Raw genomic sequence first — 57,671 nt, 5'->3', positions numbered from 1 at the left:
GCCCGTCACGAGGCCCCCTTCGCGGGAGATCCAGCTTTGTTACAAGGATCGTCGCAGGTCAACGGGACGACAACCATGAACGGGTAACGCCCGGGAATGTAACGCCGCCGGGAACTCCGGCCGGTTTCCCGACACCGGCGGCGGTTCCTCATGTGATCGAACAGTCGTTCGGCTATATTGGTCTGGTCGCCCACAGGGTGCGCGCCGCGCGCGGCGCCCGGACGCGGCGGACCGCCGCACCCGCCCTTCGGGCGGTGTGCGGGAAGCTCAGGAAAATGTCGGTCGCACCCCGTAGCTTTTCGGTGACCGAGCAGACGACCACCCTCCAGGGGGCACCCAATGGCAATCAACGACCGCGAGAAGGCCCTTGAGACCGCCCTCGCGCAAATCGAGCGGCAGTTCGGCAAGGGCAGCGTCATGCGTCTCGGAGACGACGCGCGTGCCCCGATCGAGGTCATCCCCACCGGCGCCATCGCTCTCGACGTGGCTCTCGGCATCGGCGGCTTCCCCCGGGGCCGGATCGTGGAGGTGTACGGTCCGGAGTCCTCCGGTAAGACGACGGTCGCCCTGCACGCCGTGGCCAACGCCCAGAAGGGCGGCGGCATCGCCGCCTTCATCGACGCCGAGCACGCCCTCGACCCCGAGTACGCGAAGAAGCTGGGGGTCGACGTCGACGCGCTGCTCGTCTCCCAGCCGGACACCGGTGAGCAGGCCCTTGAGATCGCCGACATGCTGATCCGCTCCGGCGCCGTCGACATCATCGTGATCGACTCCGTGGCGGCCCTCGTGCCCAAGGCGGAGATCGAGGGCGAGATGGGCGACAGCCACGTCGGTCTCCAGGCCCGCCTCATGTCGCAGGCGCTGCGCAAGATCGCCGGCGCCCTGAACCAGACCCGGACGACCGCCATCTTCATCAACCAGCTCCGCGAGAAGATCGGCGTGATGTTCGGAAGCCCCGAGACCACCACGGGTGGCAAGGCGCTGAAGTTCTACGCGTCGGTGCGGCTGGACGTGCGCCGGATCGAGACGCTCAAGGACGGCACCGAGCCGGTCGGCAACCGGACCCGGGTGAAGGTCGTCAAGAACAAGATGGCCCCGCCGTTCCGCCAGGCCGACTTCGACATCCTCTACGGCATGGGCATCTCCCGCGAGGGTGGTCTGATCGACATGGGCGTCGAGCACGGGTTCGTGCGGAAGGCGGGCGCCTGGTACACGTACGAGGGCGACCAGCTCGGGCAGGGCAAGGAGAACGCCCGCAACTTCCTGAAGAACAACCCCGACATCGCCAACGAGATCGAGAAGAAGATCAAGGAGAAGCTGGGGGTCGGGCCGCGGCTCGACACGCCGAACGAGACTCCCGCCGCTCCGGCCGCCGCCGCGCCCGCGGCCACATCGGGCCGAGCGACCGCGTCCGCGTCCGCGTCGGGCCGGGGCAGCAAGGCGGCCGCCGCGCCCAAGCCGGGTGACGTCTGAGCGCAGGCATGAGGCGCGACGAGCCCTCCGGCCCGGACGACGAGTTCGGGCCGCGGGACTGGAACTCGGGACCCTGGGGGCCGGTCGAGGAGTCGGCCGGTCCGGCCGACGACGCGTCCGCGACGATCGCCGCCCTGCGGGCGCAGATCCGCAGGCGTGAACGACGAGCCCCGGACGGCTCCGGCGGCTCCGGCAGCACTGACAGCTCCGGCAGGACTGACAGCTACGGCAGCACTGACGGCTCCGGCGACGCTGACGGCTCCGCCGGCTCTGGTGGGTTCGACCTCCGGGACCAGGACGGCACGGAGCGGGACGGCGCCGGCCGGGCCGCCGGGTCCGGGCGGCGCCGTCAGGGGCGCGGCAGGAGGCGGGAGAACCGGCGAGCGCCGGAAGGCTGGGAAGCACGGGCAGATCAGGGAGCCTGGGAAGCGCCTGACCCGGAAGCGCTGGATCGGCGAATGCCCGGGGACCGGGAAGCGCCGGGAGGTCGAGAAGCGCGCGGAGGCCAGGGAACTCGCCGAGGCCGGAGGGCGCGGGGCGAGCGGCGTGAGCGGTCCGGCGGGTGGCTGCCCGACGGGCCGCGGGAGGGCAGCACGGCGAGTGAGGGGCCGCCGGCCGACCCCGAGGCGGTGGCCAGGGCCATCTGCCTGCGGCTGCTGACGATGGCGCCCAGGACCCGGGCCCAGCTCGCGGACGCCCTGCGCAAGCGGGACGTGCCCGAGGAGGCGGCGAACGCCGTGCTGGAGCGGTTCTCCGAGGTCGGGCTCATCGACGACGAGGCGTTCGCCGCCGCGTGGGTGACCTCCCGGCACGCCGGACGCGGCCTGGCCCGGCGCGCGCTGGCGCAGGAACTGCGGCGGCGCGGCGTCGCCGAGGAGACGGTCGAGGACGCCCTGGAGCGGCTCGATCCCGACGAGGAGACCGAGACGGCGCGCAGGCTGGTGGAACGCAAACTGGCCGGTACGCGCGGGGTGGAGCCGCAGGCGCGCATGCGGCGGCTGGTCGGCATGCTGGCCCGCAAGGGCTACTCACCCGGCCTGGCGTTCCGCATCGTCCGGGAGGCGATCGAGGCCGAGGGCATACCCTCCGATGGGCTTCCCGACAGCTTCGAGTGAGCTATAGCACCATGCAAAAGTCGCTTGACAGGGCATCTTTGCTTGCTCGTTACCTCTCTGACGCTTAATCTCGACCGCAGTGAGGAGTTACTCCGCGCAGCGCGGATTGCCATAACGGTGAACCACGACGGACGAGGACTTTGGCCGGCCTTCGGGCCATATCGGCCACCCTTCGGGGTGTCCGGGCGATGTGACGATATTTGTCCTGGTGACGCCACCGGGCTCTGCCGTGCTGCGCGCGTGTGACCCCTGCCATGAGGTTGTCGTGAGGCGATAGGGGTGAGCGCGCATGGACACGATCGTGATCGTTCTTGCGGTTGCGGTGGTGCTGCTGGCTCTCGTGATGATCGCCGCCCTTGTCATAGTCGTACGCCGCACCGCCGGAGTCGCCGCGCCGTCCGGTCCCTCACCCGAGCAACTCGCCGAGGTCAAGGCCGAGGTCAACGAGGAGCTCGAACGGGCCCGGCGGGAGGCCGAGGAGATCCGTACGAAGGCGGAGCGGGACGCGGGGGAGATCCTCCAGAAGTCCGAGTCGCTCGCCGAGAGCGCGGCGCTCACGCGCAAGGAGGTCGAGGAGGAGGCGCGCCTCCTCAAGACCGAGCTCAAGGAGCTGCGCTCCGACCTGGAGCGGCGGGAGAACCGGCTGGCCGAGCGTGAGCAGCGGCTCGACGAGGAGGCGCGCAGGCAGGCCGAGCGGGCCCGCAAGCTGGCCGAGACCGAGACGGAGCTGGCCGACCGCCGCGAGGACCTGGAGCGGGTGGCCGAGCGGCGCAAGGAGATCCTGGAGCGGGTCGCGGGCCTGACGGCCGATCAGGCCAAGACCGAGCTGGTCAAGGAGATCGAGAACCAGGCCAAGCGCGAGGCGGCCCTGATCGTCCGGGAGATCGAGAGCGAGGCCCGCAAGGAGGGCGAGAAGCGCGCCTGCAAGATCGTGACCCTCGCCGTGCAGCGGGTCGCCACCGAGCAGACGGCCGAGTCGGTCGTGAGCGTCCTCCACCTCCCCGGCGACGAGATGAAGGGCCGCATCATCGGCCGCGAGGGCCGCAACATTCGGGCCTTCGAGTCCACCACCGGCGTCAACCTGATCATTGACGACACGCCCGAAGCGGTGCTTCTGTCGTGCTTCGACCCGGTTCGCCGGGAAACGGCCAGGCTGACGTTGGAGAAGCTCGTGCTCGACGGGCGCATCCATCCCCAGCGCATCGAGGAGGCTCACGAGCGCAGCAAGGCCGAGGTGCGGGACCTGTGCGTACGCGCGGGAGAGGACGCCCTGGTCGAGCTGGGCATCACCGAGATGCACCCCGAGCTGGTCACCCTGCTCGGGCAGTTGCGCTACCGCACCTCCTACGGCCAGAACGTGCTCAAGCACCTGATCGAGTCGGCGCACATCGCCGGGATCATGGCAGCCGAGCTGCGGCTCGACCGCGATCTCGTCAAGCGGTGCGCTCTCCTGCACGACATCGGCAAGGCGCTCACGCACGAGGTCGAGGGCAGCCACGCGATGATCGGCGCGGAGATCGCCCGCCGGTACGGCGAGCACGAGGACGTCGTCCACGCCATCGAGGCGCACCACAACGAGGTGGAGGTCAGGACCGTCGAGGCCGTCCTCACCCAGGCCGCCGACGCGATCAGCGGCAGCCGGCCCGGCGCCCGGCGCGAGTCCCTTGAGGCGTACGTGAAGCGGCTGGAGCGCCTAGAGGAGATCGCCCAGTCGTACGACGGGGTGGACAAGGTGTTCGCCATGCAGGCGGGCCGGGAGATCCGCGTCATGGTCCGGCCCGACAACGTCGACGACATCCAGGCCCAGGTGATCGCCCGGGACGTCGCCAAGCAGGTCGAGGAGGAGCTGACCTACCCCGGTCAGATCCGCATCACCGTGGTCCGCGAGTCCCGCGCCACCGAGTTCGCCCGATAACCCCGGCCGCCGCGGCGGGGAAGCACCGTCGGCGCGGCCTTTGGTGGGCACTAACCGGATATGGGGCGAATGTGCTATACCCCTACGTATCCTCCGGTTTCGCCGGTGTTCCCCAGCCCCCCGAGCAAGCGAGCGTACGGTCATGATCTCCTCCACCCCGTACCGGGGGCTCCTCGTGCTCGCGCTGGCGGCCACCGCGATCAGTGCCTGCACGGCGGAGACGGAGGCCCCCAGGGCCTCCCGGACTCCCGCGGTGAACATCGTGCAGCCGGGAGCGCCGGGCCAGGGCAGCAAGGTCCTGCCGGCCGGCGAGGTGCCGCGCTCCGAGGGCCAGGAGTACACCGACGCCGACGTGCGGTTCATGCAGGGGATGATCCGGCATCACTCCCAGGCCCTGCGCATGACCGCGCTCGTCGCCGGCCGCAGCGAGAGCAAGGACCTTCCCCGGTTGGCGAAGCGGATCGAGATCTCCCAGCAGGACGAGATCGACCAGATGGTGCGCTGGCTCAGGGCCCGGCTCCAGCAGGTGCCCAGCGTGGGCTCCGGCGCCGGGCACGACCACGGCGGCGGGGAGCCCATGCCGGGCATGCTCACCGACGCGCAGTTCGCCGAGCTGGAGCAGGCCAAGGGGGCGCGGTTCGACCGGCTCTTCTACGAGGACATGATCCAGCACCACATGGGCGCGCTGACGATGGTCGAGCGGCTCTTCGGCGACGGGGGAGGCGGCGAATCGGAGATCAACCAGTTCGTCACCCACGTCGACGGGGACCAGCGCATCGAGGTCGACCGGATGCGCACCCTCCTCGCGCAGCTGAAGGGATAGCCGGCGGCGTACGGCCGCCGATCGCACCGTCACCGGTCCAGGGACGGGGGCGTGGTGTAGCGGGTGGCGAGGACGCCGAGCTGGTCGATGACGGCCCGGTTCCAGCTGCCGTCCTCGAACATCCGGCGCAGCGCGTCGTTCACCTGGTCGCGCAGGGCGGCCGTGCTGGTGGCGATGCCGTACTTCTCGGTGGACAGCGGCCTGCCGCTGAACCGGAACCTGCCGGGATACCGCGCCGACAGCCCGGCGAGCACGGGCGCGTCGGCCACGATGGCGTCGGTGCCGCCACGGGCGAGCAGCGGAGCGCAGGCTGCGGGCAGGTTCGCCTCGGCGAGGAAGAACCGCCGCCAGCGGGCGCCGAACCTCGCCACGAGCGGCGCGGCGGACTCCCGGGTGGCGCAGACCCGCTTGCGGGCCAGGTCGCGGGGCCGTCTGATCGACAGATCGTCGGCCCGGACGAGGACGTCGGTGCTGGTGACGAGGTACGGTCCGGCGATCGGCCGGGAGCCCGCCGGGCCGGTGACACCGACGACGAGGTCCGCGTCTGCCGTGCCGGCCGTGTAGACGATCTGGTCGTCGCGGTAGCCCAGGGCCCGGGCCACGTAGTGCGCGACCTCGACGTCGAAGCCGCCGAAGTGCCCGTCGGGCATCCGGGTGACCAGCCCCGGCTGCTCCGGGCGCACACCGATCACCAGCCTGCCGTCGCCCCCGCACCCCGCGAGGCATCCGGCCGCCAGGACGCCGATCACGGCGAGGCCACGCCACACGCGCTCAATATCGAGGTCGCGTACGCGCCGCCGCCAGCAGCGACACGGCAAAACTCCCTTGACCCGGGAGCGCGGGCTCAGCGGACGAAGGCGACCTCGCCGCCCGCCTGTTCGGCGGCGGCCGGATCGGCCGTGACCTTCCTGCTGCGCCGGCTGCGCCGTTCCAGCCAGGCGGCGAGATAGCCGAGCGCCAGGTTGATCGCGATGTAGACCGCCGCGATGACGATGACCGACGGGATCAGGTTGGCGTAGTTGGCCGGCACGACGCGGGCGCCCGCGTTGAGCAGGTCGGCGTACGCCACGACGAACCCGAGCGCGGTGTCCTTGAGCAGCACCACGAGCTGGCTCACGATGGCGGGCATCATCGCGGTGACCGCCTGCGGCAGCAGGATCAGCCGCATCACCTGGTTCTTGCGCAGGCCGATCGCGTAGCCCGCCTCGGCCTGGCCGCGCGGCACCGCCAGGATGCCCGCACGGACGATCTCGGCCAGGACCGACCCGTTGTAGACCGTGAGACCGAAGACCACGGCCGTGAACTCGGTCACGACCAGCCCGGCCAGGCTCCCGCCGTACTGCGCGAAGAAGATCAGCATGAGCACCGGGACCGCGCGGAAGGCCTCGACGACCACCGCGGCCGGGATCCGCACCCAGCGGTGGTCCGACAGGCGGGCGATGCCGAACACGGCCCCGAACAGCAGCGCGAGCACCGCGGCGAGCGCGGCGGCGACCAGCGTGTTCAGCAGTCCGGGCAGGATCAGCTCGGTCCAGGTGTCGGCCCGGAGGAACGGCTGCCACAGCTCGCCCTTCCACTGGCCCTTCTCGTCGAACTTCGTCCAGACGAAGTACGCGACCAGCAGCAGGACGACGCCGAACGCGAGGGTCAGCGCGTTGTTGCGCAGGCGGGCGCGCGGGCCCGGGACGTCGTAGAGGACGGTGGCGCCGCGCTCGGTCATCGGACCACCGCCAGGCGCCGCGCCAGCCGGCCGGACAGCAGGTTCAGGGGGAGGGTCAGCACGACGAACCCGGCGGCGAAGCCGAGGAAGATGGGGATGATCGCGTCTCCGTGGGCGTCGAACAGGTTCTTCATCCGCAGCGCGGCCTCCATGACGCCGATCGCCGCGGCGACCGTCGTGTTCTTGACCAGCGCGTTCAGCAGGCTCCCGAGGGGTGCGATGACCGTGCGCACCGCCTGGGGGAGGATCACCAGGCGGAGCGTCTGCAGGAACGTCAGGCCGATCGCGCGGGCCGCCTCCGCCTGGCCGAGGGGCACGGTGTTGATCCCGGCCCGCACGACCTCGCAGACGAAGGCGGAGGTGTACGCCGACAACCCGATGATCGACAGCCAGAAGCTGTTGAGCGACAGGTCGTCGGAGAACTGGACGTCCATCACCGTGCCCAGGCCGAGGCCGCAGAACACGATGATCAGCGTGAGGGGCGTGTTGCGCAGCACGTTGACGTACAGAGCGCCCGCCCCTCGCAGCACCGGCAGCGGGCTCACCCGCATGGCGGCCAGCGCGATCCCCCAGACCAGCGAGATCAGCCCGCTGACCACCGTGAGCTTCACCGTCAGCCAGAACGCGCCGAGGATGACGGGAAGCTCGTCGACCACGGCCTCCACCGCCGGCCTCCTTCCAGTGCCGCTGTCGGTGTCCTAGTACCGGTCGACGGACGGCGGCGTCGTGAAGTACTTGCCGAACTCGCCGAGGTTCGTGTCGATGGCCTTGCGCCAGCTTCCGTCCTTGAAGAACTTCTCGATGGCGTTGTTGATCGCGTCGCGGCCGGCCTTGTCGTCCAGCTTGAGGCCGATGCCGTACCTCTCCTCGCTGAACGGCTGGCCGATCAGCTTGAACTTGCCGGGGAACTGGGCGGCGAACCCGGCGAGGATCGTGGCGTCGGTGGAGATGGCGTCGACCTGCTTGTTCTCCAGCAGCGGCAGGCAGGCGCCGTAGCCCTGCTGCTGGGTGAGGTTCTTGGACTCCCAGTCGGGGCCGAACTTCTCCGCGAGCCGCTTCGGCGACGACGATCCCTGCGCGCCGCAGACCTTCTTGTCCTTGAGCGACTCGACCCCGGTGATCGAGGTGTCGTCGGCGCGGACGAGGATGTCCTGCCCGGTGACGAGGTACGGCCCGGCGAAGGAGATCTTCTTCTTCCGCTCGTCGGTGATCGAGTAGGTCGCGATGACCATGTCGACCTGGCCCTGCTGGATGAACGGCTCGCGGTTGGCCGACTGGGCCTCCTTGAACGTGATGCCGCTCTCCGGCACGCCGAGCTCCTTGGCGACGTACTTCGCCACGTCGACGTCGAACCCGGCGTAGCCGCCGTCGGGCTTCTTCAGTCCCCAGCCCGGCTGGTCGATCTTGACGCCGATCACGAGCTTCTTGTCGTCCTTCGCCTTGTCGACGATCGAGCTCGCCCCCGAACCGCCGCAGGCCGTCAGGCCGGTGGCCAGGGCGGCAAGCGCGAGCAAGCCGGCTGCGAATCGCATCCGCATCACCTTTCGCTTCTTGTGGAGCATGTCGTGAGCTGGGATCAGTGCGTGAGGATCTTGGAGAGGAAGTCGCGGGCGCGCTCGGTGCTCGGCTTGGTGAAGAACTCCGAGGGCGACCCCTCCTCGACGATCTGGCCGTCGGCCATGAACACGATGCGGTTGGCCGCCCGGCGGGCGAAGCCCATCTCGTGGGTGACGACCATCATCGTCATGCCGTCCCTGGCCAGGCCGACCATCACGTCGAGCACCTCCTGGACCATCTCCGGGTCGAGGGCCGAGGTGGGCTCGTCGAAAAGAATCATCTTGGGGTCCATGGCCAGCGCGCGGGCGATGGCCGTCCGCTGCTGCTGGCCGCCGGACAGCTGGGCGGGATACTTCGCCGCCTGCGAGGCGATACCGACCCGTTCGAGCAGTTCCATGCCCCGCTGCTCGGCCTGCTGCCGGGGGATCTTCCGCACCCTGGTCGGGCCGAGCGTGACGTTCTCCAGGATCGTCTTGTGGGTGAAGAGGTTGAAGGACTGGAACACCATCCCGACCTCGGAGCGCAGCCGGGCCAGCGCCCTGCCCTCCGCGGGCAGTTCCCGCCCGTCGAACACGATGCTACCGGAGTCGATGGTCTCCAGCCGGTTGAGCACCCGGCACAGCGTGGACTTGCCGCTGCCGGACGGGCCGATGACGACGACCACCTCGCCCCGGGCCACGCTCAGGTCGATGTCCTTGAGCACGTGCAGGGGACCGAAGTGCTTGTTGACTCCCTCCAGCCTGACAAGCGGATCGGAACCACTGATCTCCGTCATGGTCAACAACGTAGGGGCGTCAACGTCGCGCCGTCACTAACGGGCCGGTACCGAATAGATCACATCCCGGCTGCTCAGGACATCACTCCCGGTTTGTCCGGACGGTCCGCCCCATGCGGCCCGGGACGCGGTCCCGGTTGGCTCCTGCCGATCCTCTTGTCGCATAGGAGCGCAGATGCTGAAAAATCCGGATCTGTTCAGGAAGACCGTCGCGGCGGCGGCCATGCTGGCGTGGCCCGTCCTGCTCGGCCTGGCCTTCGTGACCTCGCCGCCGGGCACCGAGCACGACCCCGCCGTGTTCCGCGCGAGCCCCGTACAGGTGCAGACCAGCGCGCTGCTGTTCCAGTGGGCGACCGTCTGCCTGGTTCCGGTGGTCCTCGGGCTCGCCCATCTGCTGCGCCACCGCGCGCCGCGCACCGGCAACATCGGCGCGGCGGTCGGCCTGACCGGCGCGGTCACCGCCGCCTGCCTGTTCATGACCGACTTCTACGACCTGGCGCTGGCGCTCAGCCTCCCGGACGCCCAGGCCGCCCGGGTGACCGAGGTGGCGGGCGCGCTCGGCGGCTTCGTGTACGGCGTCCTCCTGCCGGGCTTCCTCACCCACGTGGGCCTGCTGGTGCTCCTGACGGGCCTGGCGGCGGTGCGGCGGGCGCCGTGGTGGGTCCCGGTGGCGGCGCTCGTGGGGATCTGCGGGCCGTTCCTCACGCTCGGGCAGCCGCCGGCCGTCCAGGCCATCGGGTCGCTGTTCCACCTCGCCGCCTTCGGCACGGTCGCCCTGAAGGTCCTGCGCATGCCCGTCGAGGACTGGCGGGCCGCCTGAGCGCCCGCCTCCCAGGAGCGCTGCCGGGAGCCCGTCAGAGGCCCGACTCCCTGGCCCGCATGATCGCCTCGGCCCGGTCGGCCACGCGCAGCATCGCGAAGACGCTGGACACGTGGTTGCGCACGGTCTTCTGGCTCAGCCCGAGCCGGGCCGCGATCTGGACGTTCGTCAGGTGGCCGGCGACCAGGCCCAGGATCTCCCGCTCACGCGGGGTGAGCTCGGGGAAGCTGGGCTCGGGCGTCCTGCCGAGGCCGGAGAAGTAGCCCATGAGCCGTCCGGCGAGGGCGGGGCCGAAGATCGCCTCGCCCTCGGCCACGGCCCGGATCGCCCGTACGAGCTCGGCCCGCCGCGCGCCCTTGAGCACGTACCCGCGCGCGCCCGCGCGCACCGCCGCGAAGACCGCGTCGTCGTCGTCCGCCATGCTGAGCACGAGGACCCGCACGTGCGGGTGGTCCCTGGTGATCCGCTCGGTCGCGGCCACCCCGCCCATGCCGGGCATGGCGAGGTCCATCAGCACGACGTCGGGCTGCACGCGGGGAAGGAGGGCGAGGGCCTGCTCGCCGCTGGCCGCCTCGTCGGCGACCTCCGTCTCCTCCACCGGCCGCAGGAGCGCGCGGAGCCCCGCCCGGAAGGCCGCGTGGTCGTCAACCAGCAGCACGCGGATCGGCTCCATCGCCCGCCTCCCATCCCGACCCCCGGACCGTGTCCGGCATCGTGTCTGGCACCGTGTCTGGCACCGTGTCCGGCATCGTGTCTGGCACCGTGTCCCGCGCCGTGTCCCGCGCCGTGTCCCGCGCCGTGTCCGGCACTGTGCCCCCCGCCGTGCCGGGGGCGGTGTCACGGGTGACGTTCTGGACCGGGAGGCGGGCCAGCACCCGCGTCCCGCCCCCGGGCCGCGGGCCGATGTCGCAGGTGCCGCCCAACTCGGCCGCCCGCTCGCGCATCGACGCCGTGCCGACCCCGGACCGGGTGGACGCCGGGTCGCCGGCGTCCACCGCGTGCGGCTCACCGCCCTCGTCGGCCACCTCCACTTCGAGCACGCCCGGGTGGTCCCCGCCCGCCATGCCGAGCCGTACGCGCACCCGCCCGGCCCCGGCGTGGCGGCGCGCGTTCGCCAGCGCCTCGGCCGCGATCCGGTACGCCGCCACCTCAACGGCGGCGGGCAGCGCCGGAAGGGTCCCGTCGATCTCGACGCCGACCTCGGCGCCGGGCAGCCGGGCCGCGTGCGACCTGATCGCCCCGGCCAGGCCCAGCGTGTCGAGGGCCGGCGGCCGCAGCCCCTCCACCAGCGTCCGTACGTCGGCCATCGCCGTGCGGGCATCCGTCATGATCTCTTCGAGCATCGCCAGGGCGTCCGGATCGTCCACCATGTCCTGCACGGCCTCCGCCCGCATGGTCAGCGCGGCCAGGGTCGGCCCGAGGCCGTCGTGCAGGTCGCGCCGCAGCCGCCGCCGTTCCTCCTCACGCGCCGCCACGAGCCGTTCGCGTGAGCGCTGCAGGTCGGCCGACAGCCGCACGGCGTGCACGGCGATCCCGGTCTGCCGGGCGAGGTCGGCGAGGACCCGGCGGTCCCTCCCGTCGAGTCCGCTCTCGCCCGGGCGCGGAGAGAGGACCAGGTCGCCCACCGGCTCGCCCCGGTGCGCGAGCGGCAGCCGTACGGTGCCGGGCGAGGGCACGCCGTAGGCGTGGGTCGGCCCGCCGGCGACCTCGACCGCGACGTGCGGCAGGCGCAGCGCCTCCGCCACCGACCGGGCCGCCGCGGCGAGCACCGCACCCGGCTCCGCCGCCTCCTCCAGGCGCCTGCCCAGCAGGGCCAGCGCCGCGTACGGATCGTCCCGCCTGCCGTACATCACGAGGTTGACGGCGCGTTGCAGCCGCTCGCGCAGCGGCGCGAAGACGACGGCGACCACCCCGGCGGCGGCCACCGACACCGGCAGCCCGCCGGCCGCGCGGAACACCGCGCCGAGATAGGTGACCACGAGCACGTAGCCGCCGAAGACACACGCCGACAGCAGCACGTAGACGAGCGTGCGGTTGATCACGAGGTCGATGTCGAACAGGCCGTGCCGCAGCACCGCGACCGCGGCGGCGGCCGGCAGCAGGCAGGCCGCGAACGTCCCCATGACCTCCCAGAACGCGCTGGTGACGGGCCAGATGGAGCGCGGGTCGCCGTCGGTGAGCCCCGCGGCCAGCCGGCCCGCGACGATCAGCCCGGCGAGCCCGGCGGCGTACGCGAGCCACTTGAGCTGGGCCCGTTCGCCGGCGTCACCGCGCCGGGCCCGCCGTACGAGATCGCCCGCGCCCGCGAGGAACAGCGCGCCCATGAGCGCGGTCGTCAGCGGCTCGACGAACGGGGCGACGGCGGCGAGCGCGGGCACCGCGAGGGGGTTGGGCAGCGGCGTGCCCCAGCCGATCTGGTGGCTCGGGCCGGGCAGGAGGGCGCTGACCGCGGTCATCACGGCGGCGACCGCGGCGAGCACCCACAGGGCCGCCCGCCACCCGGGCGACGACGGCCGTCCCGACGGGAAGAACGCCGGCACGGCGGCGACCGACAGGTTGGCGGGAACCCACAGCCACGTCTGCGGCCAGGCCATCGGGCCCGCGAGCGGCAGCCCGGCCAGCGCGTAGTGCCCGGTCGCGTCCAGCAGCGCGAAGCACAGCCCGCAGGCCGCCATCAGCCATCCGACGGCGTTGCCCGGACGGGCGGCGGCGATCAGGCCCCCGACCACCGCGCAGACGGCGACGGAGAGAAGGTGGTTCTGGGGGAACAGCCCGGCGCCGTTCCGGTGGCCCAGCACCAGGGCCGCGGCGACCAGGAGCAGGCTCAGCGCGCAGACCGCCCACGCCGTACGCCGCACCGCCCGCCTCCTTCGCGCCTCCGCGCCTCCGGAGCGCACCCCGCCTCCTTCGCGCGCCTCCGGCGCACGCCCCGCCTCCGCGCGCCTCCGGCGCGACCACTGGATCGGGCTCAGGCTAGCGACCGATATGCCCGGACGAATAGGACAATGTCCCAGGACGTCCTACGACGCCGGAAGCCGTTCGCCGGACGGTGTCGCCGTCCGGCTCATCGCGGGGCGTGGGCGGTTCCGGGAAGCGGCTCATCGCGGGACCGGGAGGCCGAGGAAATCGCTGTGGCCGGCGTGATGCTCGCTTCGGCCGGCGACCTGTGGCGCTTCCCGGACGGGGAGGTGCAGGACGAACCGGGCTCCCCGTTCGCTGTCCTGGATGGTCAAGGTGCCCTGATGCGCTTCCGCGATCTCCCGTGCGATCGCCAGTCCCAGCCCGGTCCCCCCTGAGTCCCGGTGGCGTGAGGCCTCCAGCCGGGTGAAGCGGTCGAAGACCCTTTCCCGGTCGTCCGGTGCGATTCCGGCGCCGTCGTCGAGGACCTCCAGCGTCGCCGTCGGCCCGTCGGCCCGCACGCTGACGGTGATCTGCGAGGCGGCGTGCCGTGCGGCGTTGTCGAGCAGGTTCACCAGGAGCCGGGTGACCCGCAGCCGGTCGCAGTCGACGAAGACGTTCCGCTGAAGGTCCCTCACGATCTCCACTCGGTAGGTGCGGCGGTCGAGTTCGCCGTGGACCAGCCGGCCGAGGTCGGTCGGACGGAGGTCGAGGGGGGCGCGGGCGTCCAGCCTTGCCAGGGTCAGCAGGTCGGTCACGATCGCCTGAAGCCGGTCCACTCCCGCGAGCACCGCCGTGGCCGTCTTCGGCCAGTCGACGTCGTGCGGATGCATGAGGGCCTCTTCGAGCTGGGCCCGCATGGCCGTGAGGGGGCTGCGCAGGTCGTGAGAGGCGTCCGAGGTGAACTGCCGCAGTTGCTTGTAGGCGCCTTCGAGCCGGTCCAGCGTGTCGTTCACCGTTCCGGCCAGGAGCTTGATCTCCTCCTGGTGGTTGTGCGCCACAGGGACCCGGCGGTGGAGATGGGTGGCGGTGATCTCCGCCAGTTCCGTGCGGATGACGTCCACCGCACTCATGTCCCTCCTGGTGACGTAGAACGTCCCGGCGGCCGTCATCGCGGTCGCCAGCAGGGACATGCCGATCGCGAAGGAGAGCGCCTCGGTGCTCCCGTACCAGGGGACCGTGGGCACCGCCACGTAGAGGATCCAGGGCCCGTCCGGCTGATAGACCTTGTACGAGAAGACGGTCATGCAGCCCTTCAGCCCGGCCGGAGGGCACAGCACCCGTTCGGCGTGCACGCTCGCGCTGGTCGCGTGGAAGGTGGCCATCGGGGGCCTGCCCGCGAGTTGCGGCGTCGCCGCGACGACCTGGTGCCGGGCGTCCAGGACCTGGATCGCGATGTCCCTGCCCGCCGGCAGTTCGGCGGGGAGGTACCCCTGCCTGATGAGGGGCACCGCTCGGTCCCACGCCCCGGTGACGCGATCCCGGGCCGCGTCGGCGTCCTTGCCGCCCACGAAGACGAGGAAGAGCACGCTGACCCCGGTGCAGAGCAGTGCCGCGGCGGCGGAGTAACCGACCGTCCTGCGGAGGAGAACGGATGATCGGTTCCAGTTCGACATCGGGTCAAGGCCAATCCGTGGGAAGCGTGGTCTATGCCTACAAAAGGGCACCACACAGGCATGAATCACTCAATAAAAGGACATTTGCACTTTTCACAAGCCTGGGTAATGGCGGATGCGAGCCCTGGTCATGTCAGGCGGGTCCGCACCCGCCCGAGCGCGATGTTCGGGTTCGGCGGGGGCGGGGAAGCGCCTACCCTTGTAGTGCGATGAGTGCGACCACACAGACTGCGACCACACCGGACGCCGAGGGCGCGACCCGGACCTACGAGGTGCGGACCTACGGCTGCCAGATGAACGTGCACGACTCCGAGCGGCTCTCCGGGCTGCTGGAGGACGCGGGATACGTCCGGGCCGCCGAGGGGCAGACGCCGGACGTCGTGGTGTTCAACACCTGCGCCGTACGCGAGAACGCCGACAACCGGCTCTACGGCAACCTGGGGCACCTGCGGCCGATCAAGATGGCCCGCGAGGGCATGCAGATCGCGGTCGGCGGGTGCCTGGCGCAGAAGGACCAGGGCGAGATCGTCCGCCGCGCCCCCTGGGTGGACGTCGTCTTCGGCACCCACAACATCGGCTCGCTGCCGGTGCTGCTGGAGCGGGCCCGGATCGCCGAAGAGGCCCAGGTCGAGATCAGGGAGTCGCTGGAGACGTTCCCCTCCACGCTGCCGAGCCGCCGTGAGTCGGCGTACGCGGCCTGGGTGGCGATCTCGGTCGGGTGCAACAACACCTGCACGTTCTGCATCGTGCCGTCGCTGCGCGGCAAGGAGAGGGACCGCCGTCCCGGCGACGTCCTCAACGAGGTGCGGACCCTCGTGGACCAGGGCGTCCTGGAGATCACGCTGCTGGGGCAGAACGTCAACACCTACGGCGTGGAGTTCGGCGACCGGCTGGCGTTCGGCAAGCTGCTGCGGGCCTGCGGGGACGTCGAGGGTCTGGAGCGGGTCCGCTTCACCTCGCCGCATCCGGCCGCCTTCACCGACGACGTGATCGCCGCGATGGCCGAGACGCCGAACGTGATGCACCAGCTGCACATGCCGCTGCAGTCCGGCTCCGACCGGGTCCTCAAGGCCATGCGCCGGTCGTACCGGTCCGAGCGCTACCTCGGGATCATCGAGCGGGTGCGCGCCGCGATGCCGGACGCCGCGATCTCGACCGACATCATCGTGGGCTTCCCCGGCGAGACCGAGGAGGACTTCCAGCAGACCCTCGACGTCGTGCGGCAGTCGCGCTTCGCCAACGCCTTCACGTTCCAGTACTCCATCCGCCCCGGCACCCCCGCCGCGACGATGGAGGACCAGGTGCCCAAGGCCGTCGTGCAGGAGAGGTATGAACGCCTGGTGGCGCTCCAGGAGGAGATCTCCTGGGCGGAGAACAGGACACAGGTCGGGCGCACCCTCGAAGTGCTGGTCGCCGAGGGCGAGGGCCGCAAGGACGACGCCACGCACCGCCTGTCCGGCCGTGCGGCCGACAACCGTCTCGTCCACCTCGCCGCCACCGACGCCGCCACCGGTGCCGCCGTCGACGCGCGCCCCGGCGACATGGTCACCGTCGAGGTGACCTACGCCGCGCCGCACCACCTGGTCGCCGACAAGGTGCTGTCGGTACGGCGGACCCGCGCGGGCGACGCCTGGGAGGCCCGGCAGGCGGCGCCGCCGCAGGGCGGCGCGGTCAGTCTGGGCATGCCGACCATCGGCCGCCCGGCTCCGCTGCCCGCGCAGCCGTCCGCCTGCTCGGCCGTCTGAACCACGACCGACCGGGTTGATCTGATCCGCGGGGGCGGCCCGCATGGGCGGGCCGCACGCGGTCATCGGGCGAGACGGCGCAGGACCTCGTAGCAGTAGGCGCGTCGCAGATCGTGGAACCGCAGGCAGGGGTCCTGGATCCGGGTGCGCGCCACGCCGGCCGCCTCGGCTCGGGACGCCGTAGAGGTCCCCGTGCCCGTGCCCGTGTCCCGGCCCGCCGTGCCCGCCGCGTTCCCGGCGGGTGTGGCGGCTCCGGCCGCCGGGTTCCGGGGCGTCGCGTCCCCCGCGCCAGAGCCACGAGCGGCGGTATCCCGGCCGGTGGAGCCCTGGGCGACCGGCTTGTGCGTGACCGGCTTCGCGCTTGCGGGCGAAGCGGTCCGCGCGGATCGCCGCCGCTCCGGGTCTCTCGTCCCGGTACGGCCTGCCGTGCCGCTGGAGCCGCTCCCGCCGGGGCGTGCGGCAGACAGAGGCGGGCGGGAAGGGCCGTCCGCCCGGACGACCCGCCCGAACGATCCCGGCGAGCCGGTCTCGTGGCCAGGGGGTAGTAGGGGCGGCAGCCCCCGCTCGGCCGCCGCCGGCTGTCGCTCCGCCGTGCCGTCTCCGGTCGCCCCGCCTCCCTCTTCTTCGGTGGACTCGCCGGAAACTCCCGGCGCGCTTTCCGGAGTCGTTTCCGGCCGCTCCGGTGCGGCATCCGATGAAACGTCCGCGGATACGGATGACGGCGTATTCCAGGACTGCGAGAAGAAAGGGCCGGCGGCGGGGAGGCCCGGTGCCGCGGAGCCGAGAGGCCCTTCTCGTCCGAAGCGCTGGCCCGCGGCGGCCGAACGGGCGGCGGAGGACGCCACCGGATCCTGACCGGGAAGGACGGCCAGGACGACGCCGAGTCCGGCGATCGCGGTCACACCGATCGCGCCCGTCAGAGCGAGAACGGTGTTACCGTCACGCCGATGCCGTGGGGTGGGGGAGTTTTCCGGCAAGGTCGTTTTCTTCCATGTGGCGGTGTGTCGGTTTCGACTCCTCAGTCTGCCCACGCCGTACGGAATTCAGCGCCGGTTCCCCTGATTTCCGGGAACTCCAGATGTGCCATTTCCAGCGCAATTCGGCAAATATCCAAGATATGCGGCGGGCTCGGACGGCGCACTTCGCCCTCCGGAACGATCTCCGGGGGTGTCCTCCGGGGGTCTGGTCCCGGCCTGGGGAGCGTCTGACAAATGCTGCCCGCCGCGAGCAGGGCTTGATTTGCCCGACACGACCTAGCATCGGCGGTGTGTCCGTACGTGAACTCGTCGTCCTCGGCACTTCCAGCGCCGTGCCCACGCGCCACCGCAACCACAACGGCTACCTGCTGCGCTGGGACGGCGAGGGGTTCCTGTTCGACCCGGGAGAGGGCACGCAGCGGCAGATGCTGCACGCCGGGGTGAGCGCCCACGACGTCACCTGGATCTGCGTCACCCACTTCCACGGAGACCACTGCCTGGGGGTGCCCGGCGTCGTCCAGCGGATCGCCAGGGACAAGGTGACCCACGAGGTGCGGGCGGCCTACCCCGCGAGCGGTGAGACGTACTGGCGCAGGCTGCGCAACGCGTCGGTCTTCGCGGACACGGACGTGATCACTCCCCGGCCGGTCTCCGGCGAGCTGACGCGGTGGCCGTCGGGGCCGGTGACGCTGACCGCGCGCCCGCTGTCGCACCCCGTCCAGTCGTACGGCTACCGCGTGGACGAGCCGGGCGGGCGGCGCATGCTCCCCGGCGAGCTGGCCAGGCGTGGCGTGCGCGGGCCGCTGATCGGAGAGCTTCAGCGGCGCGGCTCGCTGACCCTCCCCGACGGGTCGGTGGTCACGCTGGAGGACTGCAGCGCGCCCCGGCCGGGCCAGAGCGCCGCCTTCGTGATGGACACCCGCCTCTGCGACGGCGCGTTCGCCCTGGCCGAGGGCGTCGACCTGCTGGTGATCGAGTCGACGTTCCTGTCCGGTGAGAGCGCGATGGCCGCGCAGTACGGGCACCTGACGGCGGAGCAGGCCGGGCGGATCGCGGCGGCGGGCGGGGTGCGCCGCCTGGTGCTCACCCACTTCTCCGAGCGGTACACGACGGCCGACGAGCCCAGGTTCGTGGACGAGGTGCGCAAGACCTACTCGGGCGAGGTGGTCACGGCCCGCGACCTCATGCGGGTGCCGGTGCCCAAGAGGAGCGCCGAGGCGGGCGGCTGACCGCTCACCAGAGCCAGCGGGCCACGAAGTAGCCCACGCCGTACGGCGCGTCCTCGCGCAGCAGTTCGGCGGCGGGCGGCGGCGCGCCGTGCGCCGCACCGGCCAGGACCTGGAAGGCGGCCCGGCCGGCCACCCACAACTCCGCGGCCCGGGCCGGGTCCAGCGCCAGGAGCGCGCCGGAGTCGCCGGCCCCGAGCGCCGCGGCGAGCAGGTCGTCGTACGGCACGGCGTCCGGATGCACGTAGCCGGGCGACTTCTCCACGCGCCGGGCCGAGCCGTCGCCCATGACCAGCAGCGCGACCCGTCCCGCCGAATCGGCCAGGCGGCGGCCCAGCGCGGCGCACTCGGCCGTCGGCGCGTCGGCGGCGACCGCCTCGAACCGCAGCGGCAACCGCCCCTCGGGAGCGCCGGCGGCGTTCTCCAGCAGCCAGCGGCCGATCGTGAGCGACAGCGGCAGCACCGGTTCCCCGCCCGCCGGGCCGACCCTGACATCGGGCCCCCAGGGGCGCAGCGATCCGGCGGCGTCGCCGGGAAAGGACGCCGGGGAGCCGTCGCCCCCGGTCACCACGAGCACGTCCGGACCGGCTTCGACGAGGGACCGGACCGCCTCGGCGCAGGCGGCGCGCAACCGGTCGAGTTCGGCCGCGGCGCCCCCGGCGACCTGCGGGACGAGCAGCGGAGGATGCGGGCAGACGGCCGCGGCGACCAGCACCCGATCACCCTACCCGGCTCGCCGGCCCCCACAGATTGGACGTATGGGCAGAATGGACGTATGGACAGCAGCACGGTCGCGTTCGCCACCGTCCCGACCCGGCTGGGCGACGTGCTCGCCGCCGTCACCGCGGACGGGGTCGCCGCCACGCACTTCCGGGACGGCGGCAGGGTCAGGGCGCGCATCTCCGCCCGCCTCGGCATGCCCGCCGCCGACGACCCGGACCGTACGGCCGCCGTCCGCGAGGAGCTGGCGGCGTACTTCCGGGGCGAGCTGAAGGAGTTCCGGGCCCCGGTCGACTGGCGGCTCATGTCGCCCCTCCAGCGGCAGGTCCTCGGCACGCTGCACGCCACCGTCCCGTACGGCGAGGTGGTGACGTACGGCGAACTGGCCGCGCGCAGCGGCACGGGGGTGCCGGCCCGGGCCATCGGCTCGATCATGGGCGGCAACGCGATCCCGATCATCGTGCCGTGTCACCGGGTCGTGGCGAGCAACGGCCTCGGCGGGTTCAGCGGCGGCGACGGCGTGGAGTCCAAGCGGTGGCTGCTGACCCTCGAAGGCCATCTGCCGCCCACCCTCGACTGGGACCTGTGACCTCCCCGTCCCTGGGACACTGGAGGGTGTGGGGCAGCTACCTGTGATCGCCGTCGTGGGCGCCACCGCGGCGGGCAAGTCCGACCTGGCCGTCGAGCTCGCGCTCCGCCTGGGCGGCGAAGTGATCAACACCGACTCCATGCAGCTCTACGAGGGCATGGACATCGGCACCGCGAAGCTGTCGCTCCAGGAACGGCGTGGGGTGCGGCACCATCTGCTGGACATCTGGCCGGTGACCCGGACGGCCAGCGTGGCCGAATACCAGCGGCTCGCCCGGCCGCTGGTCGAGGACCTGCGCTCGCGCGGCAGGGTGCCCGTCCTGGCCGGCGGGTCGGGGCTCTACGTGCGGGCCGTCCTCGACGACCTGGAGTTCCCCGGCACGGACCCGGACGCGCGGGACCGGCTGGAGAAGGAACTCGCCGAGACCGGCCCGGCGCCCCTCTACGACCGGCTGAAGCGCCTCGATCCGGTGGCCGCCGAGAACATCCTGCCGAGCAACGGCCGCAGGATCGTCCGCGCGCTGGAGGTCATCGAGCTGTCCGGGCGGCCGTTCTCCGCGACCATGCCGTCGTACGACGCGGTCTACGACAGCGTGCAGATAGGCGTCGAGGTGCCGCGGCCGGTCCTGGACGAGCGGATCGAGCTCCGGGTCGCCCGCATGTGGGAGGCCGGGCTGGTGGACGAGGTGCGCGAGCTCGCCGGGCGCGGCCTGGCGGAGGGCAGGACGGCCGGGCGGGCGCTCGGATACGCGCAGGTGCTGCGGTTCCTCGCCGGGGAGTGGACCGAGGAGCAGGCGCGGGCGGAGACGGTGCGCGCCACCCGCAGGTTCGCCCGGCGGCAGGAGTCGTGGTTCCGCCGCGACCCGCGGGTGGTCTGGCTGCCGTTCGACGCGCCCGGCCTGGCCGACCGCGCGATCGGCGCGATCACCGGAGCCTCGTAGACTCACCGCATGCGGTTTGTGAAGGGACACGGCACCGAGAACGACTTCGTCATCCTGCCGGACCCGGACGCCCGGCTCGACCTGAGCGCCCCGCAGGTCGCGGCGCTGTGCCACCGGCGTACGGGCATCGGGGCGGACGGCGTGCTGCGTGTCGTCCGCGCCAAGCTGTGCCCGGAGACGGCCGAGCAGTCCGATGAGGCCGAGTGGTTCATGGACTACCGCAACGCCGACGGCAGCATCGCCGAGATGTGCGGCAACGGCCTCCGGGTCTTCGCCCGCTACCTGGTGGACGCGGGCCTCGCGGCGCCCGGCGAGTTCGCCGTCGCGACGCGCGGAGGGGTCAAGCGCGTACGGCTCGGCGCGTCGGGCGACGTCTCCACCGACATGGGCAGGCCCCGGGTGCTGGGGGAGAGCCACGCGGTCGTCGGCGGGCGCGAGTATCGCGGCGTCAACGTGAACATGGGCAACCCCCACCTCGCGTGCCTGGTCGAGGAGCCGGTGTCGGGGCTCGACCTCGGCCGGGAGCCCGAGTTCGACCGGGAGGTCTACCCGGAGGGCGTCAATGTCGAGCTCTTCAACGCCGTGGGCGGCCGTACGGTGTCCATGCGCGTGCACGAGCGGGGGTCGGGGGAGACGCGCTCGTGCGGCACCGGCGCCGTCGCGACGGCCGTCGCGGCCGCCCGCGCGGCCGGCGAGACGACCGGGACCTGGGAGGTCCGGGTGCTCGGCGGCACGGTGACCGTCACGCTCACCGAGGACACGAGCCACCTGGCCGGCCCCGCCGTCCTCGTCGCCTCGGGCGAGTGGCCGGCCGTCCTCTGATCGTCCCGGACGCTTGCGGAAGGTTGTTCTGATCCTTCACTCTGAGTCTCAGATCCGAACCTGGGAGGGTGGATGGATCCGCGTGACGCGGTGGTGCGGACGAAGGCGGCGATCGGGCGTCTCGGCGGGGGCTTCATGCTCTCGCGAGAGGTCAAGGCACTGTGCGAGCGGCACGGCCTCGGCGGCCGTGAGATGTACTTCCGGGGCAGGTGCGGGGTCCTCGGCGAGGTGGACGCGGACGTCGTGGTCGCCGCGGTCGTCTTCTTCCACGCCGGACACGTCCGCGAGTCGTGGGAGGGCGGGCGCAAGCTCCCGGCCGAGGAGGCCGCCGCGCTCTACGCCTCCGCCTGCCACGACTGGGGGCGGCGCAGGCTCGCCGGGCTGCGGGACGCCGACCGGCTGTCGGAGCTCCTCGCCGTCGTCGCCGACCGCTCCGACCCTTTCTGCGCGCCGCTGTTCGCCGGGTGGCGGGCCATGCCCCGCCCGGACGGCGGGCCGGCCCTGACGGCCCATCTGCTCCACGTCGTGCGGGAACTGCGCGGCGCCCTGCACGCGGTGGCCGTGGTGACCTGCGGTGTGGGCCCGCTGGACGCCACGCTCGTCGGCGGGGACGGCGTCGGGGCGCCCGTCTCGTACGACAGCACGGCCGGCTTCGCCCGGTTCCTCGGGTGGCCCGGGCCGTACCCGGAGCCCTCGCCCGAGGCGGCCGAGCGCAGGGCCAGGGCGGAGGAGCTCACCGACGACCTGCTCGCCCGCGCCTTCTCCGTGCTCGGCCCCGCGGAGCTGACCGAGCTCACCGGGCTGCTCGGGGAGGCCTCCCAGGTGGCTCTCACCCGCTGAGGCGGAAGCCGAGCACAGCAGCGTGCTGCTCGGGTCGGCGTGCTGCTCGGGTCGGCGCGCTGTTTGGGTCATGGTCGGCGACCTGGCAGACTGGCTGCCCATGGACGTGGACATCTGGGCCTGGGTCGGCGGCACCCAGCGTGAACTGCACGAGGCGGGCAACACGGGGCTCGCCATGGCGCTGGGCGACGTGCCCGCGCAGGCGCTCGAGGGCCGATTCGCCCAGTTGGACGTCGTAGCGCCGGCCATCACGCAGCACGCCGAGTCCCTTGAGAAGCCGTGGCTGGAGCTCTTCGCCCGCTACTGGCACCTGCTGGGGCGGGTGGGCGACCGCGCCATGGGCGGGGTCGCGCTCGACGACGCCGCCTCGCTGGCGGAGTTCGCGGAGCGGGGAGACGTCAGCGACTGCCCCGCCGCCCCCGGCGGAGTGGAGGTCCTGGCCATCACCCAGGCCAACACCGACGGCCCCGGCTACGCCGCCACCCGGCTGAGCTCGCTCGGCGCCGCCCTCGACGGCGTGGGCCCCGACTCGCTCGCCTTCTCCGGCCTGGTCACGCAGTACGTCGCGGCGCTCGTCGACGCCGGTCAGGCGGCCGAGGGCGTCACGTACGCGGAGGCGGCCGTCGAGCGGCTGCGCGGGGCCGGGCGCGAGGCGAGCTGGGAGCTGGGCGCCGCCTCCGTGCGCGCGCTGCTCGCCGCCGGACGTCCCGACGACGCCCTGACCGCGCTGGACGCCTCGACCGGCTTCAAGCCCGACGACCCGGTCGCGAAGGGCCGCCGTGAGGCCCTGCTCCGGTCGCTGGTGCTGGCCACGCTCGGCCGCACGCAGGAGGCCGTGGAGGCCCTGCCCGACCTCGACGTGGTGGGGGACCACCCGCGGGAGTGGGTCGAGTGGGCGCACACCGTCCGCATGCTGGTCACGGGCGGCGGCTCGATCGCCAACAGCTGGCAGCTCGGCCGCATCCTGCGCCAGTGGATGACGTACTTCGAGACGATGGGCGGCCACCGCGCCCGCTTCGAGCTCGCTCTCACCGCCGGGCACCTGGCCGTCGCGCGGCAGGGCCTGTGGCAGGCCCGCCTGCTCGCGGACGAGGCGGAGGCGGCCCTCGCCGGCCTCCGCGCGACCGAGGGCCTGGCGGATCGGGTGGCCGAGCTGCGCGCGGCCGCCGGCGCCGCCGCGGAGGCCCCGGCCCCCGGCCCCCGCGACGAGCTGGTGGCCTACTTCGACGCAGCCGACGGCAGCACGGCCGACCCCGAGCGGTGGGTGGGCTGGCTGTGGCCGCTGTCGGGCACCGACCTGGAGGCCACCCGCCGGCACACCACCACCCTCGGGTTCCTCGGCTACCCCGGGGTGGGCGCCGACATCTACTGGAAGGCGGTCGCCGAGGACGGCGACCCGGCCGCGGCGGGCGAGGAGGACCTCGCCTACCTCACCGGCCTGCTGATCGAGGCCCGTCAGGACGAGCGGGTGGAGAGCCTCGCGGCCCGGCTCCCGGAGACCGCCTCCCACCTCGCGCTCGCCCGGCTCCACCGCGCGCGTGAGCGGTGGGAGCAGACGGCGGCCGAGGCGGAGCTGGCCGTCGCCAACGGCGGCGGGCTGGAGGCGCGCCGCCTGTGGTCGGGCGCCGTCCAGCAGCTCGGCGACAACGCCAAGGCGGCCGAGATCCTCAAGCCGCTGCTGGAGACGGGCGAGGCCGAGGAGGAGGACGTCTGGCGGGTCATCGTCATGTCCACCGCCGTGGAGGACTGGGCGACCGTACGGTCCGCCGCGACCGGGCTCGGCATGCCGATCGAGGCGGGCGAGGGCCCGATCGAGGAGGAGTGGCACCTCGTCCGGGTGATCCTCCCGGCCCCCGACGGCAGCCAGCGGGAGGTCCTCGCCGTACGGACCGGCCCGGCCACCGCCCGCCTCGCGATCCCGCAGCCGCGCGGCATGGAGTACAACGCGGGCGACGTGGTCGTGATCGACCCCCGGCCGCTGGAGCCGATCCCGGAGGGCGAGGAGGAGCGGGAGAGCTTCGTGATCCCCTTCGCCGGGGTGACGATGCTGCGTCCCGGCGGCTACACGAGCTGGTTCTTCGACGGCGCCGCGCCGACGGAGGACGAGTGGACCGAGTTCAACGAGGTCCTGGCCGAGCGCGGCTGGCCGATGTGGGTCTACAGCGACGAGAACTACCGCGTCACCCACCCGGCCAGCGGCGAGCAGCTTCCCGGCGTGTTCGGCTGGATCGCGATCCCGCCCGCCGTACGGCCGGCGGATCTGGACGCCGTCCTGGACGACGTCACCGAGCAGTGGTCCCACCCGCTGGCCTGGCTCGACCTCGCCCGCGAGGTCGGCATCGAGGCCGAGCGGCACGAGCGGATCTCCAAGGAGTACGGCCTCTGACATCCCGCTCACCGGCACGGCCGCGCCCTCGTGGGCGCGGCCGTGTCGCGCGTCCGGGCACTTCTACCGCGCCGCCGGGCACTCGGCCGTGCCGCCACGTTCTCACCGCGCGCTGCCATTTCTTCACCGCCCGGAACGTCCGGTGATTGTAAAGATCACCGGACGGTCACGATATGGCGAGCAGAAGGCATTTTTCCCCATAAGTGGGGCGATTGGGGCCTAGCCTCAGTCCTGTTGTCAAACAGGATCCGTGTTGCGAGTTGCGCAACGCCTGTGCGTGTGCCCTGAGGAGTCGTTGGCCCCCCGCTCTTCATCCACGGCGTGCGAGCGGCAGCCTCCGCGCCGTGCTGTGGCGTTTCCGGGCGTCCACGCCGCCTCGCGGGCGACCGCGAAGTGAGGGGAAGTCACAGTGGGCACAGCCGCGATCGAGGTTCGCGGGCTCTGGAAGATCTTCGGTCCCAAGGCCGGCAGGATCATCGGCAGCCCCGACGCCGATCTCGAACCCGCGCAGCTGCGGGCGAAGACGGGCTGCACCGCCGCCGTCAGGGACGTCAGCTTCCAGGTGCGGCCGGGTGAGGTCTTCGTCGTCATGGGCCTGTCGGGCAGCGGCAAGTCGACGCTCGTACGCTGTCTCACCCGGCTGATCGAGCCGACGGCGGGCGAGCTGCGGATCGACGGCCAGGACGTGTGCGCCATGTCGGCCAGGCAACTGCGGGATCTGCGCCGCCACCGGGTGAGCATGGTCTTCCAGCACTTCGGTCTCCTGCCGCACCGCAGGGTCGTGGACAACGTCGCGTACGGCCTGGAGATCCAGGGCATGGGGAAGGCCGAGCGGCACGAGAAGGCCGGCCGGATCCTGTCGCTGGTCGGGCTGGAGGGGCACGAGGACTCCTATCCCGAGCAGCTCTCCGGCGGCATGCAGCAGCGCGTCGGCCTGGCCCGCGCGCTGGCCGTCGACCCGGAGGTGCTGCTGTTCGACGAGCCGTTCAGCGCGCTCGACCCGCTGATCCGGCGCGACATGCAGGCCGAGGTCATCCGGCTGCACCGCGAGGTCGGCAAGACCATGGTCTTCATCACCCACGACCTGTCCGAGGCCCTGAAGCTGGGCGAGCGCATCGCCATCATGCGGGCCGGCGCGATCGTGCAGGTCGGCACTCCCGAGGAACTGGTGGGGGCGCCCGCGGACGACTACGTGGCCGACTTCGTGCGGGACGTCCCCCGGGCCCAGGTGCTGTCGCTGCGCTGGATCTGCCGCGACCCCGAGCCGGGCGAGCCGCTCGACGGTCCCGAGCTTCCCGCCGGCACCGTCATCCACGACGCGGTTCCGGCCGCGATGGGGTCGGACCGGCCGATCCGCGTCGTCGACGGAGGCGAGCTGGTCGGCGTGGTGAGCCGGGTCGACATCCTCGGCGCGGTGCGGCCCAGGACCGAAGCCCCGCAGGTCTCCGCGGGCGTGAGCGGGGAGGCGTAGTGGTGAGCGCACCTGTGCGGACGGCGGCGCCCCCCGCGCCGCCCGTGCCCGGTCCGGCGCGGGTCCGGCGCCTCGCGCGATGGGCCGCCCCCGCCGCGGGAGTGGTCGCGGTGGTGGCGCTCTACGCGGCCTTCCGCGGCACGGCCGTGCTGCCGCACGACGACGACGCCGCCCTGTTCCACTGGCTCAACGACGCCCGTGACTGGGTGGACGCCAACCGCAACAGCAGCCCGATCTTCCTGTACCTCGTCAACTACATCCGGCTGGGCGTGGCGGAGCTCTACACGCTGGTCCAGGGCGGGCTGGTCGCGCTGGGCTGGCCCGGGCTCATCGGTCTCGCCGCCGGTCTCGGCTGGCTGGCCGGCGGATGGCGGATCGCGCTCGTCGCGGCGGCGGGCTTCGCCGGCGTCGGCGTGCTCGGCTTCTGGGAGGCGAGCGTCGACACGCTCGCGCTGACGCTGTCGGCGGTGTCGCTGTCGCTGCTGATCGGCATCCCCCTGGGGATCTGGGCCGGCCGCTCGGCCCGCGTCCGCCGGATCGTCACCCCGGTGCTCGACGTGATGCAGATCATGCCGACCTTCTCCTACCTGTCGCCGATCCTGCTGCTGTTCCTGATCGGTCCGGCGTCCGCGACGATCGCCACGATGATCTACGCGATGCCGCCGGCGATCAGGATCACCGCGCTGGCCGTCCAGCGGGTGCCCGGTGTGACGGTCGAGGCGTCGGAGTCGCTCGGCGCCACCGGCTGGCAGACGCTCATGAAGGTGCGCCTGCCGCTGGCGCTGAACACGATCATGCTGGGGGTCAACCAGACGATCGCCGCCGCGCTGTCGATGGTGCCGCTCGTCGCGCTGATCGCGGCGCCCGGGCTCGGCGTCGACCTGATCCGGGCGCTCGCGCGGGTCAACGTGGGCGCCGCGCTGGTGCCCGGTGTCGCGATCGTGCTGATCGCCATCGTGCTCGACCGGGTGACCAGGGCGGCGGCACGGCGGCGCGAGGGCGGGCGCCGGGCGAGGGCGGTCCGCTGGGGCGGCCTCGCCGTCCTGACCGCCGCCGGGATCGCCCTGACCCCGGTGCTCGCGCCGGAGTTCCCCGAGCAGTGGCAGGTGCAGGTCGTCCGGCCCATCAACGACGTGGTCGGCTGGATCGAGGCGCACTGGTACGTCTTCACCGGCTTCCTCAACGACACGGTGGCGTACGGACTGCTCAACCCGCTGCAGGACGTGCTGACCAGCGCTCCCTGGTGGCTGGTCACGGTGGCGGTGCTGGGGTTCGCCTGGCGGGTGAGCGGTCCCGCGGCCGGCCTGGTCGCCGCGGCCTGCCTGGTGGGCGTCGCCGCGCTGCACCTGTGGGAGCACGGCATGGAGACGCTGACGATCGTGCTGGTCGCCTCGCTGATCACGATCGCGGTGGGGCTCGCGCTCGGCGTGGCGGCGGCGAGGTCCCGGTGGTTCGCCGCCGGGCTGCGGCCCGTCCTGGACGCCGCGCAGACGATGCCGTCGTTCTCCTATCTGCTGCCGGCCGTGGCGCTGTTCAATAACGGCCGCTTCACGGCGATCGTGGCCTCGCTCATCTACGCGGTGCCGGTGGTCGCCCGCCTCGTCGAGGACGGCCTGCGGGCGGTGCCCGCCACCGTGATCGAGGCGGCCAGGTCGGCTGGCTCCACCGACCGGCAGCTGCTGTGGAAGGTCCAGCTGCCGATGGCGCGCAGCTCGTTGCTGCTCGCGGCGAACCAGGGCATCGTCATGACGCTGGCGATGGTGGTGATCGGTGCGCTCGTCGGCGCGGGCGCCCTCGGATACGACGTCGTGGCCGGAATCGCCCAGCAGGAGGACTACGGCAAAGGCTTCGCCGCCGGCGTCGCCCTGGTCCTCCTCGGCGTGATGCTCGACCGGATCACGCAAGGCGCCAACGGGCGCCGCTCTCCCCACAAGAAGAGGAACGCATGAAGAAGCTACGCCTGATCGCAGGGGTCATCGCTCTCGGCCTCGCCGCGACCGCCTGCGGAGGCGCCAAGGTAGAGGACGACTCGAAAGCCGCCCCGAGCGCGAGCGCGGCGGGCTCGGCGGCCGCGTCCGCGGCGGGCACCGTCAAGATCGCCGTGAACCCCTGGGTGGGCTACGAGGCCGACGCCGCCGTGGTGTCGTACCTGCTGGAGCACGAGCTCGGCTACAAGGTCGAGAAGGTGACGCTCGCCGAGGAGCCGTCCTGGCAGGGCATGGAGTCGGGTGACGTCGACGTCGTCCTCGAGAACTGGGGTCACGACGACCTCAAGAAGAAGTACATCGAGGAGAAGAAGATCGCCGTCGAGGCGGGCAGCACCGGCAACAAGGGCGTCATCGGCTGGTACGTGCCCGAGTGGATGGCGCAGAAGTACCCCGACATCACCGACTACAAGAACCTGAACAAGTACGCCGACCTGTTCAAGACCTCGGAGTCGGGCGGCAAGGGCCAGCTTCTCGACGGCGACCCCTCCTACGTCACCAACGACGAGGCGCTGGTCAAGAACCTCAAGCTCGACTACAAGGTCGTGTACGCCGGCAGCGAGGCCGCGCTGATCAAGGCCGCCAAGCAGGCGACCGACCAGAAGAAGCCCCTGCTCATGTACTTCTACGAGCCGCAGTGGCTGTTCAACCAGGTCAAGCTGGTCAAGATCAACCTCCCGGCCTGGGAGGAGGGCTGCGACAGCGACCCCAAGAAGGTCGCCTGCGACTACCCGCCGTACGACCTGGACAAGATCGTGAGCAAGAAGTTCGCCGACACCGGCGGCAAGGCGTACGACCTCGTCAAGAACTTCCAGTGGACGAACGACGACCAGAACTCCGTCGCCGACGACATGACCAACAACGGCATGTCCGCCGAGGACGCGGCCAAGAAGTGGGTCGAGGCCAACACGGCCAAGTGGCAGGCCTGGATGCCCAAGTGACCTGAGCACCTGAGGGTCGCCTCCCGCGCCCCGTACGTACGGGGCGCGGGGAGCCCTTCCCGGCCGCGATCCGCGGAGATCGCGGCCCATCCCGCCCGTTGTGGAATACTCTCCCGGTGTCGCCGCGGCCTCACCGCTCGCGGTCGCCGCCCGTACGACATCAGATGAGGTCAGATATGAGGATCCGTCTCCTTACCGGCGTGCTGTCGCTCGCGCTGGTCATGACCGCCTGCAGCGGCGGGAGCCCGAGTGGGAGTTCGGACGCCGCCGGAGCGGGAGCGGCGGGCGGCACGAAGACGGTGAAGATCGCGATCAACCCCTGGATCGGCTACGAGGCCAGCGCGGCGGTGGTCGCCTACCTGCTGGAGCACGAGCTCGGTTACAAGGTGGAGAAGATCGAGAGCGGCGAGGCGGACTCCTGGAAGGGCTTCGAGAAGGGCACGGTCGACGTGGTCCTGGAGAACTGGGCCCACCCGGAGCTGAAGAAGGAGTTCATCGAGCAGAAGAAGGTCGCCGTCACCGCGGGGGAGAACGGCAACAAGGGCGTCCTCGGGTGGTATGTCCCCGAGTGGATGGTCAAGAAGTATCCGGACATCACCGACTGGCACAACCTGGTCAAGTACAAGGACCTGTTCAAGACCGACAAGAGCGGCGGCCTGGGGCAGTACCTGGCCGGTGACAAGTCCTTCGTGACCAACGACGAGGCGCTGATCAGGAACCTGCACCTGCCGTACAAGGTGGTCTACTCCGGCAGCGAGGACGCCTTGATCGCGGCGGCCCGCAAGGCCACCGAGAACGAGACCCCGCTGCTCATGTACTTCTACGAGCCCCAGTGGCTGTTCAACCAGCTCAAGCTCGTCAAGATCAGCCTCCCTCCGTACGCGATCGGGTGCGACGCCGACCCCAAGACGGTCAAGTGCGACTACCCGCCGTACCTGCTGGACAAGATCGTCAGCGTGAAGTTCGCCAGGAACGGCGGCAAGGCGTACGAACTGATCAAGAACTTCGTCTGGACCAACGACGACCAGAACTCCGTCGCGTTCGACATGGCCGAGAACAAGATGAGCGCCGAGAACGCCGCCCGGAAGTGGGTCGAGGCCAACAAGATCGTCTGGCAGGACTGGATCCCCGTCTGATTCCCAGAACCTGAGCGAAGGGCGTGGCATCATGCCACGCCCTTCGTCGTTGCGCCTCCGGCGCGCTGGACTCGCCGCGGCGACCCCTGCCCGCCCTTCCAGGCGGCCGTGAGCGGCCATCCGTGGCCGCCCCTTGTAGATCTCCAGGCGCGCCTCCTTTGCCAACTTTTTACGCTTTGCTATATCTAGGGGGATATTCCAGATATTTCTCTACCTAGGGGTAGCTTTGAGCGGGCGAGGTACCCGATTGACCGCCGCTGCCGCGGCGGCTGTGATGTTGCTGACGGGATGCGGGCGGATAGGCGATCTCGCCGCGGAGCCCGCGGGTCAGAGCGGCGGCGGGAGCAGTGGCTCTGGCGAGGATCACGGCGTCAACCCGCTCGACAACCCCGACGGCACCGGCCCCGGGCTGAAGGCTCTCACCGAGGACAAGGACCGGGCGAAGGCCCGTGACCTCATCGGCAAGGTGGCGACGAAGGGCCGCGGCGCGAAGACCGGCTACGACCGGGACAAGTTCGGCTACGCCTGGGCCGACAACGTGGACGGCATTCCCTGGGGGCGCAACGGCTGCGACACCCGCAACGACATGCTCAAGCGGGACGGCGACGGCGTCGAGTACCGCGGCGGGTCGAACTGCGTCATCGTCACCATGAAGCTGTACGACCCGTACACCGGCAAGAAGATCGACTGGAGCAAGTCGGACGCCGCGAAGGTCCAGATCGACCACGTCATGCCCTTGTCGTACGACTGGCAGATGGGCGCGTCGCGGTGGAGCGAGAGCAAGCGCAAGCAGATCGCCAACGACCCGCTCAACCTCATGCCCGTCGACGGCTCCACCAACGGCTCCAAGGGCGACTCCGGCCCGGCCACCTGGCTGCCGCCCCGCCGCGACATCCGCTGCTCCTACGCCGTGCGGTTCGCCCAGGTCGCCCTCAAGTACGACCTGCCGGTGACCTCCGCCGACAAGGACGCGATGCTCGAACAGTGCAAGTGACCCGCCCGGCTCACCGGTAGACGACTTCCCGGCAGGCGCAGCCGCGGGTCATCCCGCGAGCTGCGCACACAGGCGGGCGCATTCGCGGGCGAAGCGGCTTCGGCGGCTCGGCCGGCCCATGGGGGCGTGCGCCGAAACGGCCGGGATCTCGCCGCGGGCGCCCACCCAGGCCGCCACGTCGGCGGCGAGCGTCACCGCCTCGGTGTGGACGACGCTCGGCCGCTCTCCGGCGGAGGGCAGCAGATCCGGCAGCAGGGTCCGCAGGATCTCCCACACCTGCTCGTGCGCTCCCTGATGCGCGGCCTCCCGCAGGGACGCCAGCACCGGCCGGGTCTCGAACCAGGTGCGGCGCAGCAGCAGCGCGAGCTGACGGCCGATCGCCTCGGCGGGCAGGTCTCCCCGGCTCGTCATCCGCAGCAGCGCCGGAACCGGGTCCGGGCGGCGCTCGGCCAGGAAGTAGGCCATGATGAGCGCGGTCGCCTCCCCGAGCGGGCCGTCGGCGTCCGCCACCGCCTCCAGGTACGCCGGATAGACCCCGGGGTGGTTCCACTGGTGGAGCAGGTGGGGCAGATAGTTGACGGAGACGACCTCGCGATGCGACGGGAGGATCGACGGCCACGAGTCCATGACGGAGCCGTGATCGTCCCGGCGCCACTTCGACGGCTCGCGCAGCAGTTCGTCGATGAGGTGGTGCCCGGTCGGCTCCGCTCGCAGCACCGGCACCAGCCGCACCTGCTCGACGTGTCCCGGGTCGCGCTCCTCGAACAGGTACTCGTGCGCGTTCTCGACGTAGCCCCACTTCAGCCCCGTCTCGGGATCGGGCAGGCCGCCCCGGGCGAGCCAGGCGGCGACGGCCGGCCCCGCCTGTGATCGCACCTGCGCGGCCCGTTCGGCGGCGAAGGGATGGGACCCCCTCGGCAGCCGCAGCAGCGCCTGCTGCAGGTCCGCCGGCAGCGGTTCCACGCCCGCGGCGGCGCACAGCTCCAGCCGGTCCACCAGCACGCGGGGGTCCAGGTGCCCGGTCATCACCGTCGGCGTCGCGAGCAGGACGGGTGGCAGCGTCCCTTCTCTCAGCGCCCGGTAGATCTCGTCGAGCCGGTGCAGCAGGAACATGTGCGGCGAGGAGACGTGCGCGGGTTCCGGCAGCCGGCTCCGCCGGTGGAGGTCCACCGCGGGGTCCGGTCTCTCCGGCTCGCCGAACAGCCGCCGGAGGGCCGAGTACGTGATGCCCACAAGGAGCCCCAGCCCGGCGGGTTCGGGATCGGGCACGCCGGGATCGGTACCGGGAGCGATCACCTCCTTCGCCAGGGCGGCGATCCAGGCGTCCGGATCGAGCCAGCTCTCCATGTCGTACAGGTGGGGAAAGAAGTCCTGGAAGACAGGGGTGAGCGCCGCGCGCAGGGCCGCGCGGTCCCTGCCCGCCCGCTCGACGAAGCCGGCGAGCCACTGCTCGCGCGCCACCCACTCGCGAAGATCCCATGCGGTGTGATCCACCGACGGTGCGGGGAACGGGCCGGGCTCGGGGAGGACGGGCAGCGGAGCGGGAGTGAACGGCTCCGGCGTCCCCTCGGCCGTGACGTCGCCCCCGAACACCGCGGCGAGTTCCCGGCCGAGATCGGCGGGCAGCAGCGGTACCGCGTCGGCGATCGGCTTCCCCTCCGCGCCGAACGCGGCGGCGTGTCTGAGCGCGATCCGGACGGCTCGCCGCCGTACGTCGTCGGAAGTGTGCGCCAACGCCGTGACGAGCGCGGGAGCCAGTTCGCCGGCGCGGGTGGGCCTCCGCCGCACCTCCTGGTCCAGCCGGCTCAGGCCGGCGCGGGCCAGCTTGGCCTCGGGCCTGAAGGTCAGCGCCTCGATCGCCTCCTGGACGTCGGCGTCGTCGTGGGGGCCGGTGCGGTCGACCTGGGTCAGGGCCAGCTCGGCGACCGGGCCGGGGGCGGCGGGGAGCAGCCGCAGATAGTCCCGGACCCGTCCGGCCGCCTCCTGCGGCGCCGGTTTGACCAGTTCGTGCAGGCGCACGAAGAAGCGCAGGTCCGCGGCGTCGCCGCCGCGCAGGAACCGGCTCACGCAGCCGTCCAGGAGCTCCGCCCGCGACACGCGTCCGGTACGCAGGAGCCGCCCGATCAGGGCGAGCCAGGGCGTGGGCGACGGCGTGAGCCGTTCCTCGCGCAGAACGCGGCCCGCGCCCTCGGCCCCGAAGACCAGCGGCAACAGCGAGCCGAGCAGCGGATCGTCGTCCGCCGCCGGGCCGGTCAGCCACGCGACCACGAGCGGATCGTGCGCGGGCGGCGTCACGCCGGAGGCCCGCAGCAGCGCGAGCACCAGCGGGGCGGTTCGCACGTCGTCCGCCCTGCGGATCTTCCCGGCGAGCCGGGCCGCCACGTCGGCCTGCCAGCCGGCCGGACGGGTGACCAGCACGCGGACCACCTCGGCCGGGTCCGGGGCGGGCCCCCACTCCGGGTAGAGCTCGCGGCGGGTCAGCCAGGCCGCCGCGGCGGCGGGCCCGGAGATCGTCCCCGCACCCGCGATCCGCAGCGGCGCGCCCAACTCGGCGAGAGCGCCCCGCACGGTCCGGCGGCGCTCCCAGGCGGTCCACCAGTCCTCGTCGTCCTCGTCGTCGAGGTCGTGAACCCCTTGGCTCCCATGGGTCATCCGCGTGGCAGTGTCCCGCATCTCCTTGAGGAGGCCCGGTAACCGTCTCGCCACCTCGGCGCGCTCGGCCTCGGTGAGCGCGATCACGCGGTCGGCCAGCGTCTTCGTCTCCCGCGCGGCGACGAGGTCGCGCACCTCCTGCCAGGCGCTCATCGGGCCGTCTCCACGCCGGTCTCGGCGCCGGTCCCCACGCCGGCCTCCAGGCCGGACGGCGCAGGCGTGGTCCTCGCGACGATCCTGGCCGCGAGCACGTGCTTGCACGGCCCGCGTGAGCCGCGGTGGTCCCACCACCAGGGGCAGGTGCACGAGCCGTCGGTCAGGCCGACCTCCCGCACCCCGCCGTCGGTCCGTACGCGCGCCGTGTCGCCCGCGATCTCCACGGCGCCGGCCTCGGCCAGCGCCCGCGCGGACGTCAGCCGCGGGTTGAGGTGCTGCACGTGCTCCCTGTCGTAGGGCAGCTCGCGGTGGAAGTGCGCCGCCTCGTTCAGGTCGTAGCCGACCCGCCCGGCCGTGCCGAGCTGGGTGAGGGCGGCCCGCACGCGCGTGGTGGACAGCCCGGCGCGGTCGGCGAGCAGGCCGATCTCCACCTCGGGTTCGAAGTTGAGCAGCATGCCCACCACGTCGGCGTCGGCCTCGGCCTCGTCGGTGGCGAGGTCGGCCAGCACGGCGCCCTCGCCGGAGAAGCCGCGCCAGCGCTCCGGAGACAGGACCAGCGTGTAACGCATTCCGGGCAGCTCCAGCTCCCACGCGCTCGACGCCGGGCCGCCGGGCGCGGCCGGGCCGTAGACCTTGAGGCTTCTGACGAAGCGGAGCAGGGGCAGCAGCGTCGCCAGGCGGCCGACGCCGGACAGGCACACCGCTCCCGGGCCGGGCCGGTCGGTGACCCGCAGGTCGCGGCCCGCGGGAGCGACCCACAGGTCGGCCGCCGCCCGCTTGGGCAGGGACCGCAGGAACCGCACCGCGCTCATCCCGTGGAGCTCGGCCCGCAGGTCCATGCGCGCCGCGATCACCTGCACCTCGGCGAAGCCCCGCAGCCACCGCTCCGGCAGCGGCACCTTCTTCTCGACCACCGCGCCGTCGAGCGTGGTCACGGTGAGCTCGTCGGCGCCGACCCCGAGGTGCAGCGGGTCGCGCGCGCCCACCCGGGCCAGCGCCTCCCGCAGCGGGCCGTTGACGTCGACGTTCGTCGTCCCCCGGTCGAACACCTCGCCGTCGAGGGCGCCGCCCAGCAGGTCGAGCCGGGCGTACACGCCGCCGCAGGCGGAGAACGACTCGAAGCGCAGCCGGTCGCCGCCGCACGTGACGACCGGGTCGCGCGTCCATCCCGGGCGCGGCTGGTGATAGCGGGTGAGGGCCACGTCGGCCACGCCAAGCAGGGCCGCCGCCGCGGGCGCCGCCTGGGTCACCACCCCGCTGAAGAACCTCGGCGCGACGGCCGGGCCGCTCAGGGCCCTGCCGCCGGACGTCGACAGCCCGAGACGTCCGTCCACCAGCATCGAAGGCGCGGCGTAGCTGTACGCCTGCGTCGCGTTTGTCATGTGCCGGAGGCTAGAGATCACCACCGACAATTCGCGCCCGCGGAGCCCGCCGGGCGTTCGGCCGGCTCCGCGGGCGGGGATCAGAGGCAGCCGCCGTGAGGGTCCTTCACCTCGGGCGCGGTGTCGTCGACCGTGACCTCCAGCTGGGCGGTGGAGGCCACCAGGCTGCCCACGGGCGCCCTGGCCTCCCGCGCGTCCACCACGACGCCGCGCTCGCCGAGCAGTTCGTACGTGGCCGGGTCGAAGATGACCTCCTCGCGCACGCCGCGGGAGACCCGGCCGACGCCGATGCCGGTCCGGCCCGCCGCGTCCTCCACGTCCTCGCTGACCGTGACCCCGGGGATCGTCGCGGCGGCCTTGAACAGCGCCGCCCGCTGTGGCGCCGGCACGTACGTCTCCCGCAGCAGGTCGCCCACGGCCGTCCACGCCCCCGCGTCGGACGGGAGGTCGCCGTGCGGCCGGGCGTACAGGTGGGCCCGCATCTTCTCCGGGTCCGAGGGCAGCTTCTGCAACATGGTGTAGGCGGTGTCGCTCACCTTGTCACAGGCCGGTAGCCCCAGCCACTCCGTGCCCTTCTCCCGGTACGCCTCCGGAGGGATCGGCCACCCCGGATAGGCGCGGGGCTCCAGATGTTCGATCTTGAGCGCGCCGTCCCTGGTGCCGTCGGCGGACAGCCAGATCGTCCGCTTCGTCCGGTAGAGGTAGCGGGACTCCTTCTCGTTCTCGCCGACTATGGAGGCTTCGTACATCGTCTGCGAGCCGACCTTGACGAACTGGTCGTCGCGCGGGGACAGGTCGGTCACGGCGCGGGCCGCCCTGCCCAGCACCTCCTCCGCCGACATGGCCGACAGCTTCGGCAGGGTCACGACCACCTCGCCGGCCCGGGTCGGGGGCGCGGGCCGGCCGGGCCCGGCTGCGGCGACGGCGACGACGCCCGCGCCGGCGAGCAGCGCGGCCCCGCTCGCCAGGAGCGCGTACGGGCGCGGGCGCACCGGCGGCCTGCCCGGGCCGGTCAGCCGGCGCCGTACGGCCGCCTTGGCGGCCAGGGAGTAGGGGGGCGCCTGCGGCCGCTCACGGGCCACCAGGTCGATCTCGTCGATCATGGTCAGTCCTCCTGGGGAAGATCGAGATGGCGGCGCAGCTTCGCGCGCACGCGGTGCAGGCGCGAGCGCACCGTGCCGATGGGGATCCGCAGCGCCTCGGCCGCCTCCTCGTAGGAGAGGTCGGCCCACGCGACCAGCAGGAGCAGGTCGCGCTCGGCGGACGACAGCCGCGCCAGGGCGGCCGCGAGCGCGGGCCGCAGCGCGGCGGCGCTCGCCCGCTCCGCTCCGCGCTCCTCCTCGTGGGCGCCGCGTTCGCCGGCGTCGTGCGGAGCGCGGGCCAGTGCCCGCAGACGGCGGACCTCCGCCCGGCGGTGCCCGGAGATGAGGTTGCCCGCGATGCCGTACAACCAGGGCCGGGCGTCCGGGCGGGACGTGTCGTAGCGGTGCCGCTTCCGGAACGCCACGAAGAACGTCTCCGCGGTCACGTCGTCGGCGTGCTCTTGGCCGAGACGGCGACCGGCGTAGGCGTGGATCTCGTCCGCGTGCCGGTCGAAGACGCCGGCGAACCGCTCGGGCGCGCGCAGCGACGCCTCGATCAGCCGGGCGTCGCTCGCCTCGCCGTCGTCCGGCTCGTCGCCGTTCACGCCGGGACACGTCGCCGGGGCGTGTTCCGGACCGCTGTCTTTCGCCTCGTCGTCGCCGGGCCGGGGACCCGCCGCGGCCGAGGGGAGGCGTGTGCCGCCGGGGACCGTCCTCACCACCCGTTGTATCCGTTCATAGGGGATTTCCTTCCACGGGCGCCGTCGCGCCCTTCACCCCTACTCCGCCGGACGGCCCTGGCCGGTTCCGTGGTTCTCGGAGCCGATGTCCGATGCGTCGTCAGCCGGAGGGCAGCGTGTCACCCGGTCCTCCGGCGACCACCCCGGGCCGCCTGTTCTGTCCGTCCGCCTGTCGCGTGACCAGCGGCCTCTCGGCGGGGGGCGGCACGGCGGACGCCGCGGGGGGCGCCGGCGCGGAGACCGGCTGGTCGAAGATGTCGATGTCGACCTCCTCGCCGCCGACCGTCAGCGTCTCCCAGGCTCCGCTGATCAGCAGGGTCCGCAGCGTCTCGGTCCGCAGCTCGCGCAGGTGCCGGAGGAGGGTCGCGTCGTCGGGCATGCCGGGAATGCGTGGGGACAGACGGTCGCGGATCTGCCGCAGGCGCTCCATCAGGGCGTCGATGTCCGCGTCCCTGTCCGAACCGGCGCCGCCCTCCTCGATGCCCTGGACGATCGTGTCCTTGATCGCCCGGGTGACCCCCTGCTCGTCGGTGGTCACCATCGCGTTCCACGCGCGGCTCTTGTGCCGATACTGCAGCATCGACATCGCCGCCTCGTGCCGTACGAAGTCGGCGTCGCGGAACGGCCTGCCGCGCCAGTTGCGGTTGAGCGACCGGGCCAGCGAGATGGCCGACGCGAGCCCGCTGTTGAGACCCCGCCCGGGCCAGAAGTGGATCGCGTTGGCCGCGTCCCCCAGGAGGAAGCCGTACGTGCCCGGGGTGGTGGACGTGGGGGAGTACAACCGGGCGGTGAACCGCGGCCGCTGCACCATGTCGAGCCGGAAGGCGGTCACCGCGCTCACGTCGCCGTCGGCGACGCCGAAGAGCGCGAGCCCCTCCTTCGCCCGCCTCCACAGTGCCGAACCCCTGATCAGGGCGGGCAGGAACAGCGTGTGGTGGGTCGAGCAGTGGAAGTCGCCGTCCTCGGTGCGCTCCATGAGGCAGGGACTGGAGGCGACGCACTCCTCGAACACGTGCCGGACGGGGTCGATGCCGACGACCTCCGCGGCCTCGTCGTCGGTGAGGCGCATGTTCAGGAAACCCTCGCCGCGCAGCGAGTTCAGGAGGAACCGGTTCTGCGCCACGGTCAGCAGCACGATCGCGGGGTCCGGCAGGGCGGACTTCACCCGTATCCCGAGCACCACGTCCTGCACGTGCCGGCCGTCGAGCGAGAAGATCGAGTCGTCGGCCCGGCCGAACCTGTCGGTGAAGTGCTCGCGGGTCCGCGAGCGCCCTCCCTCGCAGATGGCCAGCACGTGGTCCCTGGCCACGGTGTCGTGGCGCTCCGCGGGGTCGAATCTCTCCGGCACCAGGCGGATGCGGGCGGACCTCTCGTTCGCCATCTCCAGCAGGGTGTCCTCGATGTAGGCGATGCGGATGTTCCGCGGGCCGTGGCCGCGGATCGAGTCCGGGCCGGCCGGCCACATCTCGCTGTAGGACCCCTCGGTGAACAGCCGCGCCTGGACGTCCTCCGGAAGGTTCAGATACTGGCGGCTCTGCACCGTCACGACCTGCTGCCGCCGGTTGTTGCCCTGCGCGGCGTTCTTCCACACGATCCGCGGCCCGTCCTCGGTCCAGCGGCCGTCGTAGATCGTGATGGCGACCCGGTGCCCCATGAGATGTTCGAGGAGCAGGGCGAAGGCCAGCCCGACGGGCCCGCCGCCGGAGACGGTGACGTGCAGGACCTGATCCGGTTCGACGTCCGGGACCGACCGGCGGAACCGCTGCATCAGGGAGGTGTCCATGACCGTCTCGGAGTCGTCGAACGCCTCGAAGCGGAACGTCTCCCCTCCGATGGCGATCGTGTCGCCGGGCCGGAGCACATGCGTGGTGACCCGCCTGCCGTTGACCAGCGTCCCGTTGCTGCTGCCCCGGTCGCGCAGCACGTATCCCTCGGCCTCGCGGCGCACCTCCGCGTGGAAGCGGGAGGCCCGTTCGCTCGTGATCACCACACTGTTGTCGCCTCTGCGACCGAAGGTGATCGGCTTGTCGTCGATCGGGAAACGCTGACCGGCCAGGGGACCTTCATGCCCGACGATCGCAGGTGGCACCGGTCCGCCCCCTCTCCCTCGGAAACGCCGATGCGATCATTTATCGTGACACGCTTCCCGGCTGCGGCAAAGCGTTCCAGTCAGGACGGGCAGGCCGCCGCCTCTCATCCCTGTGCGGTTGAGGCGGAAGCGGGCGTCCCGCGGACCCGCAGGGACGCGAGGAGTTCGGCGCTGGCCCGCGTGATCTCCTCCACGGCGTGGTCGAACGCCTCGGCGTTGTGCGCGGCGGGCGCGCGGAACCCGGAGACCTTCCGCACGTACTGCAGGGCCGCCGCCCGGATGTCCTCCTCGGTCACCTCGTCGGTGAAGGGCGGGCGCAGGGTCTTGATGCTTCGGCACATGAGCCCATACTGGCCCATCCGGCGCGGTCCGGTCAGGAGCGTCGAGCCACGAGCATCGAGTTACGAGCGCCGAGTCAGGAGCGTCGAGTCAGGAGCGTCGGGTCAGGAGCGGAAGACGGCGGTGCCGAAGTCCTCGGCGACCTTGCGCAGCATCGCGGCCAGTTCCTCGCGGTCGATCGCGTCGATGCGCTCGGCCGGGCCCGACACCGACAGCGCCGCGAAGGTCCGCCCGCCGTCGTGGACCGGCACGGCCATGCAGTGCACGCCGCTCTCCTCCTCGCCCAGGTCCAGCGCGTACCCCCGGGCGCGGACCCGGCCCAGCTCCGCCAGCATCTCCTCCGTCACGGTGATCGTCCGGTCCGTACGGCGGGGCAGGCCGGTGCGCCGGAACACCGCCGCCGCGTCGGCGCGCCCGGCCAGCAGCGCCTTGCCCACGGCCGTGCTGTGCGGCAGCACCCGGCGGCCGACCTCGGCGAACATCCGCAGCCTGCGCGGCGAGGGCACCTGGGCCACGTAGACGACGAAGTCCCCCTCCAGCACGGCGAGGTTGGCCGTCTCCCCGGACAGCTCGACCAGCCGGGTGAGGTAGGGCTCGGCCCAGACCGCCAGCATCCGCTCCGCCACCCCGCCGATCCGCACCAGCGCGCCGCCCAGGGCGTACCGCCGGTCGGACTCCTGCCGGACGTACCCCCGGGCGAGCAGCGTCTGTAACAGCCGGTGGATCGTCCCGTACGGCAGGCCGGTCCGCGCCGCGATCTCCGACAGACCGGCCTGGCCGCCCTGCTCCGCCAGGGCCTCAAGGACGTCAAGCGCCCGGTCGACGCTCTGCACGCTCACCGCTTCGTCCTCGCCTTCCCGGCTCCCGGAGATCGTCCCAGCACGCCGGGATCGAGGCCGCGCAGCGAGGCGTCGAGCACCTCGGCCGTGTGCGCGACCCGGATCTCGCCGCCGCCCGCCCTGCGGACCGCCGCGGCGATCTGCATGGAACATCCCGGGTTGGCCGACACCAGGACGTCCGCGCCGGTCGCGAGCACGCGCTCCGCCTTGCGGTCGCCGAGTTCCCTGGCCGCCCGCGGCTGGAAGAGGTTGTAGGTGCCCGCCGACCCGCAGCAGATCGCCGCCTCGGCGACCTCCCGCAACTCCAGCCCGGGCACGGCGCGCAGCAGGTCGCGCGGCTGCGCGCGTACGCCCTGGGCGTGGGCCAGGTGGCAGGCGTCGTGGTAGGCGACCGAGACCGGCAGCGGGCGCCGCTCCGCGGCCGGTCCGAGCTCGGCCAGGAACTCCGCCAGGTCGCGGATGCGCAGCGCCCCGGCACGCGCCGCCCAGGCGGGATCGTCCGCGAGCACCTCGGCGTAGGTCTTCATGCTCGACCCGCAGCCGGCGGCGTTGACGACGACCGCGTCCACACCCGCCCGCCCGAACACCGCGACCGTGCGGCGGGCGAACCGCCTCGCCTCGGCCTCGCGGCCGGAGTGCAGCGACAGCGCGCCGCAGCAGCCCTGCCGGGGCGGGATCACCACGTCGCAGCCCTCCAGCGCGAGCACCCGCGTCGTCGCCGCGTTGACCTGCGGGAAGAACTCGCCCTGCACGCAGCCGGTGAGCAGCCCGACCCTGGCCCTGCGCGGCCCTCTCGCCCGCACCAGCGGCGGCAGCCGTACGGGCCGGGGGACGACGGCGGGGGCGAGTTCGGCCATCGCGCCGAGGGAGGGGTTCACCCGCTCCAGGAACGGCTGGAGACGCCTGCCCAGCCGCATCGGCAGTCGCATCGCCCGCAGCCTGCGCCGGTAGGGGAACAACGCGAACACCAGGGCCCTGACCGCCCGCTCGTCCGGGCGGCGCACGTGCTCCCGCTCGACCACGGCCCTCGTCTGCTCGATCAGCCGGTCGTACCGCACCCCGGACGGGCACGCGGTGACGCACGCCATGCAGCCCAGGCAGGCGTCGAAGTGCCCGGCCATCGCGCCGGTGAGCGGAGTGCCCTCGGCGTGCTGCCCCATCAGGTGGATGCGCCCGCGCGGCGAGTCCATCTCCTCGCCCCACAGCACGTACGTCGGACAGGTGGGCAGGCAGAACCCGCAGTGCACGCAATCCCTGATCAGCTCGGGGTCCATCAGATCCCTCCGACGAAGCGGCCGGGGGACAGGCGGCGGCCGGGGTCGAACCGTTCCTTGACCCGGCGCATCAGCGGCAGCGCGCCGACGCGTCCCCACCGGTCGAGGCGGCGCGCGGCCTCCCGCGGGGCGCGGAGCACCACCACGCGGCCCTCGTCCTCCATGTGCGCGCGCAGTTCACCGGTGAAGGCGGCGACGCGGCCGGGCTCGGTGCCCGGCGGCAGGGCGACGTGGAGCACCTGCGCGGCCAGGGAGCCGCGTACCGCCGGACGGACGTCCGCGGCGCGGGCAGCCCAGAAGGGGCCGACGAAGCTCCCCGCCAGCCGGGAGGGGATGTTCCGCACCTCCAGCAGGATCTCCCCGCCGCCGGACGCCGCGCCGGTCGACACCGCGGCTTCCGCGCCGCGCGGCCCGGCCGGCAGGCGTCCCCACCAGGGCGGCGGTTCGTCGGTCACCTCCGCCGTGCCGCCCATCAGCGCGGACAGGGCCTTGGCGCGCTCGGCCGCGGCGGTGCCCTCCAGCAGGACCGCCACCGTGCAGGGACCGTCCACGTCGGGCCAGTCGACCTCCACGGCGCTCGGCTCCAGCGGCGACTCGGTGATCGCCGGCACCATCGCCCGCAGCGCGGCGGCCACGTCGGTGGAAGTGGTGTCGAACGTCCTCCCCTCGTACACATACGGCTCGACGGTCTCCGTCACCGGGCGCGCGACGGACGCCGTCACCCAGGCGCGGGCGGCGGGCAGGGGACGCAGGCGGAAGGTCGCGTCCGCGATGACGCCGAGTGTGCCGTACGAGCCGGTGAACAGCTTGCCGAGGTCGTATCCCGCGACGTTCTTGACGACCTTCCCGCCGGACCTGGCGATCGTGCCGTCGGCCAGCACGACCGTGATCCCGATGAGCAGGTCGCGGGCCGTGCCGTGGCGGAACGCGCGCGGCCCGGCGATCCCGGTCGCCAGCAGCCCGCCGACCGTGGTGCCCGGCACCGGCACGTCGAGCGCGAGTTCCTGGTTCTCCGCCGCGAGGGCGTCCGCCAGCGCCTCCGTGGTCACCCCGGCCTGGACCCGTACGACCAGGTCGTCCGGCGTGTGCTCCAGCACCCGGTCCATGCGGCTCAGGTCCACGAGCACGTCGCAGCGTTCCGGCGGGGCGCCCCAGTGGAGCTTGGTCCTGGCGCCCGTCGCGACGGCCGCCAGGTCGTGCGCCGCGCAGGCGCGCAGGACGACCGCGATCTCCTCGGCCGACTCGGGCAGCGTCACCCAGCGCGGCCGGACGCCCGCGACCTCGTCCCCGTCGCCCGCCTCGCGCACCGCCACGCCGGTCGCCGCGAGCGCGTCCCCGGCGTCCCGGCCGGCGCCGGCCGGGGGGTCCGGCTCCGGGGGGTTCAGGGGATCGGGCGTCCGCTCGCCGCGCATCAGAACTGCTCCGCCAGACCGGCCTCGACCAGCGGGTGCACGCCCGTGCGCACTCCCGGCGCCTCCCCGCACAGCCGGGGGGTGGGGAAGACCTTGCCGGGGTTGGCCAGGCCCTCCGGGTCGAAGGCGCACCGGAGAAGCTGCATCGTGCCGAGGTCGTCCTCGGTGAACATCCGGGGCATGTACCGGGATTTGTCCACTCCCACGCCGTGCTCCCCGGTGATCGAGCCGCCGTGCTCGACGCACAGGTCGAGGATGCGCCCGCTGACAATCTCGGCGCGCTCGCGCTCACCGGGAACGGCGTCGTCGAACAGCACGAGGGGGTGGAGGTTGCCGTCTCCCGCGTGGAAGACGTTCGCCACCCTGATCCCGTACTCCTCCTGCAGCCGGTCGATGCCCGCGAGCACGCGCGGCAGCGCGGTCCGCGGCACCACCCCGTCCTGCACGATGTACGCCGGGCTGATCCGGCCGACGGCCGCGAACGCCGACTTGCGGCCCTTCCAGATCGCCGCGCGCTCCTCGCCGGAGGCGGCCGTCCGGATCTCGAAGGCGCCGCTGTCGCGGCAGATGCGTTCGACGGCCGCGAACTGGTGCTCCACCTCGGCGCGCGGCCCGTCCAGCTCGACCACCAGCACGGCTCCCGCCCCGGCCGGGTAGCCGCAGTGGACGGCGGCCTCCGCCGCCTCGATCGCCAGCGCGTCCATCATCTCGATCGCCGCCGGGACCACGCCCGCCGCGATGATCGCCGACACCGCGTGCCCGCCGGCCTCGATGCCGGTGAAGGCGGCGAGCAGGGTCGTGACCGCCTCCGGCGCCCGCGACAGCCGTACGGTGATCTTCGTCGCGATGCCGAGGGTGCCCTCCGAGCCGACGAACGCGCCGAGCAGGTCGTAGCCGGGATCACCGGCGGACAGCTCCACGACGTCCCCGTCGGGCGTGACGATCTCGGCGGCGAGCACGTGGTTCACCGTGAAGCCGTACTTGAGGCAGTGGGCGCCGCCCGAGTTCTCCGCCACGTTCCCGCCGATCGAGCAGACCTGCTGGCTGGAGGGGTCGGGGGCGTAGTAGTAGCCCTGGTCGCGGACCGCCTCGGTGATGGCCAGGTTGGTCACCCCGGGCTCCACCACGGCCCGGCGGTCCGGGATGTCGATCTCGACGATCCGCCGCATGCGGGAGGTGACGACCAGCACGCCGTCCGTGCGGGGGAGGGCGCCGCCCGACAGGCCCGTGCCCGACCCTCGCGCGACGAACGGCACGCCGTGCTCGCGGCACAGCCGTACGACGGCCGCGACCTGCTCGGTGGTCTCGGGCAGCACGACCACGCCGGGGACGGCCCGGTGGACGGTGAGCCCGTCGCACTCGTAGGTGCGCAGCCGCACCGGGTCGGTCACGACGGCGTCCGGCGGGAGCGCGGCGGTCAGCCGCGCCGTCAGCCGTTCGAGCACGGACATCGGCTCCCGCCACCCCTCACGTCGTCCCGCCCCTCACGGCATCCGCGCGTACGCGGGAAGCGTGAGGAACTCCGCGAAGTCGTCGTCAAGGGCGACCTCCTTGAACAGTGCCGTGGCCTGCCGGTAGAGCTCCTCGTCGTAGCCCGGTCCGGCGGCGATGCCCGCGAGCTCCTCCTCGATGATCCGCTCGACCAGCTCGCGTGTCACCACCTCGCCCGTGTCGGCCAGCCTGATGTCGTTGTGGATCCACTGCCAGACCTGGGACCGGGAGATCTCGGCGGTCGCCGCGTCCTCCATGAGGTTGTGGATCGCCGCGGCGCCGTTGCCGCCCATCCAGGCCGCGAGGTAGCGCAGGCCGACGTCCACGTTGCCGCGCAGCCCCGCCTCGGTGATCTCGCCGGGGGTCTTGGACACCGACAGCAGGTCCTCGGCGGTGACGTTGACGTCCTCGCGCAGCCGGTCGAGCTGGTTGGGCCGGTCGCCGAGGACGCCGTCGAACACCTCGCGGCAGATCGGGACGAGGTCGGGGTGGGCCACCCAGGAGCCGTCGAAGCCGTCGCCCGACTCGCGCGTCTTGTCGGCCCGCACCTTCTCCAGCGCGACCCTGTTGACCTCGGGGTCGCGGCGGGACGGGATGAAGGCCGCCATGCCGCCGATCGCGTGCGCGCCGCGCCTGTGGCAGGTGCGCACCAGCAGTTCGGTGTAGGCCCGCATGAACGGCGCGGTCATCGTCACCGCGTTGCGCTCGGGCAGCAGGAACTCCCGGCCCCGGGTGCGGAACTTCTTGATGACGCTGAACAGGTAGTCCCAGCGGCCGGCGTTGAGGCCCGCCGAGTGCTCGCGCAGCTCGTAGAGGATCTCCTCCATCTCGAACGCCGCCGGGTACGTCTCGATCAGCACGGTCGCCCGGATCGTGCCCCGGGGGACGCCGAGCAGCTCCTGGGCCCGGACGAACACGTCGTTCCAGAGCCGCGCCTCCAGGTGCGACTCCATCTTCGGCAGGTAGAAGTAGGGCCCGCGGCCCTTGCCGAGCTGCCGCGCGGCGCAGTGGAAGAAGTAGAGCCCGAAGTCGAGCAGCGACGCGGACATCTCGGCGCCGTCCACCAGGACGTGCTTCTCCGGCAGGTGCCAGCCGCGCGGGCGGACCACGACCGTGGCCAGCTCCTCGTCCGGCCGCAGCGCGTACGTCTTGCCGCCCGACTCGAAGTCGATCGTACGGTCGAGGGCGTCGCGCAGGTTGAGCTGCCCGTTGACCGTGTTCTCCCAGGTCGGGGAGTTGGCGTCCTCGAAGTCGGCGAGCCAGACCTTGGCGCCCGAGTTGAGCGCGTTGATCGTCATCTTCCGGTCGACCGGACCGGTGATCTCGACCCTGCGGTCCTCCAGCCCCGGCGCGGGCGGGGCGACCCGCCACTCCGACGTGCGGACGTGGGCGGTCCCCGGAAGGAAGTCGAGCGTGCCCCCCGCGGACAGTTCCGCCTGCCGTGCCCGGCGGGCGGCGAGCAGCTCCCGCCGCCGGGGGTCGAACTCGCGCTGCAGGGTGGCCACGAAGCCGAGGGCCTCGGGGGTGAGGATCTCGTCGAACCGGTCCAGCAGGGGCCCTGTGATCTCGACGCCTTCCACCATTTCCACCCTCCGGAAAAGTAATTCTGAATGGTGGAATCGACGCTACGTCAGGGTGCGGCCGGGGGTCAACGTGAGGGCCGCACCAGGGATGCCCTAGGGCCTTCCCCGATGGGAGAGGGCGCACGCGTGCCGGAGGATCGGGAGCATGAAGAACACAACCCTGGCCGTCGCGGGGGCCGCCCTGGGCCTGAGCCTGACCGTCGCGGCGTGTGGCGGGCCGCTGGGCTTCGGCGGGCAGCAGTCCGTGCAGTCCTACGACGTGGCGGACGCGGTGACCCTCGTCGACACGCACACCGGGTCGGGCGACATCGTGGTGAACGAGAGCGACAGGTCCGGCATCCATGTGACCGAGACCCTGCACTGGTGGGGGAACAGGCCGAAGACCGAGGACGGGCACTCCGTGGACGGCGGCACGCTCGAGCTCAAGTACAAGTGCGGCCGGTGCTCGGTGGACTACAAGGTGGAGGTGCCACGGGGGCTGAGCGTCAAGATCGACACCGGCTCGGGGGACCTGACCCTGCGGAACCTGACCGGCCAGGTCGAGGCCTCGACCGGCTCCGGGGACGTCGACGCCCGTGGTCTCGCCGCGAAGGAGGTCGACGCCAAGACCGGGTCGGGCGACGTCACCCTCCGCTTCACGGCGGCCCCCGCCGAGGTGCACGCCGTGACGGGTTCGGGCGACGGCAAGGTCTGGCTGCCGGACGGCGCCTACAACGTCGACGCGACGACGGGGAGCGGCGAGCGCCGGGTCGACTTCGCGGAGAACGACTCGGCGCCGCACACGATCGTCGTCAGGACGGGCTCGGGCGACGCCGAGGTGCGCAAGCTCTGACCGACCCAGCGACCGACCCGGCGACCGACCCAGCGACCGGTGCTACGACTGGGCGGACACCGGCTTGTTGCTGCGGAAGACGCCGTGCGGGTCCCGGCGGCGCTTGATCTCACGCAGGCGGACCAGCGTCTCCGCGTCGAACGCGGAGGCGGCGGTCTCGTCCGCGTGGAGGTAGGTGAACGGCTTGCGGCCGGTCGTGTGCGGCGCCATGGAGCGGGCGATCTCCGCCAGCCGCGCGTGCACCGCCCGCCCGCCCTCGGGCGACATGATCGGCCCGATCATGCCCAGGAGGTACGGCTCGGCGACGTGCCCGCAGGCGCCGCCGGCGGGGGCCGGCCGGCGCAGCGCGCCGCCCAGGTGACGCACCTGCACGGAGGCCAGCGGCGCGATGTCGCCGAGGGCGGCGAGCAGGTCGCCCGCCACGGCGTCGTCGAGACCGGTCAGCAACTCGCCGCGGCCCGCGCCGGGCACCGGCTGCGTCGGCTCGGCGCAGATGCCGCCGAGCGCGTCCAGCGGCATGGCGGCACGGCTGTCGAGCAGCACACCGGGAACGTCCTCGAACCGCCGGAGCAGGGCGCGTCCCTCCTCCTCGTCGCCGAGGAACGTGGTGTCCACCGCGACCGCGGCCAGGCCGCGCAGCGGCTCGGGGACCTGGGGCACCGGGGGGAACCGCACCATCGTGAACCAGACGGTCAGCTCCGCGGGGGCGCCGGCCGTCACCTCCCGGAACGCGGCGAGCAGCTCGGGCGCCCGGTCGGCGGGCCACAGCATCCGTCCTCCGTACAGCCGGGGGGCGGGGTGCAGGTCCAGCTCGACCGCGGTCACCAGCGCGAAGTCGCCGCCGCCGCCGCGCAGCGCCCAGAACAGGTCGGCGTCGGAGTCCGCCGTGACGCGGGCGGGCACGCCGTCGGCGCCGATCGTCTCGAAGGCGCGCACGCTGTCGGCGGCCCAGCCGTACCTCCGGGCGAACCAGCTCAGCCCGCCGCCGAGGGTGTAGCCCACGACGCTCACCACGGGAGAGCTTCCGGGCAGGCCGGTCAGCCCGTGCTTGCCCGTCGCCGTGAGCAACTCGCCCCACTGCACGCCGGCCTCGACCCTGGCGACGCGGCGCTCCGGATCGACCTCCACACCGCGCAGCCAGCCGGTGCGCACCAGGATCGTCCCGTCCAGGTCGGTAGTGGCGCCGTGCCCGCCCGGCTGGGCCGCCACGGCCAGGCCCGCCAGCGCCGCGTGCCGGACGACGACGGCGGCGTCGGCCGCGTCCTCGATCTCCACGACCGCCCGGACCCGCTGGTCGACCGCCCGGTTCCAGGGCAGCCGGGCGGTCTCGAAGGTCTCGTCGCCGGGCACGTGGACCCGGCCGCGCACCACGCGCCGCAGATCGGTCTCCAAGGTGGACATGCTCGTCCTTCCGCTCAATGTTCCGGGGAGTCGGAGGACATCCTGACCGGGAAGGCTTGCGGGCGATTAGGAACCGGCTAGTCGCGCGCTGTTCGTGCGGTGGCGAGTCCGGCAATACGCTACGAACCGGACCCTCCGCTCTCATGGGGAAAAATGGACTTTCGCCTGTTCGGCCCGCTGGAGGTCGTCGACTCGTCCGGCCGTGCCGTCGACGTCGGCACACCCAAGCGGCGCGCCGTGCTGGCCATGCTCGCCCTGGAACCCGGCCGAGTCGTCGCGCTCGACCGCCTCATCGACGAACTGTGGTCGGGGGAGGCGCCGGCCAGCGCCACCGGGACCCTGCAGGCGTACATCTCCCAGCTCCGCCGGGCGCTGGAGCCCGGCAGGGCGCCGCGCACGCCGCCGCGGGTCCTGCTCACCCGCGAGCCCGGCTACCTGCTGGACATCGCGCCGGGTCAGGTGGACCTGGTCCGCTTCGCCGCGCTCGCCGAGGACGGCCGCCGGATGCTGGCGAGGGGCGCGCCCGGCGAGGCGGCCGACCTGCTGCGCCGCTCCCTGGAGACGTGGCGCGGCGAGCCTCTCGCCGAGTTCACGGCGTACGAGTTCGTCCAGCCGGTGGTCGCGCGGCTGGCGGAGCAGCGGGCCTCGGTGACGGAGGACTGGTTCGAGGCGCGGCTGGCGCTCGGCGACGCGGCGTCGTGCGTGCCCGACCTCGAACGCCTGGTGAAGGACCACCCGTACCGGGAACGGCTGTGGGGCCTGCTCGTGCTCGCCCTCTACCGGTCGGGCCGGCAGGCCGACGCCCTCGCCGCGCTGCGCAGGGTCCGGGCGCTGCTGGACGAGGAGCTGGGCCTGGAGCCCGGCCCAGAACTGCGCCGGCTGGAGCAGGCCGTCTTCGGCCAGGCGCCCGAGCTCGGCGGCGCCGGGCCCGCCTTCCTCGCCCTGGCCGCCGAGCCGGGAACGGCGGTGCCGCCCGGGACGGCGGCGGTGCCGGTCGTCCACGCCGGGCTGGTCGCCCGGCGCGAGCAGACCGGCCGCGTCGCCGCCCGGCTCGCCGAGGCGCGGCGGGGGCGCGGTGGCGTGCTGCTGGTCGCCGGGGAGGCGGGCCTCGGCAAGACCCGTCTGGCCGAGGCCGCGGCCGACGAGGCGGCCGCCCTGGGGATGACGGTCGCCTGGGGCCGCTGCGCGGAGGACACCGGCGCACCCGCGTTCTGGCCCTGGCTGGGGGTCCTGCGCGACCTCGGCCAGGACCGGCGGGCGGACGTGGCGGACGCGCTCGCCGCCCTGTCCGGAGGCCCGCCCGGTGACGCCCCGGCCGAGGCGACGGGCGCCGCGGCGGACGGCGACGACCCCGGCAGGGCCCTGTTCGAGCTGCACGAACGCGTGACCGCCGTGCTGGGGGCGGCGGGTCCGGCGCTGCTCGTCCTCGACGACCTGCACTGGGCCGACGCGTCGTCCCTGCGCCTGCTCGCCTTCGCGGCCGGGGAGCTGCACCGGTCGCCGGTGCTGGTGCTGGCGACGATCCGCCCCGAGCCCGGCGGCGACCCCGAGCAGCTTCGCGACACACTGGCCGCGCTCGCCCGCGAACGCGGCGTGGAGCGGCTCACCCTGCCGCCGTTCACGCGGGAGGACGTCGCCGCCTACCTCGCCGGGCGCGACCTGCCGGGCGGGCGGCTCGCCGCGCTGCTTCACGAGCGCACCGGGGGCAACCCCTTCTACCTGCGCGAGCTGATCCGGCTGCTGGACAGCGAGCACCGGCTGGACGCCGCGTCCCTCGGCGTTCCCGAAGGAGTGCGCGAGGTCATCGGCCGCCGCGTCGGGCGGCTGCCGGAGGAGACCCGCGCGTTGCTGGAGGCGGCCGCCGTGCTCGGCCGGGAGGTGAGCTTCGACGCGCTGGAGGCCGCCTGCGGCCTGGGCGCGGAGGAGGTGATGCTGCGCCTCGAACCGGCCGTGGCGACAGGCCTGCTCGTCGAGGTGCCCGGCGGCTTCGACTACCGGTTCTCGCACGCCCTCGTGCGCGACGCCCTCTACGCGGGGCTCGGCCGGGTGCGCGCGGCGCGGCTGCACCTGCGCACCGGGGAGGCGCTGGAGAGCCTTCCGGGCGTGGAGGTGTCCGTCCTCGCCCACCACTTCGTGGCGGCCTCCCGGGCGGGCGGCGCCGCCAAGGCCGTGGAGTACGCCGTCCGGGCCGCCCGGCAGGCCGCGGCCCGCTGCGCGTACGACGAGGCGGCGGACTGGTGGGACAGGGCCCTCGCCGCGCTCGGCCCGGGGGACCCCGCCCGGCGCTGCGCGCTGCTGGTGCGCCGCGGCGAAGCGCTGCGCGCGGTCGGCGACGTCGCCGAGGGGAGGAAGGCGCTGGAGGAGGCGATCGTGCTCGCCGCGGGAATCGGCGAGCGCGCGACGCTGATCGAGGCCGTCACCGCGTTCGGCGGCATGTCGGTGTGGAACTGGCGCCACTACGGCGTCGTGGACGGCGAGACGGTCGCCCTGCTGGAGCGCCTGCTGCGGGAGCCGCTGGGCGACGTGGAGCGCGCCACCCTGCTGGGCACCCTCGGCCTGGAGCTGTACTACTCCCCGCGCAGGGCCGAGGGGGAGCGGCTGGCGGCCGACGGCGTGCGGCTGGCCCGCCGCACCGGCGACCCCCGCCTGCTGGCCCGCTCGCTCAACAACTACCTGGTCGCCGCCTGGGTCACCGAGAGGGAGGACGAGCGCCGCCGCGCGGTCGAGGAGATGCTCGCCCTGCCCCTCGACCCGGCGGCGGAGGCCGTCGCCCGGGTCTTCCGCATGGCCCACCTGCTGCGGGCCGGCGAGCTCGCGGAGTGGGACCGCGACCTGGCCCGCTGCGCGCGGCTGGCGGACGAGATCAGGCGGCCCGAGATGACCGGGATGGCCCGCATCGCCGAGGCCGCCGGCCGCACGATGCGCGGCGACTGGGCGGCGGCCGAACGCCTCGCGGAGGAGTTCACCTCGCTGATCGCGGGTTTCAGCATGTGGGGCCTCGACTACCCCGGCTTGATCACCCTCTACACCTGCCGCCGCGAGCAGGGCCGGGCGGGGGAGGTGGCGGACCGGCTCGTGTCCCGGGCGCACGACCCCGACATGGTGCCGCTGCGCCCGGTCGCCGCGCTGGCCGCCCTCGACGCGGGCGACACCGCCCTCGCCCGGAGGCTGGCGGAGCGCTGGGGGGGCGAGATCCGCGACGACTGGACCACCGAGTTCCTCGTCGTCGTGTGGGGCCACCTCGCCGCCCGGCTCGGCGTGCCCGATCCCGCCGCCCTCTACCGCAGGCTCGCGCCGTACGGGGAACGGCTCGTGGTGAGCGGCATGGGCGGCGCCGGATGGGGCTCCACCCACCTGGTCCTGGCCGAACTCGCGGACGCCACGGGCGGGCGCGACCTCGCCCTGGGTCACGCGCGGCGGGCGCACGAGACGCACCTGCGCCTGGGCCTGGACCACTGGGCCGGACGGAGCGCGCGTCTCCTCGGCGAGCCGGGTGACTGAGCCGTCGTCATCCGGGCCGTCGTCATCCGAGGACCGGGTGGTTGCCGGCGAGCACGCCGTCCGGGTCGCGGCGGCGCTTGATCTCGCGCAGCCGGGCCAGGATCTCGGCGGGGAAGGCGGACGCGGCCGGCTCGCCGTGGCCGAGGAAGGTGAAGGGCCTGCGGCCGCTCGCGGCCCCCGCCACCGCCGCGGCGATCGCCGACTGCCGTTCGCGGATCGCCTCCTCCATGCCGGGCGCCGCCAGCACGCCGAGCGCGCTCAGCAGGTACGGCTCCGCGATGTGGCCGCAGGCGCCGCCCTTCTCGTCGACCCGGGCGAGCGCCCCGCCGAGGTGGCGGATCTGCACGGAGGCGAGCGGCGCGACGGTGCCGGGCCCGGCGGCGGCCAGCATCGCCGCCGCGGTGGCGTCGTCGAGCCCGTGGAGCAGTTCCGAGCGCAGCAGCGCGGGCGTCGGATCGGTCGGCTCCGCGCAGATGTCCGCGAGGTTCGCCACCGGCATCCGGCCACGCGTGTCGAAGATCGGATCGGGAATCACGTCGAACCGGTGCAGCAGGGCGCGCGCCTCGTCCGGGTCGCCGAGATAGGTGACGTCGGCCGTCACGGCCGACAGGCCGCGCAGCGGCTCGGGCAGCTCGGGCAGCGGCGGGAACTGCAGCAGGTGGAACCAGACGGTCAGCTCCTCCGGCGCCTCCGCCGTGACGGCGCGGAAGGCGGCCAGCACCTCCGCGGCCCTACTGGCCGGCCACAGGATCCGCCCGCCGTACAGCACGGGCGCCGGGTGCAGGTCGAACTCCATCGCGGTCACCACCGCGAAGTCGCCGCCACCGCCGCGCAGGGCCCAGAACAGCTCCGGGTCGCTGCCGGCCGTGACGGTCGCCTGCTCCCCGGAGGCGTCCACGACCTCGAACGCGCGCACGCTGTCGGCGGCGAAGCCGTACCTGCGCCCGAACCAGCTCAGGCCGCCGCCCAGGGTGAAGCCGGTGGCGCTGACGACCCCCGTGCTGCCCGCCAGCGGCGTCAGCCCGTGCTCTCCGGCCGCGGTGAGCACCTCGCCCCACGAGACGCCGGCCTCCACCCGCGCCACCCGCTCCCCGGGCCGTACGGTGAGCCCCCGCAGGTTCCCCGTACGCAGCAGGATCGCGTCGTCGAAGGCGGCGGGGGCGTGCCCGTTCGGCTGGGTGGCGACGCGCAGCCCGGCGAGCCCCGCGTAACCGACCACGGCCGCGACGTCCTGGGCGTCCCGCGCCTCGACGACCGCCGCGACCCGCTGGTCGACGGCCAGGTCCCAGGGGCGGCGGGCGCCGTCGAAGCCCTCGTCGCCGCGCGTCAGCACCCGCCCGCGCACCACCCGGCGGAGATCGGCGCCGAGCGCCTCGATCTGGTTCATGTCTTCCCCTCCACGTCGTGGGTTCCTCCTGCGGAACCACCGTGCGGAACCACCGTGGGACACGGGGATTGGGGCGGGGATGAGCGCCGCTTGAAGACCGTCCAAGTCGCTCTCAAGTGCCACGTCCGAAATTGCGGAAATGGAGCGTTCCGGTTGGGCTTGTCGCGGCTCTACGCTTACATCCGGCGATCAGGGGAGAGCGATCGGAGCACGTGGCCATGAACTCGCTGTCCTTCCGGCTGCTGGGCCCCTTCGAGGTGATCGACGGTGACGGCCGCGTCCTCGACCTCGGCCCGCGCAAGCAGCGGGCGGTGCTCGCCGTCCTCGCCCTGGACCCCGGCAGGATCGTCTCCCTCGATCGGCTGATCGACGAGCTGTGGGCCGGCGAGCCGCCCTCCAGCGCCACCGCGACGCTGCAGTCGTACGTCTCGAACCTGCGCAAGGCGCTGGAGCCGGGACGCAGGCCGCGCACGCCCCCCGCCGTGCTGCTCACCCGCGAGCCCGGCTATCTGCTGTCGGTCGCGCCGATCCAGGTCGACCTCGCGCGCTTCGTCTCCTGGGTGGAGGACGGCCGCAGGGCGCTCGGCCGGCGCGAGCACGCCGCCGCGCTCGGGCTGCTCGACCGGGCGCTGGAGACGTGGCGGGGCGAGCCGCTCGCCGAGTTCGCGTCCTACGAGTTCGCCCAGCCGGTCATCGCGCGCCTGGGCGAACTGCGGGCGGTGGCGGTCGAGGACCGGTTCGACGCCCGGCTCGCCATGGGCGACGGCGCGTCCTGCGTGGCCGACCTGGAGCGGCTGGTCGAGGCGTACCCGTACCGCGAGCGGCTGTGGAGCCTGCTCGTCCTCGCCCTCTACCGGTCGGGCCGGCAGACCGACGCGCTCGGCGCGCTGCGCCGGGTGCGCGCCCTGCTCGACGAGGAGATGGGCCTGCTGCCCGGCCCGGAGCTGCGGCGGCTTGAGCAGGCCGTGCTGGAGCAGTCGGCGGCCCTGGACGCGCCCGCGCTCCCGGAGACGGCCCTCACCGCGCCCGCACCCCGGGAGGCGGCCCTCACCGCGCCCGCGCCCCTGGAGACGGCCCTCACCGCGCCCGCGCCCCAGCCGGCCCCCGAGCCGCCGCCCGCGGCGTCGGCGTTCATCGCCCGCGAGCAGGAGCTCGCCCGTCTCGGCGAGCGGCTCGGCGGCGTACGGCGGGGCCGCGGCGGCGTGCTGCTGGTGACCGGCGAGGCGGGGATCGGCAAGACCAGGCTCGCCCAGCTCGCCGCCGAGGAGGCCGAGGCACGCGGCGTCGCGGTCGTCTGGGGCCGTTGCGTGGAGGCCGAGGCCGCCCCGCCGTTCTGGCCGTGGCTGCAGGCGCTGCGCGAGCTGGGGGAGCGGGGCCGGGCCGCGGCGCGGCTCCTCGCGGGCGAGGGCGCCGACGCCCCGGCCGACCCCGAGGCCGCGCTCTTCGAGCTGTACGAGGGCGTGCTGGCCGCACTGGCGCGGTCCGGCACGCCGACGCTGGTGGTGCTGGACGACCTCCACGCGGCGGACGCGGCCTCGCTGCGGCTGCTCGGCTTCCTCGCCGCCGAGCTGCACCGCAGGCCCGTGCTGGTGCTGGCCACCGTACGGCCGGAGCCGGGCAGGGAGCCCGAGCGGCTGCGTGACGCGCTCGCCGCCCTCACCCGCGAGCCCGGCGCAGAACGCCTCACCCTCAGGCCGTTCACCGCCGAGGACGTCGCGGCGTTCCTGCGGCGGCACGACCTGACCGACCCCGCGCTCGCCGGCCTGCTCTACCGGCGCACCGGCGGCAACCCCTTCTACCTCGGGGAGCTGCTGCGGCTGCTCGGCAGCGAGCACCGGCTCGACGCCGCCTCGCTGGGCGTGCCGGAAGGCGTCATGGAGGTCATCGGGCGGAGGGTCGCGCGGCTGCCCGGGCCCACCACGGAACTGCTGCGCCGCGCCGCCGTCCTGGGCCGCGACGTCAGCCTCGACGTGCTGGAGGCGCTCACGCGGACCCCCGCGGAAGAGGTGATGTCGCTGCTGGAGCCCGCCGTCGCCGTCGGCATCCTGGCCGAGGCGCCGGACGGCTTCGACTACCGCTTCTCGCACGCGCTGGTGCGCGACGCGCTCTACGCCGGGCTCGGCCGCCTGGACAAGGCCCGGCTCCACCTGCACGTGGCGGAGGCCCTGGAGTCCCTGCCGGTGACGCTCCCCGGCGGTGACGGGACGGCGCGCCTGCCCGTCCTCGCCCACCACTTCGCCATGGCGGCGCGCGTCGGCGGGGCCGACAAGGCCGTCGGCTACGCCGCCCGGGCGGCCAGGCAGGCCACCGCGCAGCGCGCGTACGACGAGGCGGTGGAGCTGTGGGAGAAGGCGCTGCTCGCCCTCGGCAGGCGCGACCCGGCCCGGCGGTGCCGCCTGCTGATCGAGCTCGGCCGGTCGCTGCGGGTCGTCGGGGACGTCGCGCGGGCCCGGGCGGCGCTGGAGGAGGCCATCGCGCTGGCGGAGGACACCGGTGACCGGGAGGCCCTGGTGGAGGCCGTGGCGGTGTTCGGCACCCTCAGCGTCTGGAACTGGCGGTCGTACGGGGTGGTCGACGACCACACGGTCGCCCTGCTCGAAAAGCTGCTGGCGGGCCCGCTGGACGACGCCCGCCGGGCCGCGCTGCTCGGCACCCTCGGCATCGAGCTCAACTACGGGCCGCGCCGGGCGGAGGGCGAGGCGATGGTGGTGGAGGCCCTGGAGATCGCGAGGAGGACGGGTGACTCCGCCCTGCTCCTCCAGGTGCTCAACAACTACATGATCGCGTCCTGGGTGCCGGAGCGGGAGGACGAGCGCCGCCGCGCCGCCGAGGAGATGCTCGCGGTGCCCGGCCTGCCCGCCACCGCCGAGATCGTGGCCCGGGTGCACCGGATGGCGTGCCTGTTCAGGGCGGGCGAGCTGGCCGAGTGGGACCGCGATCTGGCCCGCGCCGAGCACCTGCTGCAGGAGGTCAGGAGCCCCGAGCTGACGGCGATGGTGCGCATCGCCCAGGCGGCGCGGCTGACCCTGGAGGGCCGCTGGGACGAGGTCGAGCGCATCGCCGGTGAACTCGGCGAGGTCTTCGGCGACAGCAGCATGTGGGGCCTCGGCAACGTGCGGCCGACCATGCTCTACACCTGCCGGCGGGGACAGGGCAGGGTCGCCGAGATCCTCGACGAGATCGTCACGGCGGCGGCGCAGCCGCACAACGACCCGCTGCGTCCCATAGCCGTGCTCGCCGCGCTCGACGTGGGCGACCGCGAGCTGGCCGCGAGCCTGGTCGCCCGATGGGGCACCGGAATCCCCGACGACTGGTCGGGGGAGTTCGTCGCCGTCGTCTGGTCGTACGTCACGGCCCAGCTCGGCGTCCCCGATCCCTCGGGGCTCTACGAAAGGCTGGCGCCGTACGGAGACCGGCTGGCCCTGCACGGCAGCGGCACGGCCGGTTGGGGCTCCATCCACCAGGCGCTGGCGCTGCTGGCGGAGGCGACGGGCGACCGGGAACGGGCCCTGGACCACGCGCGCCGGGCCCACGAGACCCACGTCCGCCTGGGACTGGACTACTGGGCCGGGCAGAGCGCGCGACTCCTGGACCGGCTCCGGGCATAAGGGAGTGCGTCACTCCGGGACCTCGTGTCACCATCGACAGAAGACGCCCGTGCGGGAAGGCATCGGGGCGTTCGACTGTTCTGTCTAGTAGAGATGACATATATGCGATACGAGCCCGAAGACCTCGCCGTGGGCGACTACGACCTGGAAGAGCGCCAGGCGCTGCGCCGCGTGGTGGGTCTGTCGACAGAGCTCGAAGACATCACCGAAGTCGAATACCGCCAGCTCCGGCTGGAGCGCGTCGTGCTGGTGGGCGTCTGGGCCGGCGGCACGGCCGCGGACGCGGAGAACTCGCTGCAGGAGCTGAAGCTCCTCGCCGAGACCGCCGGATCACAGGTGCTGGAGGGTCTGATCCAGCGCCGTGACCGGCCCGACCCCGCCACCTACATCGGTTCCGGCAAGGCGGTCGAGCTGCGTGA

The 57,671-nt window shown here is 73.1% G+C and carries 44 protein-coding genes (2 of these 44 cut by a window edge); 21 read left to right on the top strand and 23 right to left on the bottom strand.

Annotation, left to right across the window (positions count from 1 at the left end):
- A protein-coding gene (locus HHX33_RS12920) for a hypothetical protein (RefSeq protein WP_117409359.1) crosses the window boundary here: on the bottom strand, window positions 1-9 show its 5' portion. It extends 267 nt beyond the left edge of the window; only the first 9 of its 276 coding nucleotides appear in the window; the start codon lies at window positions 7-9; its stop codon lies off the left edge, out of view.
- A gap of 330 nt (window positions 10-339) precedes the next feature.
- Between HHX33_RS12920 and recA the strand changes: the two genes are divergently transcribed.
- From recA to HHX33_RS12900, 4 genes are all read left to right on the top strand, one after another.
- A complete protein-coding gene (recA, locus tag HHX33_RS12915) occupies window positions 340-1,473 on the top strand; it encodes a recombinase RecA (protein ID WP_182874788.1) in 1,134 nt (377 codons plus the stop codon).
- A gap of 8 nt (window positions 1,474-1,481) precedes the next feature.
- Window positions 1,482-2,588, top strand: a complete 1,107-nt coding sequence (locus tag HHX33_RS12910; RefSeq protein WP_182874787.1) for a regulatory protein RecX — start codon at window positions 1,482-1,484, stop codon at window positions 2,586-2,588.
- Window positions 2,589-2,877: 289 nt separating this feature from the next.
- Window positions 2,878-4,503 carry a ribonuclease Y gene (gene rny / locus HHX33_RS12905; RefSeq protein ID WP_182874786.1) on the top strand — a complete coding sequence of 542 codons (1,626 nt, stop codon included), beginning with the start codon at window positions 2,878-2,880 and terminating at the stop codon, window positions 4,501-4,503.
- 142 nt (window positions 4,504-4,645) lie between these two features.
- Window positions 4,646-5,326: a DUF305 domain-containing protein gene (locus HHX33_RS12900; protein ID WP_182874785.1), complete on the top strand. Its 681-nt coding sequence runs from the start codon at window positions 4,646-4,648 to the stop codon at window positions 5,324-5,326.
- A gap of 29 nt (window positions 5,327-5,355) precedes the next feature.
- Here the strand turns inward: HHX33_RS12900 and HHX33_RS12895 are convergent, their stop codons facing one another.
- From HHX33_RS12895 to HHX33_RS12875, 5 genes are all read right to left on the bottom strand, one after another.
- Complete coding sequence (locus HHX33_RS12895; protein ID WP_182874784.1) at window positions 5,356-6,093, bottom strand: transporter substrate-binding domain-containing protein; 738 nt, start codon at window positions 6,091-6,093, stop codon at window positions 5,356-5,358.
- A 77-nt stretch (window positions 6,094-6,170) separates the two neighbouring features.
- Window positions 6,171-7,046 (bottom strand): amino acid ABC transporter permease, encoded by an 876-nt coding sequence (locus HHX33_RS12890; protein ID WP_182874783.1) that lies wholly within the window; start codon window positions 7,044-7,046, stop codon window positions 6,171-6,173.
- Complete coding sequence (locus HHX33_RS12885; RefSeq protein ID WP_117409352.1) at window positions 7,043-7,711, bottom strand: amino acid ABC transporter permease; 669 nt, start codon at window positions 7,709-7,711, stop codon at window positions 7,043-7,045. Before HHX33_RS12885 ends, HHX33_RS12890 begins: the two co-directional genes overlap by 4 nt.
- A 33-nt stretch (window positions 7,712-7,744) precedes the next feature.
- Window positions 7,745-8,584, bottom strand: a complete 840-nt coding sequence (locus HHX33_RS12880) for a glutamate ABC transporter substrate-binding protein (protein WP_117409366.1) — start codon at window positions 8,582-8,584, stop codon at window positions 7,745-7,747.
- A 38-nt stretch (window positions 8,585-8,622) separates the two neighbouring features.
- Window positions 8,623-9,378: an amino acid ABC transporter ATP-binding protein gene (locus HHX33_RS12875; RefSeq protein ID WP_182874782.1), complete on the bottom strand. Its 756-nt coding sequence runs from the start codon at window positions 9,376-9,378 to the stop codon at window positions 8,623-8,625.
- 175 nt (window positions 9,379-9,553) lie between these two features.
- On the opposite strand from HHX33_RS12875, the gene HHX33_RS12870 reads away from it, so the two are divergent.
- A complete protein-coding gene (locus tag HHX33_RS12870; RefSeq protein WP_182874781.1) occupies window positions 9,554-10,198 on the top strand; it encodes a hypothetical protein in 645 nt (214 codons plus the stop codon).
- Window positions 10,199-10,232: 34 nt separating this feature from the next.
- On the opposite strand, the gene HHX33_RS12865 is transcribed toward HHX33_RS12870, so the two are convergent.
- The 3 genes from HHX33_RS12865 to HHX33_RS12855 form a co-directional block, all read right to left on the bottom strand.
- Window positions 10,233-10,871, bottom strand: coding sequence for a response regulator transcription factor (locus tag HHX33_RS12865; RefSeq protein WP_182874780.1), 639 nt, complete (start codon window positions 10,869-10,871; stop codon window positions 10,233-10,235).
- Window positions 10,843-13,056: a sensor histidine kinase gene (locus HHX33_RS37170; RefSeq protein WP_182874779.1), complete on the bottom strand. Its 2,214-nt coding sequence runs from the start codon at window positions 13,054-13,056 to the stop codon at window positions 10,843-10,845. Before HHX33_RS37170 ends, HHX33_RS12865 begins: the two co-directional genes overlap by 29 nt.
- Window positions 13,057-13,296: 240 nt before the next feature.
- Window positions 13,297-14,712, bottom strand: coding sequence for a sensor histidine kinase (locus tag HHX33_RS12855; RefSeq protein WP_182874778.1), 1,416 nt, complete (start codon window positions 14,710-14,712; stop codon window positions 13,297-13,299).
- A gap of 209 nt (window positions 14,713-14,921) precedes the next feature.
- Here HHX33_RS12855 and miaB point away from each other — a divergent pair, with 209 nt between their 5' ends.
- Window positions 14,922-16,457 carry a tRNA (N6-isopentenyl adenosine(37)-C2)-methylthiotransferase MiaB gene (gene miaB / locus HHX33_RS12850; protein WP_182874777.1) on the top strand — a complete coding sequence of 512 codons (1,536 nt, stop codon included), beginning with the start codon at window positions 14,922-14,924 and terminating at the stop codon, window positions 16,455-16,457.
- Window positions 16,458-17,724: 1,267 nt separating this feature from the next.
- On the top strand, window positions 17,725-18,663 hold the full coding sequence (locus tag HHX33_RS12845; protein WP_182874776.1) for a ribonuclease Z: 939 nt from the start codon (window positions 17,725-17,727) through the stop codon (window positions 18,661-18,663).
- A gap of 4 nt (window positions 18,664-18,667) precedes the next feature.
- On the opposite strand, the gene HHX33_RS12840 is transcribed toward HHX33_RS12845, so the two are convergent.
- Entirely contained in the window at window positions 18,668-19,375 is a 708-nt protein-coding gene (locus HHX33_RS12840; protein ID WP_182874775.1) for a class III extradiol dioxygenase subunit B-like domain-containing protein, read from the bottom strand.
- Between the two features lie 60 nt (window positions 19,376-19,435).
- On the opposite strand from HHX33_RS12840, the gene HHX33_RS12835 reads away from it, so the two are divergent.
- The 10 genes from HHX33_RS12835 to HHX33_RS12790 all read left to right on the top strand — a co-directional run bounded on the left by HHX33_RS12835 (window position 19,436) and on the right by HHX33_RS12790 (window position 31,484).
- Complete coding sequence (locus HHX33_RS12835; protein ID WP_182874774.1) at window positions 19,436-19,969, top strand: methylated-DNA--[protein]-cysteine S-methyltransferase; 534 nt, start codon at window positions 19,436-19,438, stop codon at window positions 19,967-19,969.
- Between the two features lie 28 nt (window positions 19,970-19,997).
- Window positions 19,998-20,909, top strand: a complete 912-nt coding sequence (gene miaA, locus HHX33_RS12830) for a tRNA (adenosine(37)-N6)-dimethylallyltransferase MiaA (protein WP_182874773.1) — start codon at window positions 19,998-20,000, stop codon at window positions 20,907-20,909.
- A gap of 9 nt (window positions 20,910-20,918) precedes the next feature.
- Window positions 20,919-21,731 (top strand): diaminopimelate epimerase, encoded by an 813-nt coding sequence (gene dapF, locus HHX33_RS12825; RefSeq protein WP_182874772.1) that lies wholly within the window; start codon window positions 20,919-20,921, stop codon window positions 21,729-21,731.
- Between the two features lie 72 nt (window positions 21,732-21,803).
- Window positions 21,804-22,571, top strand: coding sequence for an SCO6745 family protein (locus HHX33_RS12820; protein ID WP_182874771.1), 768 nt, complete (start codon window positions 21,804-21,806; stop codon window positions 22,569-22,571).
- 100 nt (window positions 22,572-22,671) lie between these two features.
- Entirely contained in the window at window positions 22,672-24,957 is a 2,286-nt protein-coding gene (locus tag HHX33_RS37165; RefSeq protein WP_182874770.1) for a tetratricopeptide repeat protein, read from the top strand.
- Between the two features lie 409 nt (window positions 24,958-25,366).
- Window positions 25,367-26,428, top strand: coding sequence for a glycine betaine/L-proline ABC transporter ATP-binding protein (locus HHX33_RS12810; RefSeq protein WP_310741350.1), 1,062 nt, complete (start codon window positions 25,367-25,369; stop codon window positions 26,426-26,428).
- 2 nt (window positions 26,429-26,430) lie between these two features.
- Entirely contained in the window at window positions 26,431-28,377 is a 1,947-nt protein-coding gene (locus tag HHX33_RS12805; protein WP_310741349.1) for an ABC transporter permease, read from the top strand.
- Complete coding sequence (locus tag HHX33_RS12800) at window positions 28,374-29,354, top strand: ABC transporter substrate-binding protein (protein WP_182874769.1); 981 nt, start codon at window positions 28,374-28,376, stop codon at window positions 29,352-29,354. The genes HHX33_RS12805 and HHX33_RS12800 overlap by 4 nt, the downstream gene beginning before the upstream one ends.
- A gap of 176 nt (window positions 29,355-29,530) precedes the next feature.
- Window positions 29,531-30,490: an ABC transporter substrate-binding protein gene (locus tag HHX33_RS12795; RefSeq protein ID WP_220501758.1), complete on the top strand. Its 960-nt coding sequence runs from the start codon at window positions 29,531-29,533 to the stop codon at window positions 30,488-30,490.
- 274 nt (window positions 30,491-30,764) lie between these two features.
- Complete coding sequence (locus HHX33_RS12790; RefSeq protein WP_182874767.1) at window positions 30,765-31,484, top strand: HNH endonuclease family protein; 720 nt, start codon at window positions 30,765-30,767, stop codon at window positions 31,482-31,484.
- A gap of 48 nt (window positions 31,485-31,532) precedes the next feature.
- Here the strand turns inward: HHX33_RS12790 and HHX33_RS12785 are convergent, their stop codons facing one another.
- The 11 genes from HHX33_RS12785 to aceB all read right to left on the bottom strand — a co-directional run bounded on the left by HHX33_RS12785 (window position 31,533) and on the right by aceB (window position 46,523).
- Window positions 31,533-34,289, bottom strand: a complete 2,757-nt coding sequence (locus HHX33_RS12785) for a DUF6493 family protein (RefSeq protein WP_182874766.1) — start codon at window positions 34,287-34,289, stop codon at window positions 31,533-31,535.
- Complete coding sequence (locus HHX33_RS12780) at window positions 34,286-35,674, bottom strand: SWIM zinc finger family protein (protein ID WP_182874765.1); 1,389 nt, start codon at window positions 35,672-35,674, stop codon at window positions 34,286-34,288. The genes HHX33_RS12785 and HHX33_RS12780 overlap by 4 nt, the downstream gene beginning before the upstream one ends.
- 80 nt (window positions 35,675-35,754) lie before the next feature.
- Window positions 35,755-36,777: a CU044_5270 family protein gene (locus HHX33_RS12775; RefSeq protein WP_182874764.1), complete on the bottom strand. Its 1,023-nt coding sequence runs from the start codon at window positions 36,775-36,777 to the stop codon at window positions 35,755-35,757.
- A 2-nt stretch (window positions 36,778-36,779) separates the two neighbouring features.
- The gene (locus tag HHX33_RS12770; RefSeq protein WP_310741348.1) at window positions 36,780-37,478 is read right to left on the bottom strand and encodes an RNA polymerase sigma factor; all 699 of its coding nucleotides are present in this window, start codon (window positions 37,476-37,478) and stop codon (window positions 36,780-36,782) included.
- Window positions 37,479-37,596: 118 nt separating this feature from the next.
- Window positions 37,597-39,585, bottom strand: coding sequence for an FHA domain-containing protein (locus HHX33_RS12765; protein ID WP_182874763.1), 1,989 nt, complete (start codon window positions 39,583-39,585; stop codon window positions 37,597-37,599).
- 104 nt (window positions 39,586-39,689) lie between these two features.
- Window positions 39,690-39,926, bottom strand: coding sequence for a DUF2277 domain-containing protein (locus HHX33_RS12760; protein WP_117409311.1), 237 nt, complete (start codon window positions 39,924-39,926; stop codon window positions 39,690-39,692).
- 102 nt (window positions 39,927-40,028) lie between these two features.
- Entirely contained in the window at window positions 40,029-40,763 is a 735-nt protein-coding gene (locus tag HHX33_RS37160; protein ID WP_244302042.1) for an IclR family transcriptional regulator, read from the bottom strand.
- A complete protein-coding gene (locus HHX33_RS12750; RefSeq protein WP_182874762.1) occupies window positions 40,760-42,037 on the bottom strand; it encodes a (Fe-S)-binding protein in 1,278 nt (425 codons plus the stop codon). Before HHX33_RS12750 ends, HHX33_RS37160 begins: the two co-directional genes overlap by 4 nt.
- On the bottom strand, window positions 42,037-43,449 hold the full coding sequence (locus tag HHX33_RS12745) for an FAD-binding oxidoreductase (protein WP_182874761.1): 1,413 nt from the start codon (window positions 43,447-43,449) through the stop codon (window positions 42,037-42,039). The genes HHX33_RS12750 and HHX33_RS12745 overlap by 1 nt, the downstream gene beginning before the upstream one ends.
- The gene (locus HHX33_RS12740) at window positions 43,449-44,900 is read right to left on the bottom strand and encodes an FAD-linked oxidase C-terminal domain-containing protein (protein WP_182874760.1); all 1,452 of its coding nucleotides are present in this window, start codon (window positions 44,898-44,900) and stop codon (window positions 43,449-43,451) included. The genes HHX33_RS12745 and HHX33_RS12740 overlap by 1 nt, the downstream gene beginning before the upstream one ends.
- A 33-nt stretch (window positions 44,901-44,933) precedes the next feature.
- Complete coding sequence (gene aceB, locus HHX33_RS12735) at window positions 44,934-46,523, bottom strand: malate synthase A (RefSeq protein ID WP_182874909.1); 1,590 nt, start codon at window positions 46,521-46,523, stop codon at window positions 44,934-44,936.
- A gap of 145 nt (window positions 46,524-46,668) precedes the next feature.
- On the opposite strand from aceB, the gene HHX33_RS12730 reads away from it, so the two are divergent.
- The gene (locus HHX33_RS12730; RefSeq protein WP_182874759.1) at window positions 46,669-47,355 is read left to right on the top strand and encodes a DUF4097 family beta strand repeat-containing protein; all 687 of its coding nucleotides are present in this window, start codon (window positions 46,669-46,671) and stop codon (window positions 47,353-47,355) included.
- A 42-nt stretch (window positions 47,356-47,397) separates the two neighbouring features.
- On the opposite strand, the gene HHX33_RS12725 is transcribed toward HHX33_RS12730, so the two are convergent.
- On the bottom strand, window positions 47,398-48,756 hold the full coding sequence (locus HHX33_RS12725; protein ID WP_182874758.1) for an FAD-binding oxidoreductase: 1,359 nt from the start codon (window positions 48,754-48,756) through the stop codon (window positions 47,398-47,400).
- A 153-nt stretch (window positions 48,757-48,909) separates the two neighbouring features.
- Between HHX33_RS12725 and HHX33_RS12720 the strand changes: the two genes are divergently transcribed.
- Window positions 48,910-52,257, top strand: a complete 3,348-nt coding sequence (locus HHX33_RS12720) for a BTAD domain-containing putative transcriptional regulator (RefSeq protein WP_182874757.1) — start codon at window positions 48,910-48,912, stop codon at window positions 52,255-52,257.
- Between the two features lie 22 nt (window positions 52,258-52,279).
- On the opposite strand, the gene HHX33_RS12715 is transcribed toward HHX33_RS12720, so the two are convergent.
- Entirely contained in the window at window positions 52,280-53,644 is a 1,365-nt protein-coding gene (locus HHX33_RS12715; protein WP_182874756.1) for an FAD-binding oxidoreductase, read from the bottom strand.
- Between the two features lie 218 nt (window positions 53,645-53,862).
- On the opposite strand from HHX33_RS12715, the gene HHX33_RS12710 reads away from it, so the two are divergent.
- Window positions 53,863-57,252 carry an AfsR/SARP family transcriptional regulator gene (locus HHX33_RS12710; RefSeq protein ID WP_182874755.1) on the top strand — a complete coding sequence of 1,130 codons (3,390 nt, stop codon included), beginning with the start codon at window positions 53,863-53,865 and terminating at the stop codon, window positions 57,250-57,252.
- 102 nt (window positions 57,253-57,354) lie between these two features.
- Window positions 57,355-57,671, top strand: the beginning of a protein-coding gene (hflX, locus tag HHX33_RS12705) for a GTPase HflX (protein ID WP_244302040.1). 1,087 nt of this gene lie beyond the right edge of the window; the window shows 317 of its 1,404 coding nt (coding positions 1-317); its start codon is at window positions 57,355-57,357; the stop codon falls past the right edge of the window.

The sequence above is a fragment of the Microbispora sp. H10670 genome (assembly GCF_014161385.1).
GTDB classification, from domain to species: domain Bacteria; phylum Actinomycetota; class Actinomycetes; order Streptosporangiales; family Streptosporangiaceae; genus Microbispora; species Microbispora triticiradicis.
The sequence above is the reverse complement of the archived record's forward strand: the minus strand, read 5'-3'. Positions and strand labels throughout refer to the sequence as shown.

Bases quoted from the DNA above. Each gene is read 5' to 3' on its own strand.
- recA (WP_182874788.1), top strand. From the start codon at position 340: ATGGCAATCAACGACCGCGAGAAGGCCCTTGAGACCGCCCTCGCGCAA.
- HHX33_RS12910 (WP_182874787.1), top strand. From the start codon at position 1,482: ATGAGGCGCGACGAGCCCTCCGGCCCGGACGACGAGTTCGGGCCGCGG.
- rny (WP_182874786.1), top strand. From the start codon at position 2,878: ATGGACACGATCGTGATCGTTCTTGCGGTTGCGGTGGTGCTGCTGGCT.
- HHX33_RS12900 (WP_182874785.1), top strand. From the start codon at position 4,646: ATGATCTCCTCCACCCCGTACCGGGGGCTCCTCGTGCTCGCGCTGGCG.
- HHX33_RS12890 (WP_182874783.1), bottom strand. From the start codon at position 7,046: ATGACCGAGCGCGGCGCCACCGTCCTCTACGACGTCCCGGGCCCGCGC.
- HHX33_RS12880 (WP_117409366.1), bottom strand. From the start codon at position 8,584: ATGCGGATGCGATTCGCAGCCGGCTTGCTCGCGCTTGCCGCCCTGGCC.
- HHX33_RS12875 (WP_182874782.1), bottom strand. From the start codon at position 9,378: ATGACGGAGATCAGTGGTTCCGATCCGCTTGTCAGGCTGGAGGGAGTC.
- HHX33_RS12870 (WP_182874781.1), top strand. From the start codon at position 9,554: ATGCTGAAAAATCCGGATCTGTTCAGGAAGACCGTCGCGGCGGCGGCC.
- HHX33_RS12865 (WP_182874780.1), bottom strand. From the start codon at position 10,871: ATGGAGCCGATCCGCGTGCTGCTGGTTGACGACCACGCGGCCTTCCGG.
- HHX33_RS12855 (WP_182874778.1), bottom strand. From the start codon at position 14,712: ATGTCGAACTGGAACCGATCATCCGTTCTCCTCCGCAGGACGGTCGGT.
- miaB (WP_182874777.1), top strand. From the start codon at position 14,922: ATGAGTGCGACCACACAGACTGCGACCACACCGGACGCCGAGGGCGCG.
- HHX33_RS12835 (WP_182874774.1), top strand. From the start codon at position 19,436: ATGGACAGCAGCACGGTCGCGTTCGCCACCGTCCCGACCCGGCTGGGC.
- dapF (WP_182874772.1), top strand. From the start codon at position 20,919: ATGCGGTTTGTGAAGGGACACGGCACCGAGAACGACTTCGTCATCCTG.
- HHX33_RS12820 (WP_182874771.1), top strand. From the start codon at position 21,804: ATGGATCCGCGTGACGCGGTGGTGCGGACGAAGGCGGCGATCGGGCGT.
- HHX33_RS37165 (WP_182874770.1), top strand. From the start codon at position 22,672: ATGGACGTGGACATCTGGGCCTGGGTCGGCGGCACCCAGCGTGAACTG.
- HHX33_RS12800 (WP_182874769.1), top strand. From the start codon at position 28,374: ATGAAGAAGCTACGCCTGATCGCAGGGGTCATCGCTCTCGGCCTCGCC.
- HHX33_RS12795 (WP_220501758.1), top strand. From the start codon at position 29,531: ATGAGGATCCGTCTCCTTACCGGCGTGCTGTCGCTCGCGCTGGTCATG.
- HHX33_RS12790 (WP_182874767.1), top strand. From the start codon at position 30,765: ATGTTGCTGACGGGATGCGGGCGGATAGGCGATCTCGCCGCGGAGCCC.
- HHX33_RS12785 (WP_182874766.1), bottom strand. From the start codon at position 34,289: ATGAGCGCCTGGCAGGAGGTGCGCGACCTCGTCGCCGCGCGGGAGACG.
- HHX33_RS12780 (WP_182874765.1), bottom strand. From the start codon at position 35,674: ATGACAAACGCGACGCAGGCGTACAGCTACGCCGCGCCTTCGATGCTG.
- HHX33_RS12775 (WP_182874764.1), bottom strand. From the start codon at position 36,777: ATGATCGACGAGATCGACCTGGTGGCCCGTGAGCGGCCGCAGGCGCCC.
- HHX33_RS12760 (WP_117409311.1), bottom strand. From the start codon at position 39,926: ATGTGCCGAAGCATCAAGACCCTGCGCCCGCCCTTCACCGACGAGGTG.
- HHX33_RS12750 (WP_182874762.1), bottom strand. From the start codon at position 42,037: ATGGACCCCGAGCTGATCAGGGATTGCGTGCACTGCGGGTTCTGCCTG.
- HHX33_RS12745 (WP_182874761.1), bottom strand. From the start codon at position 43,449: ATGCGCGGCGAGCGGACGCCCGATCCCCTGAACCCCCCGGAGCCGGAC.
- HHX33_RS12740 (WP_182874760.1), bottom strand. From the start codon at position 44,900: ATGTCCGTGCTCGAACGGCTGACGGCGCGGCTGACCGCCGCGCTCCCG.
- aceB (WP_182874909.1), bottom strand. From the start codon at position 46,523: ATGGTGGAAGGCGTCGAGATCACAGGGCCCCTGCTGGACCGGTTCGAC.
- HHX33_RS12730 (WP_182874759.1), top strand. From the start codon at position 46,669: ATGAAGAACACAACCCTGGCCGTCGCGGGGGCCGCCCTGGGCCTGAGC.
- HHX33_RS12725 (WP_182874758.1), bottom strand. From the start codon at position 48,756: ATGTCCACCTTGGAGACCGATCTGCGGCGCGTGGTGCGCGGCCGGGTC.
- HHX33_RS12720 (WP_182874757.1), top strand. From the start codon at position 48,910: ATGGACTTTCGCCTGTTCGGCCCGCTGGAGGTCGTCGACTCGTCCGGC.
- HHX33_RS12715 (WP_182874756.1), bottom strand. From the start codon at position 53,644: ATGAACCAGATCGAGGCGCTCGGCGCCGATCTCCGCCGGGTGGTGCGC.
- HHX33_RS12710 (WP_182874755.1), top strand. From the start codon at position 53,863: ATGAACTCGCTGTCCTTCCGGCTGCTGGGCCCCTTCGAGGTGATCGAC.